Here is a 57671-nt window from a genome sequence, read left to right as displayed (position 1 = left end):
CTGTTTTTCACATGATGATCCGCGACTGCAGGAATTGACCCTGCCTATCGGCCGTCCCATGAGCAACCTGCGGATACAGATCCTTGATGATCATTTCCGTGAGGTACCGGTTGGTGTGCCCGGTGAGATCGTGATCAGCGGTCGTGGTCTGGCGCGTGGTTATCTGGGTGACAGTGCCTTAAGCTCCCGCAGATTTATAGAAATAGGCGGTGAGCGTTGTTACCGCAGCGGTGACCTGGGGCAGTGGCTGGGCGACGGGACCATTGCATTTCTTGGCAGGCGTGACAACCAGGTCAAGATCCGAGGCTTCCGGATTGAAGCAGGTGAAATCGAGACGACCCTGGAACGGTATCCGGCATTACGCGGGGCGGTGGTAATCGTCGAAGGCGAGGGCGGTGACCGGGAACTGGTTGCCTACCTTGAGGGCAGCGCACCACTACGACTTGAAGACCTCCTTGTCCATTGTCGCCGCTGGCTGCCTCAGTATATGGTTCCTTCGCGTTTTATACAGCTCGAGCAATTGTCCCTGTCTGCCAGTGGCAAGATCGATCGTCGCCGCCTGCCACTGGAGGTCTCGGCGAGGCGGCTCAGCCCGGACCATGCTGGCCGCATGGCTCGCACCTCTCTGGAGGGGCAGCTGGTTGAAATCTGGAGCCAGGTGCTTGGCCATAACCCAGGCATAGACGACAATTTTTTTGCCATTGGCGGGCAGAGTCTCAAGGCGGCGCGGGTCATCGGTGCCATCAGTGCCCGTCTCAAGCTGCAGGTTGGCCTGCGGGATCTGTTCAACAGCCCGACCATTGCCGAATTGGCCGAGCTCCTGCAGCGACGTCAACCCTGCCGTTTTCTGCCGTTGGAACCTCTGGTGGAGGCTTCTTCTTACCCGGTTTCCCACGGTCAGCACCGGCTGTGGATTCTTGACCAGTTTGAAGGAGCGGGCCTGGCCTACCTGATGCCAGCCCGGTTCAGGCTCCGTGGCAATTTTAACGCTGTGGCCTTTCGTCAGGGACTCGACGCCCTGATTCACCGTCACGAGATACTCCGGACACGGTTTATCCAGCAGGAAGACGAGGTTCATCAGGTGGTCGATTCTGCCGGAACCTCTTTCATCCAGAAGGATCTTCGCAAGTATCCCGAGGACAGCTGTGACCAGGTGGTCGGGGAGTTTTTCAGTCAGCCTTTTGATTTGGAGACCGGCCCGCTGTTCCGGACACTTCTGGTGCGTGAGGCTGATGAGAGCTGGCAGCTCGCATTCGGCGTTCACCACATCATCTGCGATGGCTTGTCGGCGGGATTGCTGACCCGTGAATTGAGCCAATTCTACAGTGCTTTTACTTCAGGCGAGTCTCCTGCACTGGAGCCCCTTGCCTTGCAGTACAAGGAGTATGCCGCCTGGCAGCGCCGATTGCTCAGTGAAGAGCACCTGGCGGAACAACGACGTTACTGGCTGGAGCAACTGGCGGCTCCGCTGCCGGTACTGCAGCTGCCGACTGATCGGCAGCGGCCGGTATTGAAGAGTTACCGGGGTGAGAGTCTTAAGCTGGAATTGGCAGAAATGCAGCGGCCTATGCTGAGTCAGCTGGCTTCTGAGCACGGGGTCACGGTCTATATGGTGGTGGTTGCCCTGGTGAATGTGCTGCTGCATCGTTATACCGGCGCGGATGAGATCATTGTGGGTGCTCCGGCCGCTGGTCGCAACCGGTTGGAACTTGAAGACCAGATAGGTTTTTACGTCAATACCCTTGCTCTTCGCAGTCGGTTGAACGGGCAGGAAAGTTTCACCGCTCTCCTTCATCAGGTGCAGCAGACGGTTTCCGAGGCCTTTGACAATCAGGACTATCCCTTTGACCGATTGGTTGAAGAGCTGGAACTGCAGCGTGATACGGGCCGCAGTCCGCTGTTTGATGTAATGGTGGCTTATGAAACCGCAGAGACCGTTACCTCTTTAGAGCTGGACGGGATCCATGTCGAGCCGGTGGAGAGTGGTATAGAGCGGGTCAAGTTTGATCTCAGCTTCACCTTTACTGAGGCAACCGGGCTCTCCCTGGAACTGGAGTACAACAGTGACCTGTTCGACCGTGAGCGTATTGAACGGATGGCAGGGCATCTGCAGCAACTGCTGGAGAGTACGGCTCGTGACCCCTTGCAGCCGCTGAAAAAACTGCAAATAATTGATGACCGTGAGCGAGAAGAGCTGACTGTCGGCTGCAATCCCGCACCAAGCCAGTGGCCGCAATCGGCCACTCTGGTGAGTTTATTCGACCGGCAGGCCTGTCGCACTCCTGAGGCAATCGCTCTGGTCAGAGGTGAGGAGCAGTGCAGTTACCGTGAGCTCGATGAGCTGGCGGCGAGGATCTGCAGCGGGCTGCAGCAGCAGGGACTGGCACCGGGTGAAGCGGTGGGGGTCTGTCTGCATCCTTCGATTCAGCTTATTGCTGCTATCCTGGGTGTTCTCAAGGCAGGGGGCTGCTATGTCCCCGTTGATCCTCGCTATCCCGAGCAGCGTCAGCTGTTCATGTTACAGGACAGCGGCTGTCGTCTGCTACTGAGTGACCAGGCCCTGCCCGTAGTAGAGAGCATGATCCAGATCGATCCAGCTGAGCTGCCTGGTTGCGGGGCGGCACAAAAAGCCCGGAGCATTCTCCCCCACTCGCCCGCCTATATCATTTACACCTCCGGTTCCACCGGCAGGCCGAAGGGCTGCGTGGTCAGTCACAGCAACGTGGTCCGGCTGCTCTTCAATGATGCATTTCCCTTTGATTTCGACTCTGAAGACGTTTGGGTGATGGCACATTCGGCCTGTTTTGATTTCTCGGTCTGGGAACTATTCGGGGCCCTGCTCCGCGGTGGTCGCCTGGTCGTTCCGGACGTGGAAGAAGTCCGTGATACCGAGCGGTTCCTGGCGCTGCTGGACCGCCACCAGGTATCTATTCTCAACCAGACTCCCGGCAGTTTTTCCAACCTCAGCCGGGTGGCCGTGGAGAATCGGGCTGAGCTCCGGGCCCTGCGTCTGGTGATATTCGGGGGTGATCGGCTCGAGCCTGCTACCCTGAAGGGCTGGGTTCGCCGTTTCCCTCTGGAGCAGGTCCAACTGATTAACATGTACGGCATCAGTGAGACCACGGTCCATGTGACCTGGTACCCGCTGCAAAAGGCTGATATCTTCGAGGCCGACGGCAGCAGTCCCATCGGCTCCCCCTTGCCTACGGTCACGGTGTATATCTGTGACGATGCGGGCCACCCTGTACCGGCCGGAGTTACAGGTGAGCTCTATGTCGGCGGCGACGGCGTCTGCCTGGGGTATCACGAGAAGGCAGAACTCACTGCTGAACACTTTCTGGTCAGCCCCTTTGTCAATGGGGAGCGGCTCTATCGGACCGGCGACCTGGGAAGGTACCGGCTGGATGGTACTTTGGAATATCTTGGCCGCAACGATCAGCAGGTGCAGGTGCGTGGTTATCGCATCGAGCCAGGAGAGATAGAGGCGGCCCTGCTGGATCATCCGACGGTGAGTGAGGCAGCAGTGGTTGCCCGTAACAATGATGAGGGTGAACAACATCTCATTGCCTATCTGGTAATGGAGCAAATGGTGGAACTCGAGCCTCTGCGCCGCCATCTTCGGGGCCGGCTGGCCGAGTACATGCTGCCGGCCTATTTTGTCCGGCTGGCAGAGCTTCCGCTGACCGCCAATAATAAGCTTGATCGCAGGGCTCTGCCTGATCCGCAGGCAGGAGAGGGCACGCTGATAACCGATAACGGCATCTATCAGGCTGCGCGCACCCCCCTGGAGGGCCAGTTGGTCATCCTCTGGCAGGATCTCCTTGGTCGGGAGGTGGTCGGTATCCACGACAATTATTTTGCTCTTGGCGGAGATTCCATCAAGGTTTTACGCCTGGCCGACAATATGGCGCGTACATTGGGCCGGCGTTTGCCGCTTGCCGCTCTTTTCCGCTACCCAACTGTGGCCCAGCTCGCAGGTTTTCTTGAAGCGGACCAGCTACTGACAGACGGGCCAGATCTGGCACCGGTCTATCAGCAGCTGGAAAAAATGCGGAAGCATTTACAACTCAAGGAAGATCAGACGATTCCTTTAGATGGTGTAGAGGATCTCTATCCGATGAGCGACATCCAGCTCGGCATGATCTATCATGCTCTTGCCGCCGGGCAGGGGGTGTATCATGACCAGTTCTATATCCAGTTCGTCAGTCACGATTTTGATCCGATACGTTTCGCCAGGGCCCTCGAACTGCTGGTTGAACGTCATTCAATTTTGCGCACCGGATTTGCCCTGGCTGGTTTTGACGAGCCGCTTCAACTCGTTCATCGCCGCCTGGATAAACCTATCGCTGACTATCTGACTTATGAGGATTTGCAGTTCTCTGAAAGGGAGGAGCAACGGCAGCACCTCCGCATGAAGCAGAAGGATGATCTGGCAGCCCCTTTTGACCCGGCGAGACCTGGATTATGGCGGTTCAGTCTGTATTCTCTCGGTGATCAGGAGTATGGTTTGCTCTGGTCATTCCATCATGCGATTCTCGATGGTTGGTCCAATGCTGCCATGCTTAATGAGTTGCTGCGTACTACTTCGGCTTTAGGTCGGAATCCTGATTTTCGTCCAAGCCCGCTTGCAGGCAGTTACCGGGATTTTGTCACAGAGCAGATGGCCCACAAAGACTGGCCTGGTCATGTGAGTTTCTGGCAGCAGACCCTGCGTGACTGGGAGCTTACGCCGCTCCCGCTGCAACGATCAGCAAACAGGAGAAGCAACCGGGGAGTTACAGAATATCAGGTCGATCTTGATCGGCAACTTACCAGGCAGGTAGCAAAAGCAGGTATGGTCCTGCAGACTGGAGAGCAGCCTCTTTTTCTTGCTGCATTTACCGCCTTACTGCGTTTTACCACCAATCGCTCCGATCTGTTATTTGGTTTGGTGAGCCATAATCGGCCGGAAATCGAGAAGAGTGACGAAATACTCGGTTGTTTCCTGAACAGTGTACCACTCCGGATCCACCTCCGTAACGACTTGAGCGGTCAGCACCTTGTCCATAAACTGCGTGATCAGCTTGTTGAGATCCGTCTTCATGATCGTTTCCCATTAAGTGAGATCAGCAGTCTTGTTGGGGCCGGTGGCTCTGAACAGCGGCTCTTTGATATCCTTTTCAACTATGTTGATTTTCATGTTGCCGCCGGTCTGGATGATTTGATCGAGTTGCGGAATCCGCTGGTGGAAGAGGGGTTTGAGAACACCGACACCGGCATGGTCTTCACCATCAGCCGAACCGGCTCTGTGACCCGAATACGAATTGCCGCAGCTGCCGGGATTTACAGTACATACCAGTTGGAATCACTTGTTAACTGGTTCCGCAGCATATTGAAGCATCTCACAGAGAATCCGGAACGCTGTCTGGATCCACATCTTATTCTTGATGACCGTGAGCGAGAAGAGCTGACTGTCGGCTGCAATCCCGCACCAAGCCAGTGGCCGCAATCGGCCACTCTGGTGAGTTTATTCGACCGGCAGGCCTGTCGCACTCCTGAGGCAATCGCTCTGGTCAGAGGTGAGGAGCAGTGCAGTTACCGTGAGCTCGATGAGCTGGCGGCGAGGATCTGCAGCGGGCTGCAGCAGCAGGGACTGGCACCGGGTGAAGCGGTGGGGGTCTGTCTGCATCCTTCGATTCAGCTTATTGCTGCTATCTTGGGTGTTCTCAAGGCAGGGGGCTGTTATGTCCCCGTTGATCCTCGCTATCCCGAGCAGCGTCAGCTGTTCATGTTACAGGACAGCGGCTGTCGTCTGCTACTGAGTGACCAGGCCCTGCCCGTAGTAGAGAGCATGATCCAGATCGATCCAGCTGAGCTGCCTGGTTGCGGGGCGGCACAAAAAGCCCGGAGCATTCTCCCCCACTCGCCCGCCTATATCATTTACACCTCCGGTTCCACCGGCAGGCCGAAGGGCTGCGTGGTCAGTCACAGCAACGTGGTCCGGCTGCTCTTCAATGATGCATTTCCCTTTGATTTCGATTCTGAAGACGTTTGGGTGATGGCACATTCGGCCTGTTTTGATTTCTCGGTCTGGGAACTATTCGGGGCCCTGCTCCGCGGTGGTCGCCTGGTCGTTCCGGACGTGGAAGAAGTCCGTGATACCGAGCGGTTCCTGGCGCTGCTGGACCGCCACCAGGTATCTATTCTCAACCAGACTCCCGGCAGTTTTTCCAACCTCAGCCGGGTGGCCGAGGATAATCGGGCTGAGCTCCGGGCCCTGCGTCTGGTGATATTCGGGGGTGATCGGCTCGAGCCTGCTACTCTGAAGGGCTGGGTTCGCCGTTTCCCTCTGGAGCAGGTCCAACTGATTAACATGTACGGCATCAGTGAGACCACGGTCCATGTGACCTGGTACCCGCTGCAAAAGGCTGATATCTTCGAGGCCGACGGCAGCAGTCCCATCGGCTCCCCCTTGCCTACGGTCACGGTGTATATCTGTGACGATGCGGGCCACCCTGTACCGGCCGGAGTTACAGGTGAGCTCTATGTCGGCGGTGACGGCGTCTGCCTGGGGTATCACGAGAAGGCAGAACTCACTGCTGAACACTTTCTGGTCAGCCCCTTTGTCAATGGGGAGCGGCTCTATCGGACCGGCGACCTGGGAAGGTACCGGCTGGATGGTACTTTGGAATATCTTGGCCGCAACGATCAGCAGGTGCAGGTGCGTGGTTATCGCATCGAGCCAGGAGAGATAGAGGCGGCCCTGCTGGATCATCCGGCGGTGAGTGAGGCAGCAGTGGTTGCCCGTAACAATGATGAGGGTGAACAACATCTCATTGCCTATCTGGTAATGGAGCAAATGGTGGAACTCGAGCCTCTGCGCCGCCATCTTCGCGGCCGGCTGGCCGAGTACATGCTGCCGGCCTATTTTGTCCGGCTGGCAGAGCTTCCGCTGACCGTCAATAATAAGCTTGATCGCAGGGCTCTGCCTGATCCGCAGGCAGGAGAGGGTACGCTGATAGCCGATAACGGCATCTATCAGGCTGCGCGCACCCCCCTGGAGGGCCAGTTGGTCATCCTCTGGCAGGACCTCCTTGGCCGGGAGGTGGTCGGTATCCACGACAATTATTTTGCTCTTGGCGGAGATTCCATCAAGGTTTTACGCCTGGTTGGTGCTATTCGCAAGCAGCTTGATCTGGCCGCAGAGATCAGGGATGTTTTTCATTGGCCGACCATCGCTCAGCTTGCCTGTCGACTGGTCGGGAAAGAAGAGCTGGTCTCCCGGCAGGCCTCCCACGCCTTTGCTCTTTTAGATGAAAAGGAGCGGGCGCAGTTGACCGACGAGGTGGAGGATGCCTATCCTCTGAGCTCCCTGCAGGGTGGAATGCTGTTCCATAGCGAATTCAGCCCTGATTCACCTGTCTATCACGATATCTTCAGCCTGCATCTTCGTTTCCCACTTGATGTATCACGAATACGGAGGGTTATATCAACTTTGGTCCAGTCCCATCCGGTGTTGCGGACCGGATTCGAGCTGAGCCGTTTTCGCAGACCGCTTCAGCTGGTTCATCGACATGTTGAATCAATTTTAGATATTATCGATCTGCGCAACATCACCCAAACGGAGCAAGATGAAGCAGTACGTCAATGGATTGCCACAGAAAAAGGCAATGGTTTTGATTGGTCCCGCCCCCCGCTTCTGCGCTTTTGTCTTCACCTTCGGGGAGAAAACCGCTGCAGCCTGAGCCTCAGTTTCCATCATGCTATCCTTGACGGGTGGAGTGTCGCCGCTTTGCTTACCGAACTGTTCTGCCACTATCTGGCTGACATGGGAAGAACGATTGTCCTGCAACCCGCGCCTCGACTCCTGTTCCGGGACTTTATTGCCGCAGAACAGCAGGCCACGGTCGATACTGCTTCTGCCCGGTTCTGGCGGAAGACTCTCGCCGACATGAGTTTTGTCGGCCTGCCCCGCTGGCCTGGCTTTCCTTTGCAGGACGAGGGCGAAGTACGAGTGGAGCGTCTTGGCATAGAACCGGTCGATATCTCCGCTGTGGTCTCTGAACAACTGCGCTCCCTGGCCAGGCAGGAAGGACTGCCACTCAAGAGCCTGCTGCTGGCTGCCCATATACGTGTTATGGGCTTTCTCTGCAACCAGGAGGACGTGGTTACCGGACTGGTCCAAAACGGTCGTCTGGCCGAAGAGGAGGGGGACCGGGTTCTCGGGCTGTTCCTCAACACCCTGCCGTTTCGTGTTCATCTGACCTCAGAGAGCTGGCGAACCCTGGCACATAGGGTGCACGTTATCGAACAGGAGAGTATGCCCTATCGCCGGTATCCGCTGACAGAAATCCAGCGAAGTTTCAATGGGCGAACGCTTTTTGAAAGTGCCTTTAACTTCACTCATTTTCATGTTTACGAAAAACTGCTGGCTCTTGACGATAGTATCCAGGTCCTGGATGAACAATTCTTCGAGCAAACCAATTTCGTTCTCGGTGTTGACTTCGGTCTTGACCCTGTCTCCGGCCAGATCAGCCTTGACCTAGATTATAATGGTCTCGAGTTGGCTGTTGATCAGGTTCGGGCTATTGCCGGTTACTACAGCAGGGCGTTAGAGGCAATGGCTCTGACCCCGGACGATGATCACAGTTTCTTCAGCCCCCTTTCAGACAGGGAGCGTGAGCAGCTGCTGATAGACTGGAACGCCACAGCGAGCGATTACCCAAGAAATGCATCCCTGCAGCAACTATTCGAAGAACACGCCGCTGTGGCACCTCACCGGCTGGCCCTTTCATTTGCCGGGCAGGAACTGAGCTATGGTGAACTCAATTCCCGTGTCAACAGACTCAGCCATCTGCTGAGGCGTCATGGTGTGCAGCGGGGTACAGTGGTGGCTCTTCTTGATGAACGCTCCCCGGAAATTGTGACGGCAATGTTGGCGACGGTCAAAGCCGGAGGCTGTTATCTTCCTCTTGACCCGCAATGGCCACAGGAACGGGTTCGACGCCTCCTGCAGGACAGTGGGGCAGGTTTGGTTATCAGTTGCAGCCCCATTCTTAAAATGCAGCCTTTTACGACCCTGCAACAACTGCAGCTGCTCGATGACGAACTGATCCAGACCGGCAGGAGGGAACCGATCAAGGATCTGGACAGTCTACCCTATCCTGATCGTTCTCTGGTCGATTACCACAAATACGACCAATATATCGGTGAGGCCTGTGTTCGTCGCAACATTAGTATCTATGCCACTCGTGGCTGCCCCTTCAAGTGCCGTTATTGCCATAAAATCTGGCCCAAAGTGCATCATATCCGTTCAGCCGAGAACATTTTTGCCGAAGTGCGGCAGCATTATGACAAGGGGTATGATACCTTCAGCTTTATCGACGACATTTTCAACCTCGATCGTCGAAACAGCAGCCGTTTTTTCGAGCTGGTGCTCCAGCATAACCTGAAGTTGCGGATTCTTTTCCCCAACGGCCTGAAAGGTGATCTGCTAAACGCCGAGCAGATTGATTTGATGGCTGAGGCCGGGGTAATACAGATGGCCCTGGCCTTGGAAACGGCTTCTCCACGGTTGCAGAAGCTGATCGGAAAGAACCTCAACATTGACCGGTTACAGGCTACTATAAGCCATATCACCTCTCATCACCCCCAGATCATTCTCGACCTTTTTACCATGTTCGGCTTCCCGACCGAGACCGAGGCTGAGGTGGAGCAGACGCTGGATTTTATTAGAAACGTTCACTGGTTACATTTCCCGACACTTAATGCCCTGAAGATTTTCCCCAATACCGATATGGCAGAACTGGCAATTGCCCACGGGGTCAGCCGTGAGGCCATTGAGCGCTCCGCCTATCTCTCCTATCACGACCCAGGAGAGACGATGCCTTTTTCAGCAGCTTTTGCCCGTGAGTTCCAGAACCGTTATCTCAACGACTATTTCTTGTCCGAAGAACGGTTGCAGGCGGTGATTCCAGCTCAGAAAAAGGTGCTTTCACATGAGGAGATCATGGCTAAATACGCCACCTATCTCCCTGGCAAGCTCGAGGATTATCCAGAGGTGCTGCAGCTCATCAAGGCAGAGCCGCCGTCAAGGCCGGAACCGATGACCGCGATACGCCAGGAAGTGGAGGTGAATCCCAGGAAGTCAGCTCCCAAAACGAGGCAAGCGAAGGAACCCCTGCGTCTCTTGCTCCTGGATCTATCTCAGCTCTTCAGCGATAGTAATTATCAGCTTAATGAACTGGTTGAGGCTCCTTTGGGGTTGATATCCCTGCTCACCTATCTCAATCGTGAATTCGGCGAAAGACTGGATGGCCGCATTCGCAAGGCCATGGTCGATTTCGACTCCTTTGCGGCGCTGGAAAAGGAGGTCGTCGATTTTCGTCCGCAGATCATTGGTATCCGCACCCTTTCCCTTTATCGCCATTTCTTCCATGAGACCGTATCTCTTCTGCGAGCATGGTGTCCCGAGGCCCAGATCGTGACGGGCGGACCTTATGCAACAAGTGAGTTTGCCACCCTGCTCTCCGATGTGAATCTTGACCTGGTGGTATTGGGTGAAGGGGAACTGATTATGCGAGATATTATTGCCACATCGCTGTCCAATAACGGTACCCCCTGGGAAGATGAACAGCTGAAGGAGATAACCGGATTGGCCTTCCTGCCGCGTAAAGAAAGGCTTAGGCGGCGTTGTACCCTGGGTGAAGGTGTTCGCCAGGTAATGCTGCTCGATCAGCTCAGTTCGGTACTTGAGGGAGAATCTGCTGCAAACCCACCATTGGTAAACAGGGCCGCTGACCCGGCCTATATAATGTATACCTCTGGTTCCACCGGCAGCCCCAAAGGAGTGGTGGTGGACCAGCGGGCGGTGATTCGGCTGGTGCGCAACAGTAATTATGTCGATCTCGGTCCTCAGGAGCGAATGTTGCAATTTGCACCGCTCTCTTTTGATGCTTCCACCTTCGAGATCTGGGGAGCACTGCTTAATGGCTGCAGCTTGGAGGTCATGGCTGCAGGTGTTCCGTCGCTGCCGGAGTTAGGCCGGGTTATCCGTGAAAAGCGGATCACGACCCTCTGGCTCACCGCCGGTTTGTTTCATTTGATGGTCGACGAGCAGGTGGCTGATTTTGCCGGTGTGCGGCAGCTCCTGGCTGGTGGAGATATCCTCTCGCCCGGCCACGTCACTCGATTACTGCAGTCCTGCCCTGAACTGGTGTTGATCAACGGCTATGGCCCAACCGAGGGCACTACTTTTAGCTGCTGCTATCCAATGAGGGCCGTAGAACCGGGTCTGCGGACCATACCGATCGGTCGACCGGTTGCCAACAGCAGGGCTTATATACTTAATCCCGATCGACAGCTTGTTGCGGTCGGTACGGCTGGTGAACTCTATATCGGTGGCGATGGTCTGGCTCAAGGTTATCTCGGAAATCCGGGTTTGACCGCGGACTGTTTTGTTGCCGATCCCTTTGCAACTGAAGGGGGTGGCGGACGGCTCTATCGTACCGGCGATTTATGCCGTTACCTGCCGGATGGTCGAATTGAGTTCCTGGGCAGGATCGACCATCAGGTAAAAATCAGCGGTTATCGTATTGAGCCCGGCGAGGTCGAAAGCCATCTCCGCAATCTTCCGGAAATCAAGGACGCCCTGGTGGTTTCGACCGGCTCAAACCTGGACAAGCACCTGGTTGCCTATCTCTTGCTGGAGGAGCAGGCTGAGGCAATAAAAGATGAGCTCCAGGGGATACTCAGACAGGTTCTGCCGGAGTATATGCTTCCTGCAGCCTTTGTTATCCTGGAACAATTTCCTCTCACCGCAAACGGCAAGGTCGATCGCAGTCGTTTGCCAGCACCGGGCGGTACCTCTCGAGCGCCAGCGAACAGGGTCGCACCGCGCACTCTGCTGGAGCAGCGTATAGGCAGTCTATGGCAAGAACTCCTGGCTGTGGAGCAGGTTTCCATCCATGATAATTTTTTTGAACTGGGCGGCAACTCGATCCTGATGGTGCAACTCAACAAAAAACTGCAAACTCTTTTAAACCGTCCTGTTTCGATGGTCGACATGTTCCGGGCTCCGACCATTGCGCGCCTGGCTCTACAATTGGAAGGAGCAGGGGAAAACAACGAAGCCGAAGATGAGGGGGAAAAGCGGGCCGAGCGTCGCACTGAACGAAGCAGGACTTTGGCACGGCAGCGCCTGATGCGGAGAAACATGAACAAGAACAGGAATTAAGTAACATCACGAACTCAGGTCAACGGAAGGCACATCGGGATTTGCTGTTATACCAAAAGAGTCTTTTTAAGCCTCAGGGGACCTGACGAGAGTATGAATGTAAATAATCTGTAATAAGGAATTTATAGGACAAATATGGCAGAGACGGATATCGCAATTATCGGAATGCAGTGTCGCTTCCCCGGTGCCGCTTCGGTGGATGACTACTGGCGCAACCTGCGCAACGGCGTGGAGTCTATCCGGCGTTTCACTCCTGATGAGCTACTCGAAGCCGGGGTTGATCCCAAACTCTCGTCAAAGCCAGGCTATGTCGCGGCCGGTTCGGTTTTGGATGGTATTGACCTGTTCGATGCCGGTTTTTTCGGATATACCGCCACCGAGGCGGAGCTGATGGATCCCCAGCAGCGGTTCTTTCTTGAGACTGCTTATACGGCTCTGGAATATGCGGGATACGGACCTCGTCAGGTCGAGGGAGTTGTCGGGGTGTACGGAGGCTGTTCGTCAAGTACCTACATGCTCCACTGCATCATCCCAGATCGTGAGCGTCTCGGTCCTCTGGCCTATTACCAGGCGGTCAGTCTCAATGACAAAGATTTTCTCGCCAGCAAGGTTGCCTATAAACTTGATCTCACCGGACCGGCAATCAATGTGCAGACCGGTTGTTCCACCTCTCTTGTGGCGGTCCATCTGGCTTGCCAGGCACTGCTCGGCGGTGAGTGCGATGTGGCCCTGGCCGGCGGGGTGTCAATAAGTGTACCGCAGACCATGGGGTATCTCCATCAGGATGGAATGATCTTTTCCCCGGATGGTCACTGCAGGCCTTTTGATGCACGTGCCCAGGGAACTATCGGTGGCAGCGGTGCAGGACTGGTTGTATTGAAACGGCTCGACGATGCCCTTGCAGATCGTGACAGTGTTTATGCGGTGATCAAGGGCTCGGCTGTCAACAATGACGGTGCAGTCAAAGTTGGCTACATGGCACCAGGGGTGGACGGTCAGACCGCGGTTATCCGTGAGGCTCTGACCATGGCAGATATCGATGCGACCACTATTTCCTATGTGGAAACCCATGGTACTGCAACGCCTCTGGGTGATACGATTGAGATCGCGGCCCTGATGCGGGCCTTTCGAAGCAGCGGCGGACATGAAAAACATTGTGCCCTCGGTTCTGTCAAAAGTAATTTTGGTCACCTCGATACCGCAGCAGGTATTGCCGGCTTGATCAAGACTGTTCTGGCACTCCACCACGGTGAAATTCCGCCCAGTCTCCATTTTGAGACGCCAAATCCTGATATCGATATGCAGGCAGGACCATTTTTTGTCAATACCCATCTCAGGGATTGGCAGGGCATTAATGGGATTCGCCGGGCCGGAGTCAGTTCATTTGGTATCGGTGGCACCAATGCCCATCTCGTGCTGGAAGAAGCTCCGCCGTTATCAACCACCAGAAGAGACAGCGCACCTCAATTGCTTGTTGTTTCGGCAGCGGGAGAGGAGGAACTCAGAAGGGCTGTTGATAACCTAGGACGGCACCTCAAAAACGAGGAGAACATCAACCTGGCGGACGTTGCCTATACCCTCCAGGTTGGCAGAGAGCATTATTCATATCGCCGGGCCCTGGTTTGCACAGACAGGGTAGGCGCAATAGCCCAGCTCGAAGAGGCCGGAGATAGAGAGTCTGCGGTGCTGCCTGTGAGCAGTGACGGCAGACAGCCGGAGGTGGTTTTTCTTATATCGGGCACGACTGTTTTATCTCCCGAGATGGGACAGCTGCTCGCTGCGGAATTCCCACAGTTTCAAAAGGAGATAGAAAACTGTCTTGATCAGCTGCCGAAAGAGTTACGCGAACAATTACGTAGTGTTCTTTTTACCCGCACAACGTTGGCGCATTTGCAACAACAGGCTCTCTTCCTTCTGGAATTTTCCCTGGCCAGTCTTCTGGTCAACTGGGGGATAGAACCGGTTGATTGTGTTGGTGTCGGAGTCGGACAGGCCGTTGCGGCTTGCCTTAAAAAAGAGATGAGCCTTGAAGAGGGGATGGCTTTGGCGGTTGAGGCGGTTTTACACCCCCTCAGAGTTGATAATGAGTTGCCGGTTACAGATACTGTAATACCAGGGGAGATTGTGGTACTGTTCGGCTCTTTTTCAGAAAAGGAGGTCAGCGAGCTTTGGCACCTGCAGGGTGAAAAGGAGGTTGTCAGCGTTGTACCTGCTATAAAGAAGGATCAGGTTGTGTCCGGGATACTGGCTTCCCTCGGAAAACTCTGGTGTTCTGGTGTCTATGTTGACTGGCAACGTTTTGGTGATGGTCAACAGCATCAACGTATTCCCCTGCCTGCCTACCCTTTTTCCAGGCAACGCTACTGGTTTGAACCATTGTCACAGGTCGTGCCTGAGATGTTGCCGACCACCCGTTTATCACTGCAGGACTGGTTTACGCTGCCGACCTGGAAACGATGTGTATTGCCTGCCGGGGCAGGTGATGATAAGCCCTGGCTTCTGTTTGGGGAACAGACCCCCCTGGTCAAGGCTCTGGTAGATGAGCTGCGCCAGAATGGTAATCAGGTCTTCCGGGTCAGTGCTGCGGAAAAGTTTCAGGTGGATGGGCCGAATACCTATGGTATCCGGCCGGATGAACCACATGATTATGTTCGCCTTTTTTCGCATTTGGGGGCAGCGTGGCCTCAATTGCAAAGGATGGTCCACCTCTGGTCCATTGCCCCGCCTCCCGATCTCACCGGGCAGGAGCTGTCACGGCAGCATCGATCTTTGACTTTTTCCAGTCTGCTGTACCTGGCGACGGCCTGTCAGCCACTGCTCAATCCAACTGTCTCTCTGGTTGCGGTAGGGAGCGGGCTTCACGATGTTAGCGGAAATGAACACCTCGATCCTGCTTCAGTCCCCTTATTGGCCGCAATTCGGGTGATTCCCCAGGAAATTCCGGCAATCCGTTGCCGTAGCATCGATCTGGAGACTACGGCTGCTGTTGCGGAGTCGGCAGAACTGCTGGCGCGGGAATTGAGGCGCCAGGATGTCACCTGTAGTATAGCCCTGCGCGGAGGACACCCCTGGATGGAGTCATATCAGTCGCTTTCCCTGCCTGCCGCCGCTGGGGGAACGACCAGCAAAAAGGGTGGCAGTTATCTCCTGATTGGTGGGTTGGGCCGTCTTGGCCTGCATCTGGCTGAACATCTTGCAGTGACCCGGGAAGCGAAACTGGTCCTGCTCAGTCGTTCAGTAGAAAACATTTCCTCGTCCCAGCAGTCACGACTGCAACGGATTCGCGAAAAGGCGGCGGTGCTTGAGATTGTTGAGGTTGATGTCACCGACGGGCCGGCCCTCGAAAATGCCCTGGCACATGCCGAGGAGCAGTTTGAAGGCCTTGATGCCATCTTTTACCTGGCTGGTGTGACCGGCAGCGGGTCTCTGGCACCCCTGGCTGAATGCACCGAAAAGCTGCTGGAAGGTCACTTTCAAGCCAAAGTCGATGGGGTGGCTGCGCTGGCTGAGGCGGTGCAGGGGCGTCGGGTTGGTTGCTGCATTCTTTTTTCCTCGCTTTCCGCGTTGCTGGGTGGTGTCGGCTTTGCAAGCTATAGTGCGGCCAATCTTGCTCTTGACGCTTTGGTTCATGAACAGAACCTGAGGTCGGATATACCCTGGCTTACTATAAATTGGGATGGCTGGGCCGACGATACAAATGAGTCGGTAGATTTTCTGATTCGACCTCAGGAAGGTATGGACGCACTTGAACGACTGCTGACCGCATTACCGAAAGGGCAGGTTCTTGTCTCTACACGGGATCTTGGTATGCGGCTGAAAGAGGCCAGGCTCTCTTCAGTTCTTAACGCCCCTGGTACTGCCAGCTCACCGGCCCGTCACCAGCGTCCCGCTCTTGACGTTGCTTACAGTATGCCTTCGGGGGAGGTGGAAGAGGTGGTAACGCAGGTCTGGCAGGATATTCTCGGACTTGCTGAGATTGGCCGTCATGACGATTTTTTCGATCTAGGCGGCCACTCGCTGCTGGCCATCCAGGTCGTAGCGCAGCTCAATGATCGTTTCCACACCACCCTTCCTGTCCATATCCTGTTCGAGGAACCGACTGTTGAAACTCTGTCTCAGAAACTCTGCCAGGCAATGGTTGAAGCGGAAGGGGAACTGGATAAGCTTTCACGGATGCTCGATAAGGTAGAAGAGATGTCCGAGGAGGACCTGCAGGCGATCCTGGACGGCAAAGAGGACTTTTGATGAATATCCTACAGCAACGACTCTCGAAACTCTCCCCAAGACAACGTCAGGTTCTGGAAGCAGCGTTGCGCAAGGCCGGGCAGCAGGTGCCGACAGAGTTGGCTGATGTTTCATCCGCCGCTGAACCGGCGCAAGACGTGATCAGTAAAGCGCAGCTGCTGCAGGATAAGGTACCTGCAGCAATAGAGGTCAAAGAGAAGACACAGCAGTTTTACACCACTATCAGTCGGCAGCTTAACAGCAGCCTTTATAGACAACATGCCCGGTTCCTCAATATCGGTTTTCTGGATGACGGCTCACCGACTGAGCGGGTGGTTGAATTGCCTGAACGGGTCATCAACAGGGCTTGCGTCAATCTGGTGCTGGAGATGGTCGGAGGATCCCCGCTGGAGGGCGTGGAGCTGCTTGATGTGGGCTGTGGTCGAGGCGGTACCATTGATACCCTGGCAAACCTTTTTCAACCTGAACGCTTGACGGGCATCGACCTTTGTCGCGAGGCGATTACCTTTTGCCGTGACAATGCACCTGCGGATCAAGCCCATTTTCTGGTTGGAGATGCCGAACACCTGCCGTTTCCGAATCGCAGTTTTGACTGTTTGACCAATCTGGAGTCGTCTCATAATTATCCGGAGATCGATAGCTTTTACCGTGAGGTCGCACGCGTTCTACGGCCTGGCGGCCGTTTCCTCTACAGCGATATTCTGCCCCGGGAGAAGAAATCACGCAGCACCGCATTTCTGAGGGATCTGGGCTTGCAGCTCATGCTTGACAGGGATATTACTGCTAATGTCCTGCTCTCCTGTCGGGCGACAGGAGACGTTCACCTGGGCGCATTTCCGCAGGCCAATGACCAGGAGATGATGAGCGATTTTCTCGGTCTGGAAGGTTCCCGTGCCTTTTGCGACATGGAAAAGGGAATTGATATCTACTTCATTCAGCACTGGGAGAAGGTTCATGGCCGCTGATCATCAGGACCATACCTCTTTGATGGACCGTCTGAGCCGTCTCCCTCCGGAGAAGCGCCGGGCCCTGGAGAAGTTGATCATGGCAGAAAAGATGGACTCGAACCGGCTGGAGATAGCGGTGCAGTCGCGAGACGGTCGTTCATTTCCCCTGGCACTCTCGCAGCAGCGCTTGTGGTTGCTGGCAAAACTCGATTCACAAAGCTCGGTTTATAACGTTCCATGCCATCTTCGACTGCATGGGTCATTAGACCATGAGGCCCTGCGGGGGGCGCTCGATGCCATTATCAGTCGCCATGAAACTCTTCGCACTCGATTTCCCGTAGAGGATGGTGAACCTGTACAGATAATCGAACCTCCTTCCGGCCTGGATTTACCGCTTGTTGACCTGGGTGGTCTGTCGATCGAGGAAAAGGAAGAGGAGGTTCTTCGTCGGGTAAAAATCGAGGGTCAGCAAACCTTCAATGTCGGGACGGGGCCGCTTCTGCGTGCCTTCCTGCTGCGGTGCAGTGATACGGATCATGTCTTACTGCTCACCATGCATCATCTCATCAGTGACGGATGGTCAATGTCGATCCTGTTGCGTGAACTGAGTCTCTTTTACAATGCCATGCTGGAAGGCAGGAATGCTGTTATTGAGCCGCTTACCATCCAGTATGCCGATTATGCTGTGTGGCAGCAGAAATGGCTGACGAAAAAGAGGTTGCGGCAGCAGACTGATTACTGGCGTAACCAGCTGGCGGGTGCACCGCCTCTCTTGACACTTCCCTGGGATCGGCCGCGACTGCAGCGACAAAGCTATCATGGCGCCACCTGTCATTTTGAGCTGGACCAAACCGTAACGGCTGCCCTTCAGCGAGTCAGCAGGCAGACCTCTACGACCATGTTCATGGTCAGCCTGGCCCTTTTTGCCGTTATCCTCAACCGCTTCAGTTCTCAGGACGATCTGGTCATCGGCACCCCGGCCGGCGGGCGCGGCCGTAAAGAGATAGAGTCACTGATCGGTTTTTTCGTTAACAGTCTGGCTCTGCGTATCCGTTTTTTCCCGGGGATTTCGTTTTATCAGCTGTTGGGGCGGTTGAGTACTACTGCCCGCGAGGCATACGCTCACCAGGAAGTTCCCTTTGAGATACTGGTGGAGGAGCTACACCCTGAGCGTAACCCATCTTTTTCGCCGATTTTCCAGACCTGGTTCGTCTTTCGTAACCAGACCCCTGAGGAGGCTCCTCTCACAGGGCTGAGACTGAGTCCCCTGCAGAGCGACAGTCATACCGCAAAATTCGATCTTACCCTGTTCCTGGCCGAGGAGGAGGGACAGCTCAGGGGTGGTTTCGAGTATAACCGTGACCTGTTTGACAGTGACACCATCGGACGGATGTGTCTTCAGCTCCAGCGCCTGGCTGCTCAGGTTGGGGAAAGCTCGGATATACCCTTGGAGCGACTCGCCCTTGAACCGCTGCCACACTATCCTGCCATTGATAAGAGGCCACGCTCCGCCATGCTTCCCCTGTCTTACCACCAGCAAAGGCTTTGGTTTATCGACCGATTCGAGCGGGGAAACGTTTATCCGCACAGTCCTGTTTACCACAACTTCCCCCTGTTGATAGAGGTTGAAGGCCGGTTGGAAAAACAGCGTCTGCAAACATCCCTGAACAAGCTGAGTGGCCGCCACAGGTTGCTGCGAACACGTTTTGAAACCATCGAAGGAGAGGTGCACCAGCTGATCGAGCCTCAGGCGGAGATTGCTTTGCATCTTGAAGAACCCGCAGATACGCTGTCGATGGGAGAGCTTGTTGAACTCGCCTTGGAAGCGAACCAGCATCCTTTTGATCTTGAGCATGCTCCTCTGGCCCGGGCGGTGCTCTTTTGCAACGCAAATCAGAGCCTGCTGCTGGTAAGTGTCCATCAGATAATCTGTGATTTGAACAGTCTTGAGCTGCTGGCCCGGGAACTGGCTTCATTTTATGACGGCCGGGAACCGGTCTCCATGGATAATGTACCGGATTACGGTGATTATCTCCTCTGGCAGCTTCATTTGCCCGCCACGGTCATTGAACCTCTTTTCTTGCACTGGCGTTATCAGCTGCGGGGCAAGGTGGAGCCATTGTTGCTGCCTACCGACAGGCCCAGGCCGCCGGTGCACACCTTTCGTGCCGGTCGTATTCCATTCTGCATGAAGAGTACGGAAAACGATGCGATTGCCAAACTTGCCAAGGAGAGTGACCTGCCGGCGGAGACCCTGCTCCTTGCGGCCCTGCTGATTCTATTGCAGCGATATACCGGCCAGGAGGAGATTGTAATAGGACGACAGGCGGGTTTGAGGAGTCGGCCGGGATATAATATGTTTGGTCCTCTTGCCAACCTCCAGGTGCTGCGTTGTCGACCATCTGAGAAACTCTCGTTTTTAGAATTCTGTGCTCAATTGGATAGCAAACTTCTAGCCGATCAGGCATATGAAGAGATGCCTTTCGACCTGTTGGTACAGAAACTGCAGCCGGCCAAAGACATGAGCCGAACTGCCCTGTTCGATGTCCTCTTCACCTGTTGCACTGCCCGGGAGATGCCAGCAATGGCGGGACAGGCGAGCCGGCTTCTTCAGACCGGTATCGGCCACGGGAAGTATGATCTGCACCTGGCCCTCTCAAGGCAGGGACATGAGTTGCAGGGAAACCTGGTGTTTAATCGTGACCTCTTTGACGAGGCGACCGCCAGGCGGTTGAGCGCTCATTTCCAGAGGCTGTTACTCCAGCTCGTTGGCCGGCCTCAACGGGCCATTAGTGCGGTCGAATTACTCGATTCAACGGAACGTGGCGAGCAGCTCAGCCAGTGGAGCGTCACCAGTGCGAATTGGCCGCAGCAGTCGACCCTTAACCAGTTGTTTGCCGCACAGGTCGCAGCCAATAGTGAACATATTGCCCTGTCTTGCGGTTCGGAGCACTTCACCTATGCAGAACTGGAAGAGCGGGCCAATCGATTGGCCCATCTTCTCAGGGACAAGGGTGTCGGTGACCAGGAGCTGGTGGCTTTGCTGTTGCCAAGACAACCCGAGCTTATCATTGCCATCTTGGCGGTGCTCAAGGCTGGTGGGGCGTATTTACCCCTTGATCCTGAGTTGCCGGTTGAACGGTTGAGGTTCCTGCTTCAAGACAGCGGTGTCGGTTATCTGATCAGTAATCAGGATCTCGACGAGCGACTACCAACAGCGGGAGTTGAGCGTATCAGGGCTGATGACCCGCTGCAGGAAAAAATGACATCCACACCGCCTGTTTGTAAAGTGTTGCCGGACAACCTCGCCTACTGCATCTACACCTCCGGGTCTACGGGTCAACCCAAAGGGGTGTTGGTTGAACATCGCAATGTGGTGCGCCTCCTTTTTAACGATAACTCACTTTATGATTTCGATTCCAGTGATGTTTGGACCCTGTTTCATTCCTGCTGTTTCGACTTCTCGGTCTGGGAGATCTTTGGAGCCCTGCTCACCGGTGGCCGTCTTGTCATGGTTTCACGTCAGCAGAGCCAGGATCCTGCGCTGTTTGCCCAGTTGTTACTGCAGGAGGGGGTTACTGTACTCAATCAGACTCCGGGTGCTTTTTATCAGTTGAGCGAAGAGCTGCTCAACCATAAGACTGCCGATAATGTGCAGACGGCCCTGCGATTGGTAATATTCGGTGGCGAGGTGCTGACACCCCAGCGAATTCTTGCCTTTGCCCAGGACTTCCCAGCTGTGAGGTTGGTCAACATGTATGGTATTACCGAAACAACGGTACATGCTACTTTCCACGAACTGGGCAGGCAGGATTTCTCTGCAACGATCAGTCCCATTGGCAGGCCAATCCCAACAACCTGGATCTACCTGCTCGACCAGCAGGGCCGGTTACTGCCAAAAGGCGTCTGCGGTGAAATCTGGGTTGGCGGTTCCGGTGTGGCTCGAGGGTATCTCAACCGGCCTGAGCTCAATGGTGAGCGTTTCCGGCCGGATCCATTCCGTCCCGGAGAGAGGGTTTACCGCAGCGGTGATCTTGCCCGCTATCTGGTCGATGGGAGCCTGGAATATCTGGGGAGGATGGATCAGCAGGTCAAAATCCGCGGCTATCGCATCGAACCGGTAGAAATCGAGGCCAGGCTGTTAGAACATCCGGCAGTTACTGGCGGGGTGGTTGTTGCGCTGGATGGTGGCGGTGGTGATTATCAGTTGGTGGCTTATACCTGCTGTCGACAGAGCGTGGCCGCTGCCGAATTGCGTGATTGGCTGGCAGAGATCCTTCCTGCCTATATGATTCCCGGCCGTTTTGTTTTCCTGGAGAGAATCCCCCTGACTGTAAACGGTAAGATCGACCGAAAGGCCTTGCCGCAACCTGCTGCTGGTGATGACGGCGATGTTGTTCCGCCTTTTGGGGAGGTTGAGGAAGGCCTGGCAGAGATCTTCAAAGAGCTGCTGGGGGTGGTTGAGGTCAGCCGTCTCAGTAATTTTTTTGAGTTAGGTGGCCACAGTCTTCTGGCCACCAGGCTGGTGTCGAGAATCCGTATTCACTTCGAGATTGAGCTGCCGGTTCAGGCTGTTTTTGAACACCCTTCTTTGGCCGGTTTGGCAGGTCGTATCAAAAGGTCACACGGTTTCGAGTCTCAGATGTTGCCACCGCTTGAGCAGGTCGATCGGGACCAGGTCATCAAAAGATATGGAGGATTGCCGCTCTCTTTTGCCCAGCAGAGGCTATGGTTCCTCGACCGGCTGGTGCCCGGTAACCCTTTCTATAACTGCCCTGCAGCACTGCGGCTGCAAGGCAGGATCAAACGGCAGCAGCTCAAAAAGGTCTTTCATGAACTGATCAGGCGTCACGAGACTCTTCGCACACGTTTTCTTGAGCAGGATGGTCATCCGCTGCAACAGATTGATTCGCCGCAGCCGCTACCGCTTGTATTCCATGATCTGAGCAGTCTTGAGCCTGAAGAACGGTTGGAACAGGCCCGAATTCTGGCCCGAGAGGAGGCAGCCAGGCCTTTTGATTTGAGTAATGGCTTCCTCATTCGGGCAGTATTGATCCGGCTGGCGGACGAGGATCACCTGCTGCTCCTCACCCTGCACCATATCATTTCCGATGGCTGGTCTCTGGGAGTCCTCCACCGCGAAATGACTCTGCTCTACCAGGCCTTTGCCGGGAACCGGCCTTCGCCTCTGCAGGATTTGCCGGTCCAGTATATTGATTTTGCCGTCTGGCAACGGAGTTGGTTGAGCGGTGCACGCTACAGTGAACAACTCGAATACTGGAGGCAGCAGCTTCATCACCTGACCGAGCTGGAGTTACCCACAGACCGGCCACGGCCGAAGCGGCTGAGCTACCGGGGAGAAACCATGAAGGTGTGTCTCCCGGCCCGGTTGCTTTGTTCTCTCGAGGAAGTGTCCAGCCGGCATGGTTCTACGCTCTATATGACGCTGCTGGCAGCTTTTATGACGCTGCTCAGTCGTTTCACCGGGCAGCAAGATATTGTAGTCGGTTCACCCATAGCCAATAGAAACAACAGTGCGATCGAGGACTTGATCGGCTTTTTTGTCAACACTCTGGTACTGCGTGGTGACTTATCGGGTGACCCGCTTTTCAGCGAACTGCTTGCTCAGGTGCGCCAGACCGCTCTTGCTGCCTTTGCCCATCAGGATATCCCTTTCGAACAGCTGGTTGAAGAGTTGCAGCCGCCTCGCCGCCTCAATCAGAACCCGCTGGTGCAGGTAATCTTCGCTCTTCAGAATGGGCCCGCGTTTCAGGGGGGAATTCCTGGACTGGAAGTGAGCGCCTGGGAAGAAGAAGCTGATTCGGTACGTTTTGATCTGGAGGTCCATTTGTGGCCGGAGGATGGTGACTTGGTTGGGCGTTTCATCTATAACCGGGATTTGTTTGATGCGGTAACCATCGGACGGCTGGTAAACCATTTCCACACCATGCTTGACGGAATAGGAGAAAAGCCGGACACCAGGCTATCTGCTTTACCGATGCTGGGACGAGAGGAAATCAAGCAACTCAAGCTGTGGAGTGGGCGTGATACCTCCTATCCGGCGGAAGCCACACTGGCCGATCTCTTTCGGCACCAGGTGGCAGAACAGGAAGGGACGATTGCCCTGCGCTGGCAGGGCGGTTATGTATCGTACGGAGAGCTGGCCAGGCAGGCGGAAGCACTGGCCGCAGACTTACGGAAATGTGGCGTAGGGCCTGATGTGCTGGTTGCAATAGCCATGGAGCGATCACCCCAGATGATCACGGCCCTGCTTGCAATTGTACTGGCCGGTGGTGCCTATCTTCCCCTGGATCCGGCTGCCCCCGCCGAACGGCATGCCGCAATTCTTGAGCAGGCCGACATCGGCGCGGTGATCGTTGACCAGTCTCTGGCGGCAATGCTGCCGAAACTCGCCGTCTCTGTCTTTGCAGCAACCCCGACAGGGGGCATTGTCTGTACTGATATGGCATACAATCAGGAAGCAATCCCTGTCCCCGCCACCTCCCTGGATCTTGCCTATGTCTCTTTTACCTCAGGGTCCAGTGGTGTCCCGAAAGGTGTTATGATCACCCAACGGGGAGTCGTGCGCCTGGTCAAGGGGACATCATATGCCGATTTTTCTTCGGACCATGTGTTTCTCCAGGCCTCACCTCTCGCCTTTGATGCTTCTACCTTTGAGATCTGGGGGGCTCTGCTTAACGGTGGATGTCTTGCCCTGCTTCCTGCAGGCAGGCCTTCCCTGGCCGAGTTGGGACGCTGCATATGCGAGATGGGTGTAACAAGCCTATGGCTTACAGCAGGTCTCTTCCATCTGCTGGTGGAAGAGGGTATGGAGTCTCTTGCGGGAGTGAAGCAGTTGCTGGCGGGCGGTGATATCCTCTCTTCCCGCCATCTAAAGATGGCCCTGCAACAGTTGCCAGACTGTCGGCTGATCAATGGTTATGGGCCGACGGAGTCTACTACATTTACCTGCTGCCATACCATCAGCGAGAATGATTGCAGACGTTCTTCCATCCCAATTGGCAGGCCAATTGATAACACACGGGTTTATATTCTTGATGAGTCACTGCAGCAGGTGCCAGTCGGCGTGGCAGGGCAACTTTGTATTGGCGGCGACGGCCTGGCCCGAGGTTATTTGGGTAACGCAGAACTGACTGCCGCTTGCTTTATTGTCAACCCTTTTGCCAATCAAGACCATTCACCCAGGCTGTATCTCAGTGGCGATCGGGCGCGGTTTCTAAATGATGGCAGCATTGAGTTTCTAGGCCGTCTTGATCAGCAGGTCAAAATCCGAGGTTTCCGCGTTGAGCCGGCAGAGATTGAAACGCAGCTACGGACCCATCCGCTGGTTGCCGATGCCCTGGTACTTCCTCATTCCGCAGGAGCAGGAGATAACGCAGGAGCAGGAGACAAGCAGCTGAGCGCCTGTATCGTCGCTCACCAGGGTATGAGTGGTGTCGATGCCCTTGGCAATACCTGGCAACAGGACCATTTGCAGCACTGGCAGCAACTCTATGAAGAGACCTATGGTGAGACGCCACAGACCGCAGGGACCGATCCTGACCTTGTTGGCTGGAACAGCAGCTACACCGGTGAGGCAATTCCTGTTGAAGAGATGCATCAATGGCTCGATATAACGGGTGAAAAGATATTAGATCTTCAACCGCAGCAGGTGCTGGAGATAGGCAGCGGCACCGGTATGATCATGGCCTATGTGGCCCCCCATTGCCGGACGTATCTGGCGACGGATTTTTCTACCCAGGCCGTACAAAAGCTGGAGCAGATGCGCGGCAGTCGTCCCCAGTTGGCCAGTGTGGACATCAGGGAACTGCGGGCAGATCAGCTGGAGATGCTTGCACCCGCTGTTTTTGATACTATAATCCTGAACTCGGTTGTCCAGTATTTTCCGAGCATCAATTATTTTCAAGATGTTCTGCAGCATCTCAGCCAACTGCTGGCTCCTGGTGGATATCTCTTCCTCGGCGACCTGCGTAACTTCAGGCTGCTGCGAACCTTCCATCTCTCACTGGAGCGGTATCATGCGGAGTCTTCCGGAGGGACAGTTACTGTTGCTGATCTTCGACGGCGGGCCACTCGTGCTGTGGCGGCCGAGCGAGAGCTGTTGGTAGATCCTGAGTTCTTTCTCGACAACACCTGTTGTGGTGGCCTGGAACTTCAGGGAATGATGCCCAAAGGCGGTGGCTATGACAACGAGTTAAGCCGCTTTCGTTATGATCTGCTGTTGCGTAAGCCTGGCAAGCCTTTTGAGGCTGTGAGGCCTGTCGTGCTCGATTGGCATCACCAGGGCAGGACCTTTGAAAACCTGGCAAGCAGGCTTACGGGAACAACTGAATCATGTCTGGCGGTGACCAGGATTCCAAACCCAATCCTCGGTCGGGAGCGGAACGTGGAAGAGCTTATCGGCCGCGCCGACCCCAATAGCTCGCTCATCGAGATTAGCGAAGGATTATCGAAGGTTTCGTCTGAGCTGCCGACCCCTGCAGACCTACATAAACTTGCCGCTGACAAGGGGTGGAGGTTGCGTCTTTTCTGGCCAGAAGGGAGCTATGAAAATCTCGAACTTGACGCCATTTTCTATCGACCCGAGACGTCGCCGCCATTGGCCTGGCCACCTGTACGGAGCAAGATTTTCTCCCACAGTTTGCAGAACTATTGCAATAATCCCCTGTTGGGAGAACTCTCGAGAGTGCTGGTGCCGCAGCTGCGTGTTCATCTGGGCAAACACGTACCCGATTATATGCTTCCTTCTCATTATACGGTTCTTGAGCGTTTTCCCTTGACCACCAACGGAAAGATAGATCGAACTGCCCTTCTTGATCCTGTGTGGTCGTCGCCTGAACGGCGCACGCCTCCGGCCGAGCCGCGGACATCGACGGAAGAGCAATTGGTCGCTATATGGCAGGAGGTCCTCAATCTAAACGAGATCAGTATCCATGACAATTTCTTCGATCTTGGCGGTCACAGCCTGCTTGCCACGCAGGTAGTTTCCAGAATTCGCAGGATCTTCGGGCGGGAACTGGCAGTGCGGCAGGTATTCGAGGCTCCGACTATTGCCTCCCTGGCAGCTGAGCTTTCTCTGGCAGCGGAACAGCAGTCTGTAAAGATAACGCGCCGACAGGGAACTATCGACCCGCCACTCTCCTATGCTCAGCAGCGGCTCTGGTTTCTTGACCACCTCGAACAGGGGGAGGGGTATCTCATGCCTCTCGCCCTCGGATTGAGTGGTTTGCTTGATATTGATGCCCTCCGGAAGAGTCTGGCCGGTATCGTGGCTCGCCATGAAGTGTTGCGGACGCTTTTTGATCAGCGCGACGGTGAACCCTTCCAGCGGATTCTTCCAGCCCTGGAGATACCTGTCCCACTCGATGATATCGCAATGCTTCCTGAGCATAACAAACAGGAGCAAGCCAAGAAATTGATGGCGGCCTTTTTTGCCGAACCCTTTGACCTGAGTTGCGGACCACTCTTACGTGCCCGGGTAATCCGTTTCAGCGATGAGGAGCATCGGCTCTTACTGGCCCTGCATCATATCGTCGCAGATGGCTGGTCTCTGGGGGTGCTGACCCATGAACTGGCAGAACACTATCGCAGTAAGACTCTGGGACAAGTTGTTTCGCTGCCCCCGCTTTCCATCCAGTATGCTGACTACGCCTGTTGGCAGAGAGCATTTCTCCAGGGAGAAGAGCGGCAGCGGCAGTTGGCCTATTGGCGACATCAGCTCGAGGATTTCAGCGAATTGCAGATGGCAAGCGACTTTCCACGGCCTGAGCGGCAGACGTTTCGTGGCGCCCGACTGCAAGTGCACATTTCCAAGGCTTTGCTGCGGGAATTGGAACATTTAAGCACCAGGGAGGGCTGTTCCCTTTTCATGACCCTGTTGACAGGGTTCATGATTCTGCTCAGTCGTTTCACCGGCCAGGAGGATATCGTGGTCGGATCACCAATTGCCAATCGCCATCGACAGGAACTGGAAGGACTCATCGGTTTTTTCGTAAACACCCTGGTGCTGCGTGGTGATATCAGTGGTACGCCGAGTTTTAGTGAGTTGCTGGCACGTGTTCGGCGAATGACTCTTGACGCTTATGCCCATCAGGATATCCCTTTCGAACAACTGGTTGAGGCTCTGCAACCGCAGAGGCGTCTCGACCGAAATCCTCTTTTTCAGGTACTTTTCGCCCTGCAGAATGTCCCTCTTGGTGACCTGGAACTTGAGCAATTACGGCTTGCGCCAGTGGAGCCGGATAACCTGGCCAGCCGTTTTGACCTGGAACTTCATTGCTTCCAGGAAGATGCAGGATTGCGGGCCGAATTCATATACAATCCTGACCTGTTCCGGGCAGCGACCATCCGTTGCCTGGCAGACCATCTGCTTCATCTGCTGAAAACTCTGGTGGCAGCACCGCACGTGCCTCTGGTCGCGCAGAACCTCATCAGTCCTGAAGAGGAGGCTCAGCTGGCCGACTGGAATGCGCTGTCCCATCCGGCTGAGTCTGCCGATACTGCCCTTAGGATCGAGGAGCTGTTTGCAGCCGCGGTAAGGCACAGCCCTGAAGCTCCGGCCCTGGAGTGCGACGGACAGGTCCTCAGTTATGCACAGCTGGACAGGGCTGCAGAGCAGATAGCCCGCCAGCTGCAGGGGGCCGGTGCTGGGGCTGAGGCGAGGGTGGGGGTCTATTGTGATCGTAGCCCCGAACTCATCATTGCCCTGCTTGCCATTCTAAAAAGCGGCAGCTGTTATGTGCCCCTAGATCCCTCCTATCCGAGGGAACGGCTGGCCTTTATGCTCCAGGATGCCGAAGTCAGTATCGTGGTAAGCCGCAGGCAGTTCAGGGATTCCCTGTCGGGGCTGCTGGACGGTGAGGAACGGACGATCCTCTGGCTCGACGACCAGCAGGAACATGAGCCAATGGCACCGCTTTCCCAGGCGGGGAGCAGCAGCGATCTCGCATATATCCTCTATACTTCCGGCTCCACCGGTCTGCCCAAGGGGGTGGCCATCGAACACCGCAGCGTCGTCGCCCTGCTCGACTGGGCCGGTCGAGTCTATAGCGAAGATGAGCTCTGCCGGGTGATGGCCTCTACCTCGGTCTGCTTCGATCTCTCAGTCTTCGAGATCTTCCTTCCCCTGAGCCGTGGCGGCTGTGTGGTGCTTGTGGAAAACGGTCTGTCGCTGAAAGATAACAAGGTATCGGTGAGTCTGATCAATACCGTGCCCTCGGTGATGACCGAACTGGTCCGCCATCGGGCAATCCCGGAGACAGTGCGTACCGTCAATCTGGCGGGTGAGCCGCTCAAGGGGGCTCTGGTCCGGGAAATATTCGCCGTCAGCGAGGTAGAGGCGGTTTATAATCTCTACGGCCCGAGCGAGGACACCACCTACTCGACCTGGGTGAGGCTGGAGCGTGGCTTTAGCGGCGAGCCCACCATTGGAGTGCCGATCAGCCAAACGACCGCCTCTGTCCTGGATTCCCGATTACGGCCGGTGCCCATCGGTGCTGCCGGTGAACTCTGTCTCGGTGGTGCAGGGCTTGCGCGAGGGTATATCAACCGGCCGGAGCAGACGGCCGAGAGTTTTATCGCAAATCCCAACGGAGCTGGCCGGCTGTATCGAACCGGTGATCTGGTGCGCTTTGCAAGTGATGGCCAGCTGATCTTTCTGGGCCGGCTCGATCATCAGGTGAAACTGCGTGGATACCGTATCGAATTAGGGGAGATCGAAGCTGTCCTGGTCGGCCATCGGGCAGTGAGTCAGTGTCTGGTAACCACCCGGCAGCTTGGTGATGAAGTGCAACTCATCGCCTATGTCGAGAGCGGCCTGGAACCCCCATCCTCCAGTGATCTCCGCACTTATCTGGGCAGGACCCTGCCGGGGTATATGATCCCGGCACGCTTCGTGTTGCTTGAGCAGCTGCCTCTGACCCCCAACGGCAAGATCGACCGCAACCGTCTCCCTGAGCCCTCGGAGCGAGTGCCGGCTGCTGTTGAAACTGATGACCAGGCACCATATCCTGGCAGGGAAGAAGAGATAGCCGAGATCTTTGCCGAGCTGCTCCATCTCGTATATGTGGGGCGGCACGACAATTTTTTTGAATCAGGAGGACACAGTCTCATAGCTACCCGACTCATTTCCAGGCTACAGGAAAGATATGCCGTGCCTCTGCCGCTGGCCTTGATCTTCGAGGCTCCGACGCTTTCTGAGCTTGCCAGACGTATCGATTCGGCCATACGCTTGTTCAAACAACCCCTGGATGGCGTGGCGGATGATGAAGAGGAGATTACGCTTTGAAATCGATCACTGCATTCATGGAGGTTCTCGACAGCAAAGGCGTGAAGCTCTGGGTTGCGCAGGGGCAGTTGCGTTGCAGGGCTCCAAAAGGAGTCCTGACCGAGGAGTTGCGTGTTCAGCTGTCCAAGCACAAGGCCGCCATTCTGTCTCTTTTGGAAAGGCCTGTTATTCCGGTGAGCTCAAGGGACTCTGATGTACCGCTCTCCTTTTCCCAATTGCGGCTCTGGTTTCTTGATCAGCTGGAAGGTTACAACTCCGTCTATAATATGTTTTTTGCCGTGGAACTTCAGGGCCCGCTTGATTATCCTGCCTTGGAGCGGGCTCTTAACGGCGTGGTTCACAGGCATGAGATTCTAAGGACCTCTTTTCCCGATCGCTCTGGGGAGCCCAGGCAACAGGTGTTGCCTTTGCTTACTCTGGCACTGCCGCTTACTGATCTCACCTCTTTATCGCATGAAGAACAAGCCAAGACCGTTCAACGTCTGAGCGACAATGAGGCCCAGCTTCCCTTTGATCTCAGCTGTTGCCCTCTATTGCGTGCTCGTCTTCTGCGTTGCGACAATTATCGCCACGTATTGCTCGTCTCTATGCACCATATTATATCGGACGGCTGGTCTGTGGGTGTAATGGTGCGAGAACTGGGCACGTTATATACAGCTTTTGCCGCCAATAAGACCGCGCAGCTGCCGGATCTGCCGCTCCAGTATGCGGATTTTGCGCTCTGGCAACGGCACCGATATGCCAGGGGGGCGATGGCCGGTCAGATAGAATATTGGCAGCAGGCCCTTAATTCCATTCCTCAGTTGTTGCAGCTGCCACTCGACGCACCACGACCACCGATTCAGACTTTCAACGGGGCAGTGGTCCGCTTTCAACTTGAAGGGCAGCTCAGTATGGATCTGCATGAGCTCAGCCTCAAAAAAGGGGTAACCCTGTTCATGTCCATGCTTGCCGGATTTGGCCTGCTGCTGCATCGTTTGAGTGGCCAGGATGATCTGGTGATCGGCTCACCTATTGCCAACCGTAATCGTGGCGAGTTGGAGGGGTTGATCGGATTTTTTGTCAACACCCTGGCCCTGCGCCTCGACTGCTCCGGTGATCCTTCTTTCAACGAGTTGCTTGAGCGGGTGGCGCGAACTGCGCGTAACGCCTATGATCATCAGGATCTCCCTTTTGAACACCTGGTCGAGATCCTGCAACCGGAACGCAGCCTCAGCCATTCCTCAGTATTCCAGGTGATGATGATCTTCCAGAATACTCCGGAGGAAGAACTCGAACTGGGGCCGCTCTCCATCCGGCAGCTGGAGCAGTCGCGGGTTACGGCCAAATTCGATTTGACTCTCACCCTGGCTGAAGGAAAGGAAGGCCTGGCAGGCGAGCTGGAATACAACCGTGACCTCTTCGAAGCGGAATCGATAGAACGGTTGGCCGCTCAGCTGCAGTGGCTGCTGCTGCAGGTTGTGGCTGAGCCGGAGAAACGTCTCTCTCGATTTTCGCTGGTGGGAAAGGATGACAGGGAATATCTCACTCAATGGAACGCAACCACCGCAGATTTCCCGGCTGATGCCTGCCTGCACGAACTGATTGGGGTACAGACGAGGAGTGGTCCGGAGCGGATAGCCGTGGAGTGTGATGGTCGTTACCTGACCTATGCCGAACTCATTAACAAGGCCGATAAGCTGGCTGCCCGACTTCGACATTATGGTATAGGGCCTGGAAAACTGGTAGGGATCTGCCTGGAGCGGAATCTGGATCTGCCGGTGGCACTGCTCGGCACCCTCATCGCCGGTGGAGCTTATCTTCCATTGGATCCTGGATTTCCGGCCGAGCGTTTGGCCTATATGCTGGCTGACAGCCAGGCCCCTGTATTGCTCAGTGACTCTTCCCTGGCCAAAACTCTACCCACCGGAGATTGGAGACTGCTCTTGCTGGATCACGAACCTGAAGACGCAACAGGGCTCACATTTCCGGATGAACAGGGGAGCCGGAACAAGGTCACAGCAACAGATATTGCCTATGTTATTTACACCTCCGGCTCCACCGGTCGACCCAAGGGGGTTATGATCGAGCATCGTTCCCTGGTGAATTTTTTATCCTCTATGGGTAAGGTGCCTGGATGTGGAGAGGACGATCGTTTCCTCTCCGTGACAACTATCTCCTTTGATATTGCCGCCTTGGAACTGTTCCTGCCTTTGCTTAAAGGGGGGCGGGTAATTCTTGCCAATCGTGAAGACACTACTGACGGTTATGCCCTTCAGCGGTTGCTTAAGACGAGGAAGGTTACGATCATGCAGGCCACGCCCGCGACCTGGCGGCTGTTGCAGCTCAGTGGCTGGCACCCTGATTCACAGTTGCGTATTCTCTGCGGTGGCGAGGCCATGGCAAGCGAACTGGCTGACTACCTGCAAAGTGGCGGTGGTGAGGTCTGGAATCTCTATGGTCCCACCGAAACCACGATCTGGTCGGCTGTTTATCGTTTTGGCAGTCGCACCCGGTTGTCTCACAACGGTATAGAGCCCATCGGGCGGCCCATCGACAATACAACCATTTATGTCCTGGATAGTATGCTGCAGCCGGTCCCTTTAGGTGTTGTCGGTGATCTCTATATCGGGGGGACAGGTCTGGCAAGAGGCTATCATAACCGCCCGGAACTCAACGTCGAACGATTTATCCCGGACCCTTTTTCAACGGTTACCGGAGCAAGATTGTATAAAACAGGTGACCTGGCCCGTCTTGCCGGCGACGGGCAGCTCGAATTCCTCGGCCGTAATGACCAGCAGGTGAAGCTTCGTGGATTTCGCATTGAGCCCGGTGAAATCGAAAACACCCTGCTTCTGCATGAGGAAGTGGAGGGTGCGGTAGTCCACCTTTGCTGCGATCAGGAAGGGGAAGAACGCTTGGTTGCGTACCTCATACCGAACTGGACCGAGACCAGGGATGATACGGAAACAGGGAGCCAGCAGCTGGAGCAGTGGCAGGAGATCTGGAACACAGCTTATGATGAGGCAGACGATGCGGTTGCGTCAGATCCGACCTTTGATCTCAGTGGATGGACCAGCAGTTATACCGGGCTGCCTATCCCAGATGAGGAAATGAAGGAATGGCTGCAGCGCTGCGTGGCCCGTATCAGTGCGCTTAAGCCCCAGCGGGTATTGGAAATCGGGGTGGGGAGCGGCATGCTTCTGGCCCGGCTCGCCCCGGGGTGCAAACGCTATCTTGCCTGCGATTTCTCCTCGGAGGCCCTTGATCGGATCGATCGACTGCGGAGCAGAGACAAAACACTTGCCCATGTCGAGCTGCGTCAAGGTGCAGCTCATGAGTTGGCTGATCTTCCTGCTGCTTCATTTGATACCCTGGTGCTCAACTCAGTGATCCAGTATTTCCCCAATGCAGAATACCTGCTGGGAGTGCTGGCACAGGCCTTGAAACTGGTATGTCCGAGCGGTGCAATCTTTTTGGGTGATCTGCTTGATTACACCAAAATAGAAGATTTCCATACCTCGGTGCAGTCTTTCCGAGGTGGCGCGGACTGTACTGCAGAAGAGCTTAAACGCCGCGTTGCCGAGGCTGTGGACCGCGAGGAAGAGTTGTTCGTCGACCCTGCATTTTTTCCTGAACTGGCGGCACGCCAACCAGTGCTGGCCGGTGTCGATATTTTGCCCAAGGAAGGCCTCTATTTTAATGAGATGAATGGTTTTCGCTACGATACGGTGCTCCATCTAAACGATGTGCCCATCACCACCACCCCGAACGATATCAAGGCCCATTCAGAGCTGTATCTCAATTATTTTAACAGGCCCGGCCAGAAAGCCAGGCAGGAGAAGCAAAGTACTTTACTGGTCGATCGTGTGCAGCGGTATCTGATCGATTGTTTGCCGCAATATATGCTGCCCTCCGGTTTTGTGTTGCTGAGTCAGTTTCCTCTGACCCCCAACAGAAAGATTGACAGGGCAGCCCTGCCGCCCCTTGAGGAGGCCGTCCAGATCTCCGCTGGCGAGTACCAGGCACCTGCAACCCGGCTGGAGAGCACTCTTGCCCGAATCTGGTCTGAACTGCTGGGGTGCGAGCAGGTCAGTGTGCTGGATAACTTCTTCGCCTTGGGTGGGCATTCGCTCCTTGCTGCCCGGGTAATGGCCCGTCTGCGCGAGGAGCTGCAGCGTGAGCTGAATGTTCGGCTGCTTTTCGAATATCCGACAGTTGCCCTCCTGGCCGGACATCTTGAGGAGCAGGCTATCGCTCCTGCGGTATTTCAGCCCATTAAGGCAGGTAGAAGGACTGTACCCCTGCCGCTTTCTTTCTCTCAGCGACGGCTCTGGTTTTTGGATCAGCTTCTCGGGGCGAACCCTTCCTACAACATGCCAGCCGTGTTTGAGCTGCGTGGCGATCTGCGCGAAGATCATCTTCAGACGGCGCTACAGATGCTGGTGGACAGGCACGAGTCGTTACGGACTGTTTTTTCTGCTGTCGACGGTCATCCGCAGCAAAACATTTTCGAGTACTGCGAGGGAGCCCTTATTCATGTCGATCTCAGCAGTCTCGATGATGCTGAAAGAGAGAAGGCCGTGCGGCAATTGGCAGAAGAGGAGGCGGCGCAGGCCTTTGATCTTGCCCAGGGACCGCTCCTGCGAACGAGCCTGATTCACCTTGGCCCATGTCACCATCTGCTCCTGCTGACCATGCATCACATCATCTCCGACCTCTGGTCCATGGGAGTGCTGATCAATGAACTGGCTCTTTTCTATAACGGTCTTATTGTCGATCAGCCTCCGGATATGGCTCCTCTTCCGATACAGTATGCCGATTTCGCCATCTGGCAGCATGAACAACTCCAGGGGATGCGGCTGGAGCAGCTCGTGGGCTACTGGAAAGGACAGCTCGAATCAATTCCTCCCTGTCTGGAACTGCCCACTGACCTGCCGCGGCCACCGGAACCTGAATATGAAGGAGGGGTTGAACGATTTCACATCCCTCTCACCTTACACCGGCAACTGCAGACAGTAATCAAATCGGCCGGGGCAACACCATTCATGCTGTATCTTGCAGCCTTCGCTGTGCTCCTTGGTCGGATCAGTGGTCAGCAGGATGTGGTTATTGGTACACCTGTGGCTGGGCGTGACCAACAGGCCCTGGAAGGCCTGATCGGTTTTTTCATAAATACATTGCCTCTGCGAATCAATCTCGGCAGCAACCAGGACTTTATAACCTTGCTGCAGCAGGTGAAGGAGACTGCCCTTGAGGCCTATGCCCACCAGGATCTTCCTTTTGAGCTCCTGGTGGAACAGTTACGGCCGGAACGGAATCCGTCCCACAGCCCAATTTTTCAGGTGATGCTCTCCTATCAGAATGTAGAGCTGCGTCAGCCGGAGTTTACAGGTTTACAGATTGCAAGTCTCGAACAGGAATATCAGGCCGTCAAGTTCGATATAGTTCTCTTTCTCAGTGAAGGTGATCATGGAGTGGAGGGTGAACTGAAGTATCGTACCGATCTCTTTTTTAAGTCTACCATGGCTCGCTGGTGTGAGCGTTTCCTTGTGTTCCTTCAAGGGGTGGCTGATGATGCACAAAGGATGATCAGCAAACTTCCCCTTGAGACCGCTTCCGCACGTCAGCTGTTGCGCACCTTCAACAAAACAGTGGAGCCATCGCAACGGCCTGAAAATCTTCTCCACTTGCTCGGTCGTGCCGGGCAATGCTACTCCCAACGGCCTGCCCTGACCTGGGACACGGGAGCCATGACCTATGACGAAATGGGGCGGCGAGTGCGGGTTGCAGCCAGCTATCTGCGGGCCAAAGGGGTCAGACGTGGACATGTTGTCGGCTTGTACCTGGAGCGCAGTCCGGCACAGGTTATCGGCGTGCTGGCCATTCTCAAGAGTGGTGCAGCCTATCTCCCCCTCGATCCGCAACTGCCACAGCAACGGTTGCAGGTCATGATCAGTGAAGCGAAGGTGGATGCGGTGCTGAGCCAGGCCGAGTTGGAGCAGACTGCTGTGGAATTCGTAGACAGTGAAAAAATACCGCTGTTGATTATGGAAAAGGCGCAACAGGAACCTGATCCGGCAGAGGTGTGTGAGGCCCCCTGTCGATCGGAGGACCCGGTCTGTGTGCTCTACACCTCAGGTTCTACCGGTCGGCCCAAAGGAGTAGTGATTACTCACGGGATGATCTGCAATTATCTTCGTTGGGCGGAACAGCAGCTCCTTCTCGAACCAGATGATGTGATTCTTTTCAAGACTCCGCTGGGGTTTGATCCTTCTCTCTGGGAGCTGTTTGCCACCCTGACCAGCGGGGCTCGCCTGGTGATTGCTGAGCCGGACGGTCAACGACGACCGGATTATTTGTTAGCTATGATCAGGCGTCACCAGGTCACTCAGTTGCGCCTGGTGCCGACTCTTTTGAAAATGTTGCTGGAGGATGGGCGTCTTGGCGAATGCAGCAGTCTGCGCCGAATTCTCTGCGGTGGCGAAGTTCTGACAGCTGAGCTGGCCGCACACCTGCATCAGACTATTGAAGTGGAACTCTATAACCTTTATGGCCCTACCGAGGCCTGCATAAATGCCACCTGCTGCAAAGTTGAGCCTGGGGCTGCACGGGTTGACATTGGAAGACCCGTCAGTAATGTCACGGTTCGTCTCCTTGACGGTCACGGTGATGAGGTCCCTCTCGGCAGTATCGGGGAAATCCATGTCGGCGGCGCCTGTTTGTCCCCTGGTTACCTCAATCAACCTGAATTGACAAACCAAAAATTTGTGTCTACCCCCTTTGCCGAGGGGCGACTCTACCGAACGGGTGATCTTGGCCGGTTCCTTGATGACGGCAGTATCCTCTTCTCTGGCCGCAGTGATCAGCAGGTCAAGCTGCGCGGTTACAGGATCGAGCTGGAAGAGATTGAGGCTGTTTTGGAAAAGCTGCCGGAGATCAGTAGCGCAGGTGTAACTGTACAGCCCGATTCTTCAGGAGAGCCGGCCCTGACCGCCTATCTGGAGGTCACCCCAACGCCACGGCTTGAACATGTACAGCTGATCTTGGCAAAATATCTTCCTGACTACATGAGGGTTGGTCGTTTCATGCTTGTTGAAAAGCTGCCGCGTGGCATAAACGGCAAGCTCCTGCGTCGACAACTGTCCGAGCTGGAGGCAATATCCTTGATACCACAAGAGCAATCAGCAGGCGAGTCTTTCACCGAGGATACTACCGAGATGCTTATTGCCCGGTTGATGGCGGAGCTGCTTGACGTAGAACAAGTAAGAAGAGATGATAATTTTTTCACTCTGGGTGGACATTCTCTCTCGGCCACCCGGCTGTTTGCCCGCCTCCGCCGTCATTTAGAAAAAGAGATCCCCTTGCGGTGGCTTTTTACTGCTCCGACGCCAGCCGGTCTGGCAGCTTTAGTTAACCAGAATTCGCAGTCTCTAACCAGTCTCAACACGCCGCAACTAAAGAAAAGAGAGCGTGTCGGTCAACGACCAACAACAAAACAATCCATATTGGAACGAAAACCCTATGTCGAATAAACGAACCTGCGTCATTCGTCTGCTTAATATGCCTTTCGCCGCCCCGGATGTCCCCTCCCTGGCTCTGACCCAGCTGAAGACCGTCCTCCGGGATGTCCACGGTACGCAGGTACAGGTGGAAATTGTCTATCTCAATTACGACTTCATCCACTTTCTCGGTGGTCATGAGGCATACCAGTTCATCCTTGGTATGGAAGGGCTGGTTTCAGGATTGGGGGACTGGTTCTTTCGCCAGGCGGCATTCCCTTGGCTGGAGGACAATAGCGATGATTATTTCCGGCGTTATCATAACGGTGGTGATGCTCAATCGGCGCAGATTCGTCGGACTATTCGGGAGAAGAGGCTCCAGCTCTCGTCCTTTCTGGACGAACTGATCGACCGTTATCATTTAGCTGAGGCTGATCTTGTAGGTTTTACCTCTTTGTTCAGTCAGAATGTGTCATCTTTTGCCATGGCTCGAATGCTCAAGGAGCGCAAGGCAAACATTATAACGGTCATGGGCGGTCCGAACTGTGAGTATCCAATGGGTGATGCCATCGCCCGCAATGTTGAGGCGATCGATTTCGTTTTCGGTGGGCCGGCCCTGGAAAATTTTCCCAGGTTGGTCGGCCACCTGATTGAAGGGCAGCCAGAATCCTGTCAGCAGCTTGAAGGAGTTTTCAGTTCTGTGAATCCGCGGTCTGCACAGAACAAGACAGGTGAACCGGTTGAACGTGGTCCGGAGCGTGATTTTGAGCATCTTGTTGATCTCGATTATGATGATTTCCTTGAGGCCTTTGACCGACATTACGGTACGACCACCCTCGAGCCCACTCTGCTGTTCCAGACTTCCACCGGCTGCAGTTGGGGGGAGCGCTGTCAGTGCAGTTTTTGCGGGGTGAATGGGGCCTCCCTCAGGTACCGTCACATGAGCCCGGAGCGGGCCCGGGAACAGTTTGCTGTCCTGTTCGACCGTTATGGTGATCGCTGCAGGCGTTTCGATGGTGTTGACAATATCGTTCCCCGGGTCTATCTGAAGGAACTTTTTCCCCATCTCGAAGCCCCCGGTGGTGCACTGCTTTTTTACGAAACCAAATCTGATCTATCGCTGGAGGAACTGAGAGTGCTCTCGCGGGCGGGGACCAAGTTCGTCCAACCGGGCATTGAGGCTCTGTCAACGCCACTGCTCAAATTGATGCGGAAAGGGACCAGTGCATTCGGCAATCTGCGTTTTCTTAAAAACTGCCTGCTCAGCGATGTCTATCCATTCTGGAACCTGCTGGTTGGACTGCCCGATACTGACGAGGAGGTATATCTGAAATATCTGGAGGATATCCCCACGCTGCATCACCTGCCGCCACCGACCGGGGCCTACCCGATCCGGTTCGACAGATTTAGCCTCTACTTCAAGCAGGCCGTTGAGTATCAACTAGATCTGCATCCTTACGATTTTTATGGATTAACGTATCCTTTTGATGAGGAGAGCCTGTCTCAATTGGCCTATTTCTTTGCTGACCACAACAGCCGGGCCGAATACGCCCTGCAGTTGAGTCGTTGGCTGCAGCAGTTGAGAGAGAAGGTTACGGCCTGGCTCAACAGCTGGTACGCGCCGGAGAACAAGGAGCGGCCAAAGCTCCATTTTCTCGACGAGCAGCAGGTCTTTGATTCGCGCTTTGATGCTGGACGCACAATTGTGTTACGTGCGGAAGAGGCTGTTCTGCTCAGGCGGCTTGAGCAACAGGCCGGATGTGAAAAGCTCATCGTCGAATTTGGTTCCGGGATAACGGCGGCCCTCGAGGCTTTGCAGAAGCACCGGCTGCTGTTCAAGGAAGGGGAACTGTTTATGAGTCTTGTGGCAGCGAGTAATCCACCGACAATGACCTGCGATCTGACCCTGGCCCTGAAACAGGTCGAGAAAAAAGCTGCAGTGTCATCTGCTGTTACTCCTGGCACACCAGACGTAATAAAGCGACTGCCACGACGCGGCCGCAAGGTTGAACGACCTAATTGAGAGCAACCGGGGCGGCCCGGCTAAGACGTAACCTTTGCATCAACAGGATATTCCATGGCTGAAGAAGTTTTTGTTTTTCCTATGTCCTCGGCGCAACAGCGTCTCTGGTTCCTGCAGCGTCTCGATCCTCTGGCGACTGTCTACCATATCACCCATGCCATTCGCCTACATGGCAAACTGCATTGTGCAGCACTGAAGCAGGCACTTCTGGCTATTCAGGAACGGCACGAGATTTTCCGCACCACCTTCGATCTCATTGACGAAGTACCGTGCCAGCTCATAAGCGAACAGGCCGTGGATCTCCTCCATTATCACGATCTTCGCTCACTGGATGATCTTTCCAGGCAGGCCGCCCTGGAAAAGCTTGCTCATCAACAGCGAAATGAACCCTTTGATTTACGCCGGGGACCGCTGCTGCGCCTGGACCTGTTACAATTCAAGGAGCAGGAGCATGTACTCCTTTTCACTGTCCACCATCTTATTTTTGATGGCTGGTCCATGGGCGTCTTTATCAACGAGTTGACTTATAATTACCACGCCTGCAGCCTTAAAGAGACAGTGGCGCTGCCGGAGTTGGAGGTTCAATACGCTGACTTCGCAGCCTGGCAGGAAGAAACGCTGCAGGGTGAACGGCTGCAGCAGCTACTTGATTACTGGCAGAGGCGGCTTGAGGGGGCACCCCAGTTTCTTGAGCTGCCCGCTGACCGGTTACGGCCTGAGCAGCAGAGTGGTCGTGGTGGTCAGGTGTCCTGCAACCTGTCGGAGGAACTGAGCAGTGCTCTTCGCCAGCTGAGCCGGGAGCAGGGTGTCACCCTGTTTATGACGCTGCTGAGCGCCTTTGCCGTGTTGATGGAGCGTGTCACAGGTGCCAGGGATCTGGTCATCGGCACCCCGGTGGCAGGCCGGGTCCGAGAGGAACTTGAACCGTTGATCGGTTTTTTCGTCAACACGCTGCCGCTCAGGCTCACCATCCAAGCCGGGACGACCTTCATACAATTGCTTTCCCAGGTTAAAAAGAACTGTATCGAAGATTTTACTCACCAGGAACTTCCTTTTGAAAAACTGGTGGAAACCCTGGTGCCCGAGCGTGACTTGAGAAACTCTCCTTTGTTTCAGGTAACATTTGCTCTGCAGAATACACCGACCAGTGAGTTACAGCTCGACAGTCTGCACATTGAGCCGATGCTGCTTGAGCAGAATACCTCAAAATTTGATCTGAGCCTGCTCATGCAGGAAAACGGTTCAAGGATCACCGGGGTTTTCGAGTATAACAGTGATATTTTTGAACCGGACACGGTTGAACGGTTCGGCTGCCATTTCCAGCGGCTGCTGCAGCAAATTGTCGAGCTGCCCGAAACTGAACTCAAGAATCTGCAGCTGATCAGCAAGCAGGAGAGAGAGCGGCTGCTTTACAGTTGGAACCAGACATCGTCGGATTTCGACGCCGACATTCCGATGACCCGGTTGTTCGAGGAGCAGACATCGCTGCGACCGCAGGAAATAGCCATCGTCTGTAGAGATTCCGTGATGACCTATGATGAGCTTAATGTGAGGGCTAATCGGTTGGCTCATTGGTTGTTGGATCAGGGACTGCAGGTGAGAGAGCCGGTGGCCCTTTGTCTTCGGCCTTCGGTGGAGCTGATTGTGGCCATGATTGCTGTGCTCAAGGCAGGTGGCATCTATCTGCCATTGGACTGTGATTCTCCACCCTCCCGTCTGCACGTAATACTCGAGGATGCCGGTCCGGCTCTTCTACTTTATGTCCCGGAGACATATCCATTGCTTCCTATCCCCATTGATATCCCAATGTTTGACCTCCATGCACTGGAAGCCGAACCAGAAAAAGCCGGTGCAGATAACCCTTCTGTGGCGAGTGGTGGCGACCAGCCAGCCTATATTCTGTATACCTCAGGCTCCACCGGTACTCCCAAAGGAGTGGTGATACCGCAGCGAGCTGTGAATCGACTGGTGCGCAGCAGTGATTATCTCCAGATAGCACCGGGTGACAGAGTGGCGCAGGCAGCATCACCTGCCTTTGATGCTGCTACCTTTGAAATATGGGGACCGCTGCTTAATGGTGGTTGTCTGGTTATTATTGAAAAAACAGTACTGCTCGACCCTGAACAGCTGGCCCGAGAACTTTCGCATCGAAAAATCGATATCCTTTTTCTTTCAACAGCTCTGTTCAACCAGCTGGCCGATAGTTGTCCGGAAGCTTGCTCAGGTCTTCGCTGTCTGCTGTTTGGTGGGGAGGCAGTTGACCCGCAACGAGTGCGTCGGGTTCTTGAACAAGGTGCACCAGAACGACTGCTCCATGTCTACGGTCCTACAGAAACCACTACTTTTGCCTCCTGGCAGGAGGTGCGGACCGTCGCTCCTCAGGCTGGAACCATCCCCATTGGCCGTCCACTTGCCAATACAAGCCTCTTCATTCTTGATGAAGAAAGGGAACCGGTTCCCATCGGTATTGCAGGGGAACTTTATATCGGCGGCCCCGGGCTGGCCCTTGGATACCTCAACAGGGAAGAGCTTACCCAGGAGCGATTCATTACCAATCCTTTTGGTCCCGGCCGTCTGTACAAGAGTGGCGACCTGGCACGATATCTCCGTGACGGCAGCGTAGAGTTTCTCGGTCGGGCCGACCAGCAGATCAAACTCCGCGGCTTCCGGATTGAGCCAGCCGAGATCGAAATGGCTCTTCTTTCTCTAGAGACCGTATCCGACTGTGCAGTGGTACTGCATAATGGAGACAATAAGGAGGGAAAACTGGTGGCCTTTGTCGTGCTTGATCCTGCTGTCGGTATTGATCAGCCCTGGCAGGAACGTCTGAGGCTCGGACTGAAGGAGAAGATGCCATTTTTTATGCTGCCTGCTGCCTTCCATTGGCTGGAACGTCTCCCTTTAAACCGTAATAACAAGATTGATCGGCATCTGCTGGCGGCCATGGATGTTGAAAGTGCAGCTGATGACTCCGTCTTGCCTCAAAGTGAGACAGAGCAGGCTCTTGCCGCAGTCTGGTGTGAAGTGCTCGGCCTGGAAAATGTCGGCAGTTGCCGGAACTTTTTTGACCTCGGCGGTCATAGCTTGCTTGCCACCAGGGTGATAAGCCGCATCCGTGACAGGCTCCATGTGGAACTGCCTCTCAAGCTACTGTTTGAAAAACCGGACCTGATCGACCTGGCTCGCCATATCGATATGTTGCGGTTGACAACTACTGCGGAGCAATCGGGTGATGAGGAAGAGTTTATTTTATGATAGTGATTGAAGAGTTATTAAGAGAACTTAAGGGCTGTGGTGTTCGTTTGCGGCTTGACGGTGATCAGCTGGTGGTTCGTGCCCCAAAAGGCAGCCTGAGCTCTTCATTGCGCCGGCAACTGGGCCTGGCCAAACCGAAACTGATCGAATTTCTCCGCAGCGGCGGTTACTCCTTTGGTTCTGAGGCATCCTTTATCCGACCACAGCGGCGTTCCCAGCAATCGCTGCCGATGTCCTTTGCTCAGCAGCGGCTCTGGTTTTTCGAGCAGCTGGAGGGGCCGGGAGCGGTGTATAATATCCCCCTGGCTATGCTGGTGTGCGGAGATCTGAATGAGGATATTGTCAGTCGTGTCGTTCATGAGATTGTACATCGACATGAAACACTGCGCACCTCATTTGTCGTTGAGGAAGGGCAGCCTCGCCAGCGCATTCATACCATGGCTGTCCTCTCCAACCTCGTGAGCATAGAGGAGTTGACTGTCCTGGAAAGAGAAACGCCTGAGCAGGCAATGCAGCGGGTGGCAAACGAAGAGGCAACCAGACCCTTTGATCTGGGACAACCGCCACTACTGAGGGTGCGTATACTCCGCATCTGCGGCGGACAGCGTCTGCTATTGTTGACCGTGCATCATATTGCAGCCGATGGCTGGTCGATGGGGATTTTGCTGCACGAATTTGTCACTCTCTATCAGGCTTTCAGTCAGGGGCATGCCTCCCCATTGGCACCGCTACCTGTGCAGTATAGTGATTTTGCCCTGTGGCAGCGGGCGGAGGCGCAACAACGGGTCTTTGCCGAGCAGCTTCGATACTGGCGCGAACAATTAAGCGGTGCTCCCGAACTGTTGAATCTTCCCACTGACCGACCCCGGGGCGCAGCCCGTGGTTTCGATGGGGGACTGCACAGCTTTACGGTGGAAGAAGGGCTGACCCGGCAACTGCGGTCATTAAGCCGGAGCAGTGGTTCCACCCTGTTTATCACATTGATAGCAGCTTTTGCCCTTTTGCTTCAGCGTTATTCCGGTCAGGATGATCTGGTGATCGGTACTCCCATCGCTAATCGTAATCGCAGTGAGATAGAGGGGTTGATAGGCTTTTTCGTCAACATGCTTTGCCTGCGCCTACAACCTGAGCAGGATTGCGACTTCCACCGTTTCATGGAACAAGTGCGGAAGGTCGCTTTTGAAGGCTATGGACATCAGGACCTGCCCTTCGAACAATTGGTTGATGCCCTTAACCCGAAACGGGATCTCAGCTATACGCCCCTGTTTCAAAGTGTTTTTGTGTTGCAGCACGGGGCGGACAGTGGAGAATCCCTGGAAGGGCTGGAATTTAAGACCCTTACCCCGGAGAGTGTTGCAGCCAAGTTCGACCTGATTCTGGTGATGGAAGAGGCAGGGTCTCTTCTTCACGGACGGTTCCAGTATAATGCCCTGCTGTTTACTCCGAATACAATAAACAGAATCTGTGATCATTTCCTCCAGCTCCTTGGTCAAGTAACCAGATACCCGAACAATCCTCTTGCTGACCTCACTTTCCTGACCGAAGCAGAGGCCAGGCAGACAAAAGCGCAGTTACACACAGGGCGGAGCGATTACACCCTGAAGCTGGTGGAGCGGATTGCAGCCCATGCCCGAATAAGGCCGCAGCGACCTGCTGTGCGTTACCGCGGCCAGAGTCTGAGTTACGGTGAGCTGGAGCAGCGAGCCTTTCGGCTGGCAATACGGCTGCAGCAAGAGGGCGTCGGTCCAGGCGGGATAGTAGCGTTGATCCTCCCGCGCAGCCCTGCCCTGGTGATCGGCCAGTTAGCGATCCTCAAGACCGGCGCAGCCTTTCTGCCACTGGATCCATCACATCCCGACCAAAGGCTGACTGCAATTCTTGATAATGCCGGAGTTCAGCATGTCATATCCAACCGGTCCCATAATCTTCCTGCTTCGATTCAGCGGATGGCCCTGAATCAGGAAGAGGATGAGGGGACCGAGCTGGTCTTTCAGCAGCCACCTCCAGCCGCTGTAGATGACCCGGTGTATGTGATTTACACCTCTGGTTCAACCGGCACACCGAAGGGGGTGGTCGTTCCCCATCGTGGCCTCAACAATCTCATCAACTGGCATATTGAAACCTTTGGCATCGAACCGGAAAGCGAGCTCTCCCAGCTTGCTGCGCCCGCCTTTGATGCTTCGATCTGGGAAATCTGGCCATGCCTGGCGGCCGGAGCCGGACTCAGTATTTTCGAGGATACCGAGATTGAGGATCTTGCCGGTCTGGTGCAGCGATTGACAGGGCGGGGGATTACTCATGCTTTTATGCCGACTCCGCTTGCCGAGCAGGCAGTACAGCTGCCCTGGCCTGAAAACTGTTGCCTGCAGTTCCTTTTTACGGGTGGTGACCGGCTCCACCATTATCCACCGGCAGGTTTGCCATTCCAGCTGGTTAACAACTATGGGCCAAGTGAATATTCAGTGGTTGCCACCTCCATTGTTCTCCAGCCGGGAACAGGAGAACGTGGAGTACCACCAATCGGGCGCCCTATAGCCAATACCGGTGTCTGCATCCTCGATCGCAGAATGCGGCTGCTTCCCATGGGTATGGCAGGCGAACTCTGCCTTACAGGTGAAGGATTGGCTCTGGGATATCATCGTCGCCCGGATCTCACGGCAGAACGATTTATTGCCAACCCTTTCGGGCCTGGCATGTTGTATCGGACCGGAGATCGTGCGCGGCTGCGAGAAGATGGGAACCTGGAGTTCCTCGGCCGGATCGACCAGCAGATACAATTGCGTGGCTTTCGTATTGAGCCTGCCGAGATTGAAATTGTTCTTGGACAGCACCCCCAGGTGTGTCAAGCCCTGGTTAAGACCTATCGTACTCCGGCGGGAACAAGGCAGCTGTGCGGTTACTACATTCCGGCAGATGATGAGATATCTCCAGATATATTGTATCAATATCTTCGTGTTCACTTGCCGGAATATATGATCCCTGCAGGCCTTATGCCGCTGACAGATATTCCCTTGACCCGACACAACAAAATCGATTATCGCAATCTGCCGTTGCCCGAGTCTCCCAGGCAAGATGACGCGATCAAGGCGGGGCAACCTGTCACGGCCACAGAACAGATCCTGGCTCGTTGCTGGGCTGAGGTTCTGGGGCTGGATAAGGTCGGTATCCATGATAATTATTTCCAGCTTGGGGGAGATTCGATACGAAGTATCCAGATTGTTGCCAGGGCCGCCCAGGAGGGGCTGACGGTGACTACCCGGCAGTTCTTTCAGCACCAGACCATACATGAGCTGGCCCGTTGCGTGACCGAGAGCGATCGGCAGCAGCCGTTGGTAGAGAGAACGCAGGTTCTCGATAAGACGGTGTTAACCCCGATCCAGCACTGGTTTTTCAATCGTCAGAGTCCGGCTGAACATCATTTCAACCATTCCTTTCTCTTCAAGGTGGTAGAATCCCTGCAGCCTGAGCTGGTGGAGCAGGCCTTGACCTGTCTCATGGAGCACCATGATGTCCTGCGCCATCATTTTGTCAAAACTGAAATGGGATGGCAAGCCAGTGAATCAGATTCTGCAGCGGTGCTGCCGTTCAGCATCTACGACCTGAGCCTTTATTCAGCAGAGGAGAAACCGGCGAAGCTGGACGAGATCTGCAATGGATTGCAGGCAGGCTTTGATCTCGAACGAGGACCGCTTATCCAGGTGGCCTACTTCGATTACGGAGCCTCTCATCAGGGCCGGTTACTCTTTGTCATCCATCATCTGCTGGTGGATGCGGTTTCCTGGAAGATTCTCTTTGTTGATTTTCAGCATCTCTATGAAGAGCTGGCAGCCGGGCGGCAACCACAGTTGCCAGCGAAGAGCAGTTCTTACCTTGAATGGGCCGGACGGCTGCAGCACAGTGCTGGCAGGATAGAACAGGCGGAGCGTCAATTCTGGCTGGATATTCTTGCTGGCGGCAGTGAACCGCTGCCGCGGGACTTTATCGTTGGTCCAGACAAAAACACCATTTCTTCCGAGGAGCACCTGCAACACATTATTGATCCGAATCTTAGTCACCAGCTGCTGGGAGATATGGGCTGGTGTTTTACCATGCGGCCCCATGAAATCCTCCTCGTTGCACTTGGTTTGGCTTTGCAGAAATGGTCAACCTGCAGGCGGCTGCTCATCGATATCGAGAGTCATGGCAGGGTAGATCTGTTTGAGGATATCGATTTGTCGCGCACTGTCGGCTGGTTTACCAGTCTTGCTCCGTTTCCTGTTGAGCTCACAGGCCAGGGGCTGCTACAGGACCTGAAGAAGATAAAAAATCTGCTCCGCAGTATTCCCCGTCAGGGGATTGGTTTCGGCCTCCTCCGCTTTCTTTCTCCAGATAAAAAACTGCAAAACCAGCTGGAGGAGTTGGATACGGCGGAAGTGAGTTTCAATTATTTTGGCCAGCAGGATAAGGGGAAGGGGACATTTCCTCTGATGGAGGTGGCGGATGAATCACCGGGGCACCCACTGGCTCTGGAACGTCGGCGTGGTCATGTGCTGATTATCAGTGGTATGCTGGTTGACCGGCAGCTGGTCATGGATTTCAGTTACAGTCGAAATCTGCATGCACGGGAAAACATCATTGAGTTGGCAGGGATCTTTGAAGAGGTGTTGCAGGATCTGGCAACACTCAGCCAATTGCCGGAGACTGACATCGCCGTACCCGCAGACTTCCCCTTGGCTGGTTTGGACCAGGAACAGCTTGACCACCTGCTTGGGCAAACGGTAAAGGGTGGCCAGAGCTGTGAGGCCCTGTATCCACTGTCGCCGATGCAGGAGGGGATGCTGTTCCATTCCCTGCAGGAACTGGAGGGCCGACCTTATTTTGAACAGTTCGAACTCCAGCTTGAAGGGAGCTTAGACACGCAACAGTTGGAATGGGCCTGGGACCAGCTGGTGGCCGAGAACGGAGTACTCCGCAGCCGTTTCTTCTGGCGGGAATTGGCAAAACCCTTGCAGTTGGTTCTCCAGGGGGGCAAACCATCCTGGCAGACAATTGACTGGCGTCATCTTCACCAGAGCAAGCAGGGAGCACGGTTACAGCTGCTCAAGCAGGAGGACCGGGTCAGAGGTTTCGTTCTGGAAAAAGAAGTTCCACTGCGCTGCCAGTTGATCCTTCTTGGGGAAACGCAGGCAACCCTGCTCATCAGTTGCCATCACATCCTCTTTGATGGCTGGTCGCTGCCATTATTGCTGAAAAGGTTGCTGAACCATTACCAGGTCTTTGACTCTTCATTGAAGGCTCCCAGACCATACGCCGACTATATTGCCTGGCTTAAGCAGCGCGATGATGCCGCTTCGGTCGAATTCTGGCGAGAGGAGCTGGAGGGTTTTTCAGCCCCGACGCCACTGCCCCAGGGCGAGGCGATCATGGAAGGGACGGAGGTGAAACTCTCCTTGGGCCGGGAAGTAAGCAGGCGTTTGCAGGACCTGGCAAGGCAAGAGCGAGTTACTTTGAATACTATCTTCCAGGCAGCATGGGGGCTACTGCTCGGGACATACAGTGGAGAGGATCGAGTCCTCTTCGGCACCACTCTTTCCGGGCGTAGTCCGGAACTGGACGGGGTGGAAGATATGATTGGCCTTTTCATCAATACTGTGCCGGTTCGAGTAGAATGGCACCCGTCGCAGGAGTTGGGATCATGGCTTCGCCATTTGCACAAGCGTCAGCACCAGCGTGAGGAAAGCTGCTATATGGCATTGACCGATTTGCAGAGCTTATGCAATATCTCAAGGCCGGAGCCACTCTTTGCCAGTCTGCTTATCTTTGAAAATTATCCCACCTTGAGTGCGACAGGGGAGAAGACAGCCGGGTTGCAATTTACGGGCTTAAGGGGGGAGGAACGAACGCACTATCCTCTGACTTTGATCGTCGGTGGGGGAGACCAGCTGGTAATGCACCTCTCCACGATACCTGGCTATTATTGCAGTGGTGATCTTGATCGCTTCATTAACCATCTGCGTTTTCTTCTCCTGGAATTCAGCCGCTGCCAGGGTAAACCTCTGGTCGCGCAGAACCTCATCAGTCCTGAAGAGGAGGCTCAGCTGGCCGACTGGAATGCGCTGTCCCATCCGGCTGAGTCTGCCGATACTGCCCTTAGGATCGAGGAGCTGTTTGCAGCCGCGGTAAGGCACAGCCCTGAAGCTCCGGCCCTGGAGTGCGACGGACAGGTCCTCAGTTATGCACAGCTGGACAGGGCTGCAGAGCAGATAGCCCGCCAGCTGCAGGGGGCCGGTGCTGGGGCTGAGGCGAGGGTGGGGGTCTATTGTGATCGTAGCCCCGAACTCATCATTGCCCTGCTTGCCATTCTAAAAAGCGGCAGCTGTTATGTGCCCCTAGATCCCTCCTATCCGAGGGAACGGCTGGCCTTTATGCTCCAGGATGCCGAAGTCAGTATCGTGGTAAGCCGCAGGCAGTTCAGGGATTCCCTGTCGGGGCTGCTGGACGGTGAGGAACGGACGATCCTCTGGCTCGACGACCAGCAGGAACATGAGCCAATGGCACCGCTTTCCCAGGCGGGGAGCAGCAGCGATCTCGCATATATCCTCTATACTTCCGGCTCCACCGGTCTGCCCAAGGGGGTGGCCATCGAACACCGCAGCGTCGTCGCCCTGCTCGACTGGGCCGGTCGAGTCTATAGCGAAGATGAGCTCTGCCGGGTGATGGCCTCTACCTCGGTCTGCTTCGATCTCTCAGTCTTCGAGATCTTCCTTCCCCTGAGCCGTGGCGGCTGTGTGGTGCTTGTGGAAAACGGTCTGTCGCTGAAAGATAACAAGGTATCGGTGAGTCTGATCAATACCGTGCCCTCGGTGATGACCGAACTGGTCCGCCATCGGGCAATCCCGGAGACAGTGCGTACCGTCAATCTGGCGGGTGAGCCGCTCAAGGGGGCTCTGGTCCGGGAAATATTCGCCGTCAGCGAGGTAGAGGCGGTTTATAATCTCTACGGCCCGAGCGAGGACACCACCTACTCGACCTGGGTGAGGCTGGAGCGTGGCTTTAGCGGCGAGCCCACCATTGGAGTGCCGATCAGCCAAACGACCGCCTCTGTCCTGGATTCCCGATTACGGCCGGTGCCCATCGGTGCTGCCGGTGAACTCTGTCTCGGTGGTGCAGGGCTTGCGCGAGGGTATATCAACCGGCCGGAGCAGACGGCCGAGAGTTTTATCGCAAATCCCAACGGAGCTGGCCGGCTGTATCGAACCGGTGATCTGGTGCGCTTTGCAAGTGATGGCCAGCTGATCTTTCTGGGCCGGCTCGATCATCAGGTGAAACTGCGTGGATACCGTATCGAATTAGGGGAGATCGAAGCTGCCCTGGTCGGCCATCGGGCAGTGAGTCAGTGTCTGGTAACCACCCGGCAGCTTGGTGATGAAGTGCAACTCATCGCCTATGTCGAGAGCGGCCTGGAACCCCCATCCTCCAGTGATCTCCGCACTTATCTGGGCAGGACCCTGCCGGGGTATATGATCCCGGCACGCTTCGTGTTGCTTGAGCAGCTGCCTCTGACCCCCAACGGCAAGATCGACCGCAACCGTCTCCCTGAGCCGGGGAGTGAACCGCAACTGGATCAGGACCAGGTTGTTGAGCCGCGTGACCGCGTCGAGCTGGCACTGAGTCATATCTGGCGGGAACTGCTGGAGCAGGATCGGGTCAGCGTCATCAGTGATTTTTTCGCAGCAGGCGGTCATAGCCTGCTTGCGCTGCGTTGTCTGAGTCGTATGGAGCAGACTTTTGGTCGGAATATCTCCCTGTCAGAATTCATGAGATATTCCACCATCGAGGCAATGGCCCTCTTTCTGAAACGGGGTGAACATCAGCTTTCTTCGGCGTTTCTGGTGCCACTCCAGTCCTGCGGGAAGCGGTTACCGATTTATATGGTCCATCCAGGTGGAGGAACGGTGCTCTGTTATCAGGGACTGGCCCGGCAACTTGGCAGCAACCAACCCTGCTATGGTCTGCAAGCGCGTGGTCTGGAAGAAGGTGAGCTGCCTGCACCTACGGTAGATGCCATGGCTGAAGAATATCTGGCGGCTATTCGCCGTCACCAGCCGCGTGGCCCCTATCGACTTCTTGGCTGGTCATTTGGTGGTCATGTCGCCCATGCAGTGGCCTGTCGCCTACATAAGGAAAAAGAGCATGTTTGTCTGGTGCTGATTGATTGCCTGATAGCGGAAGCAGATGGAATTGAGCCCGAACCGAATAACCTCGATCTGCTCAAAGAGATAGTCGGGGCAGGTCTGGATATTGACTGGCAAAGGTTGGCGGACCTCCCTGCAGAAAAGCAAATCGAGAACCTGCTCGAGGAGGCACGGGAGGCCCGGTTGGTGCCCCCTGACCTGGATACGGGCCGGGTGCATCGACTATTGAAGCTGATCCGCAACAATGGGCGGATTGTCAGTCATCATAAACACCAACGCTTTGGCGGCCCGGTCCTGCTGTTTGTCTCTCGTGAGGCAGCAGCTCTTCGTCCGTCTGATGCTACCCTTGGCTGGCAACAGTTTGCGGCCCAACAGGTCACGGTTCATGATCTGGGAGGAGATCATTATTCAATCCTGCAGCAGCCACGAGTTGCCGAACTGGCTCCGGTGTTGGCCGAATTTCTAGAGGGTCATCCTGATAAGCCGGTTTGATAGAATTAGCTGTAACAAAGGGTTGTCTGAAGCAGAGATACTGACCGCCGGAGATGGTGTGAGTCCCTTGAAAAAATGATAAGATCACTTATCTGTTGAGCGCTTTTGAAAAGGTGAAAAATGAAAACATATACTTGTATTCGTAGTTGCAGAGGCAATCGCAGCACCCTGTGGTTCTTTATACTGTTTTGCTGGATTCTGCTTGGCACAGCCGGCCCGGTGATGGTTCACGCAGGTGAGCTTGAACAACGCACCTTGTTGCTGCGTCCTCCAGTCAGTGCTCCGGCAATTGATGATCAGACCCTGGTACAGATGAGTGTGACGTCACCCCAAAAACGACACTATCTGAGCAGAAAGGATTTCGGCCGTATTTATGGGATTGATGCTGCGGATCTTCAACTGATTAAAACCTTTGCCAATGACAACCAACTGACCATGCAGCGGGTTGACCTGGCCAGCCGACTTATCACCCTGAGTGGTACGAAAGAGTCTTTAGACACCTTGGATAGCCTGCCGAAAGAGGTAGCAAAACGGGTTGCACATATCTTTTCCGAGGAAAAAGAACCAACCAACCACGCCCAGGCTACACCACAACCCCCTCAAATCCCGAGTTTTCGAGTACAAAGCTATACACCTCCACAACTGGCTCAACTCTATGATTTCCCAGAAGAGCTTGACGGCAAAGGACAGACCATTGCCATTATTGCATTTGACATGGGTTTTCAGCGGAACGTGCTCAAGGCTTACTTCTCTGCCCTCGGCAAGCCGCTCCCCGAGATCGTTACTGTGCCGGTTGGAGGCTTTACGCCACCGCAGCGGTCCGATTTTGAAGTGACCATGGATATTGAGGTGGCCGGCAGTATGGCGCCGGGAGCCAAGATTGTCGTTTACCTCGCTGACAATTCACCCCGTGGATGGTACGAGGCCATGGCGACTGCCATCCACGATCCTATCCACAGACCGGATATCCTCTCGGTGAGCTTCGCATTCTATGAAGATGAAGAGAGAAAAGAAGTCATGCATCTTCACAACCGTTTGTTTAGCGAGGCGGCTCTTTTAGGAGTAACAGTGACCGCTGCAGCAGGTGACCTGGGATCCGGTGCAGGTGCCCCGGATTGCCTGGCTCATGCCTACTTTCCGGCCTCAAGTCCCTATGTTCTTGCCGTCGGCGGCACCACGCTGATCAGCACGACCAAACCGCTAGGCCGTTATGCTGAAGTTGCCTGGGATGCCCGTGCCTTTGGTGGGCTTGTCACGGGAGGAGGCGTAAGCCAGTATTTTCAGCTGCCTCAGTGGCAGCAGGTCGCCCATGTTCCGTATTCGGCTAATCCTGCCTGGCCAGGCAGTGTCTATGTAAAAAAAGATGCCACCTGGACGCGGGCCGGTCGTGGCTTTCCGGATGTTGCCGCCCATGCGGACAACTTTTTCTCTGGTATCCTGATTGCCGTAGAAGAGAAAAAGGGCAAAGCTTTGATGGTCGAGGAAGGTGGTGGAACAAGTGCAGCCGCTCCGCTCTGGGCCGCCCTGATCGCCAGGCTCAATCAAGGGGTAGGCAATCGCCTTGGTTATCTTAATCCGCTTCTCTACCGGCTTCAGTTAATTGAGCGGCAGGATCTGTTTAATGACATCACCATCGGTAATAATGGCGCCTATAATGCCGGTCCGGGATGGGATCCCCTCAGCGGTCTGGGAACACCGAAAGGAAAGGCCCTGCTGAAGGCTTTACGCAAACTGCAATAAATCATACTATATTGCGAAAACGACACCATTTATAGAGAAGGTCTAGAAAGATGCCGAGATTTGCTGCCACTTCCTTGACTGTTCGATCAGGATATTCTGTCAGGCGAACACAATTTCTTTTGAAATCAGAGTCGTATTTTCATCGTTGAACACTCATGTCTTTCCTCCTGTCAATTTTCATAATATTGGCTTAACAGAGTGTCCACTCTTTTATAGCAGGATCATTCTGAACATCCACTTTTCACGATGTTAAGTTTGCAGGCGTAACGACCTATTGATTGCCATTGTATCAACAGATATCAGCTCTCACGCCCCCACCATTATTATTGAACCCTAATTACTCCCTGGGTGAAGATGGTGCTTCCATCAGCCACCTGCTATCCCAATGTAATAGTGTATTTCTGTAAGTAAAAAACATGGTGTCAAAAGACTAGTCGGGGTAAGCTGCAAACTGTGATATGACTGGTTGAGTATGAGGCTAGAGAGTTGCACCTCTGGATATTTCTAACACTGCATCAATGAGATTCATGGAAACTACTATACCTAAAGGTACCATCCCAACACCTGAACAGATGAAAAAGGTGATTGAGGAATCCCACAGGCGCTCTGAAGCATATGGTATTAATAGTGAATTTCGAGATCTGGAAGATATTAAACTGTCTTCTTCTGAGCTTGAAGAGAGAAGGCTTGAAAATAAGGATGTTCTGGATGTTGTATTTGCAACGATCAAAGAATTTTATGACTTGATGTCTCCAGACGATTTCCTTGTGGGATTTGCCGATAACGAAGGGTATATACTTCACCTGGCCGGCAGCGATGAACCCAAGTTGCGATCAGCAGCCCGCCAGTTTGCCCCTGGCTATCGTTGGACAGAAAAAGATGTCGGCACTACGGCAACTAGCCTGTGCCTTCGCCTGCAGGTTTCGATTCAACTGCACAGTACAGACCATTTCTGCAAGCGAGCTCAGGCCCTCATCAGTTCGGCCGCACCGATTTTTGGTCATCAGGGGGTTCTGCAGGGGGTTCTGGTTGTGTTCGGAGATCAGAGCCTGGTTCATCCCCATACTCTTATAATGATAACATCTGCGGCTCGTTCTATTGAAAGACACTTGAGACTGCTGCGGCGCAATAAAGAGATGTCTCTCTATATTGGTTTTCTCAATAGCGTTATCGAATCTTCAGGAACAGGTCTTCTAACGCTTGATAAGGATCTGATTATCAGGAAAATCAATCGTCAGGGTAAAGAAATCCTTCAATCCGATGAGCTCGAAGGAAAAGCAATATCTACGCTCGGCGATCTTGATGTCGACCTGAAAAGCATTCAAAAGCACCCGCATCGCTGGAAAAACAGAGAATGCCATATTCAGGACGAGAACAGAGATGTTCACTTTTTTTATTCGGCTCAACCTGTCATATCAGCCGACGAAAAGCTTCTCGGAGCTGTTCTCGATTTTGCTGAGTTTAACAATATCCGAAAACTCTACAATAGAATTTCCGGTTCAAAACCTTTCTTTACTTTTGACTCTCTGATTGGTACATCCCCGCTCTTTTTTGAGGCAGTTGAACTCGCCAAACGTGCATCCCAATCAAACTCGACGGTACTGCTTCTCGGAGAGACCGGAACAGGAAAGGAGTTGTTTGCCCAGGCGATCCACAATGGAGGACAGCGAACAGAAAAACCGTTTGTGCCGATCAATTGTGGTGCAATTCCAGGGGAACTGCTAGAGAGTGAATTATTCGGATATGTGGAAGGAGCATTTACCGGAGCACTAAAAGGTGGCCGGCCCGGCAAGTTTGCACTCGCAACGGGTGGAACCATTCTACTTGATGAGATAGGGGATATGCCCCATGATATGCAGGTTAAGCTACTCCGGGTTTTACAGACAGGAGAAGTTCAACCTATCGGTGCTCGCAAGGTGGTGCAGACGGATGCCAGAATCATAGCCTCAACCCATGTCGATTTATCTCAAGCTGTGGGACAGAATAAGTTCAGGCAGGATCTCTATTATCGCCTTAATATCCTGCAAATCCGAATTCCATCTTTGAGGGAAAGAGGAGCTGAAGATATCATGACTCTTGCGAATTATTTTCTGAAAAAGAATGACCCACAGTGCCGCTTCACACAGGATGGCTGTGATTCACTTATTTCATATAACTGGCCAGGCAATGTTCGTGAGCTCGAAAACACTATCCAGCGAGCACTCCATGTCAGTGATAGCAAAAAAATTACAGGCAAAGATCTTGGAATTTCAGAATCGTCCTCCGGTGAAAAAATTGCATACCCCGGAACATTGCAGGAGATGGAACAGAAAATGATTTCAGCCATATTGAGTGAAACACAATCAAACATGGCTGAAACCGCAAGGAGGTTGGGAATTTCACGGGCAACGCTTTACCGAAAGGTAAAGCAGTATGGGCTGGAGAGAAAGTAGACTACAGTTGTTTTAATATTGAAAAGTTACTGGAGTTTTTTAACGCCGGATATGATCTGACTAAACGATTCGCCAATCTCTTTTTCAAGCAGTGGCCAAACGTTTTTCTCAACTTTCGTTCTCATGGCTCTAAGCTCTTTTTCACTGAGCTCTATTACTTCTGTTCCCTGCCTTTTAAGCTGTTCGATGCTCTCTTTTTCCTGAGCCGGTGCAACACGATAACGACGTTGCTCAATTTCACTAGCTGTCTTAATGAAAAGTTCTTGTTCCTGTGGTGAAAGGTTGTTCCAATTATCCAAATTCATGTATATAAACCAGTGTTCAAAATGGTCTTTTACAGGAAGATAGTATTTTACCAGGTCTTTCAGGCCGCTGTATCCTTCAGCTCCCCCACCAATCATACCGGCAACCATCCCTGTCTTCAGTCCCATTTTGGCATAGGTCCAGGTAATCGGATATGGCGTGTAGCCGAGTTGCCTGGCGGATAACTCAAAGCTTTTGATAGGCGGAACGCGGAGTATCATGTGCTTAGATACATCAGGGTTTCCCGGTTGAGCCGGCTTTTTTGTAAGGGCAATGCCTCCAAAATAGACGGGCCAACCGCCAAGTAATTTGATGTTTTGTTCTTTGAGAAATATGGCAAGGGTGTTAAAGAGGTCACTGCCCTGGGTATAAACCTGCTGTGCCTCTGCCCAATTGTTAACAAGATACGGTATGGTTGCCAGTAACAATCGTTTGTCAATGGATGTGGAGAGCGGTCCGACATAGAGTTGCACTTCACCAAAAGATACACGCTCCTGAACAACAGAATAATCTCCCAGCCTGTTTCCCGTATACACGTCAAATGAGAACGTGTTGTCGGTTTTCTTTTTAACCTGCTCAATAAACTGATGCAGATCCTTGTCTATGGCTGAACCGGATTGGCGCAGATGTCCAACTTTCCAACTTCTTGATGTGTCGGCGTGTGATGTGCCACTGTGAAAAAAAGCAAGAAAAAAACCTAGAAGCAGGGCGATAGTACTCTTTTTCATTTGGAGCTCCCGTTGGTTGAATATACGTCTTCGCTGCCAGCCTGTTGTCTGGCAGCGAAGATGAGCTTCTTTACTTATTCAACGATGCCGTTAAGAACGGTCTGGCCCCATTCTTTACCAACATCATCAAGAATCTGCGGCCAGACAACGGACTGAATCTTTTGAGCGGTCGCAGCAATTTCTTCGTCGCTGATTGTTAAGATTTCAGCACCGTAATCAGCAAGGCGTTTTTCATTCGCAGCCTGATCAGCTTCCGCAACATCCCATCGACGATCTTCGAATTGGGTCGCAACATTTTGCAGCTGTTTTTGTTCTTCAGCGGAAAGTTTGTCGAATTGTTTTTTACTGATTATGAGGTACCATGCCTCGAAATGCGTGTTGGACGGCAGGTAATATTTAGTTACATCCCTGAAGGAGGAATAATATCCTTCTGCGCCGGAACCGATAACACCGTCAACAACGCCGGTCTGAACTGCCGTAAATGCATCAGAAAATGGAATTGGAGTTCCAAGGTAACCAGTTGTATCAGCAAGAAGCTGGAAGGTCTTCATTGGTGGAACCCGCAGCTTAACACCCTTTGAGGCGTTTGGGTTACCGTATTCTTTCACTTCAGTATTAAAGGCAATGCCGCCAAAGTATACTGGCCATACAGCCAGGAGATGAATGTCCTGTTTTGCGTAAAGATCTTCAACTACTTTACGCAGAGGTGCACCTGCAGAATAGTTCTTCTTTGCCTGAACCCAGTCTTTTACCATATAAGGAAAATAGACGAGCTGGAATTTCTTATCTGCGGCAGATGATGGTGGCTGACACGCCATGTCTACAGCGCCTAGACCAACCCGCTCCTGAACGATAGTGTAATCACCCAGCGCACTGGCAGGATAGATCTTGGTTTTCATTTTCCCGCCTGATGCTTCTTTCAAGGTGTCTGAAAACCAGCGGAGATCTTTGTCGATAGCTGTACCCTGAGGCCTTACATGAGAAATTTTCATTGTTTTGGCCTGAACGCTTCCTGCCATTACGGCGACGCTGGCAACCAGAACGATCATACTGACCATAAAACGCTTTGTCATTTCATACTCCTGATAAGTTGTTGGTGATTAATAACCGAAGAGTCTCGGGAAAAACAGAGACAAATCAGGCCAAAGAGACGTTAAAAAGACAACCGGCATATACCCACAAACTATGAGAATCATTGCAGGCTTAATTACTTCTGAAAATTCTACTTTACCAATTCGAATACCGAGGTAGAGAATAGATGCGTATGGAGGGGTAACACCACCCATCGCAGTGTTCACTCCCATAATGGCTGCGAACTGGATTGGCGAAA

14 protein-coding genes (2 of these 14 running past the window's edge) are annotated in these 57671 nt (G+C 54.2%); 10 read left to right on the top strand and 4 right to left on the bottom strand.

Annotated elements, in window-relative coordinates; translation table 11 throughout:
• From GA520_RS21275 to GA520_RS21235, 9 genes are all read left to right on the top strand, one after another.
• A protein-coding gene (locus GA520_RS21275) for a non-ribosomal peptide synthase/polyketide synthase (protein WP_304511257.1) crosses the window boundary here: on the top strand, positions 1 to 12214 show its 3' portion. The gene continues 8636 nt to the left of window position 1, outside the view; 12214 of the gene's 20850 nt are visible here — the last part of the coding sequence; its start codon lies beyond the left edge, outside the window; the stop codon is at positions 12212 to 12214.
• A 135-nt stretch (positions 12215 to 12349) separates the two neighbouring features.
• The gene (locus tag GA520_RS21270; RefSeq protein ID WP_163340947.1) at positions 12350 to 16459 is read left to right on the top strand and encodes a type I polyketide synthase; all 4110 of its coding nucleotides are present in this window, start codon (positions 12350 to 12352) and stop codon (positions 16457 to 16459) included.
• Positions 16459 to 17424: a class I SAM-dependent methyltransferase gene (locus tag GA520_RS21265; protein WP_163340949.1), complete on the top strand. Its 966-nt coding sequence runs from the start codon at positions 16459 to 16461 to the stop codon at positions 17422 to 17424. Before GA520_RS21270 ends, GA520_RS21265 begins: the two co-directional genes overlap by 1 nt.
• Positions 17414 to 29713, top strand: coding sequence for a non-ribosomal peptide synthetase (locus GA520_RS21260; protein WP_304511256.1), 12300 nt, complete (start codon positions 17414 to 17416; stop codon positions 29711 to 29713). The genes GA520_RS21265 and GA520_RS21260 overlap by 11 nt, the downstream gene beginning before the upstream one ends.
• Positions 29710 to 37227, top strand: a complete 7518-nt coding sequence (locus GA520_RS21255) for a non-ribosomal peptide synthetase (RefSeq protein WP_163340977.1) — start codon at positions 29710 to 29712, stop codon at positions 37225 to 37227. The genes GA520_RS21260 and GA520_RS21255 overlap by 4 nt, the downstream gene beginning before the upstream one ends.
• On the top strand, positions 37217 to 39217 hold the full coding sequence (locus GA520_RS21250) for a RiPP maturation radical SAM C-methyltransferase (RefSeq protein ID WP_163340979.1): 2001 nt from the start codon (positions 37217 to 37219) through the stop codon (positions 39215 to 39217). Before GA520_RS21255 ends, GA520_RS21250 begins: the two co-directional genes overlap by 11 nt.
• 54 nt (positions 39218 to 39271) lie before the next feature.
• Positions 39272 to 42472 (top strand): non-ribosomal peptide synthetase, encoded by a 3201-nt coding sequence (locus GA520_RS21245; RefSeq protein WP_163340981.1) that lies wholly within the window; start codon positions 39272 to 39274, stop codon positions 42470 to 42472.
• Complete coding sequence (locus tag GA520_RS21240) at positions 42469 to 51138, top strand: non-ribosomal peptide synthetase (RefSeq protein ID WP_304511255.1); 8670 nt, start codon at positions 42469 to 42471, stop codon at positions 51136 to 51138. The genes GA520_RS21245 and GA520_RS21240 overlap by 4 nt, the downstream gene beginning before the upstream one ends.
• A 120-nt stretch (positions 51139 to 51258) precedes the next feature.
• Positions 51259 to 52878 (top strand): S8 family serine peptidase, encoded by a 1620-nt coding sequence (locus GA520_RS21235; RefSeq protein ID WP_163337583.1) that lies wholly within the window; start codon positions 51259 to 51261, stop codon positions 52876 to 52878.
• A gap of 1 nt (position 52879) precedes the next feature.
• Here GA520_RS21235 and GA520_RS27290 read toward each other — a convergent pair whose 3' ends face one another.
• A complete protein-coding gene (locus GA520_RS27290; protein ID WP_370362811.1) occupies positions 52880 to 52981 on the bottom strand; it encodes a hypothetical protein in 102 nt (33 codons plus the stop codon).
• Between the two features lie 424 nt (positions 52982 to 53405).
• Between GA520_RS27290 and GA520_RS21225 the strand changes: the two genes are divergently transcribed.
• Positions 53406 to 55310, top strand: coding sequence for a sigma-54-dependent Fis family transcriptional regulator (locus GA520_RS21225; RefSeq protein ID WP_163337582.1), 1905 nt, complete (start codon positions 53406 to 53408; stop codon positions 55308 to 55310).
• Positions 55311 to 55336: 26 nt separating this feature from the next.
• Here the strand turns inward: GA520_RS21225 and dctP (GA520_RS21220) are convergent, their stop codons facing one another.
• The 3 genes from dctP (GA520_RS21220) to GA520_RS21210 form a co-directional block, all read right to left on the bottom strand.
• Positions 55337 to 56341, bottom strand: a complete 1005-nt coding sequence (gene dctP, locus GA520_RS21220) for a TRAP transporter substrate-binding protein DctP (RefSeq protein WP_163337581.1) — start codon at positions 56339 to 56341, stop codon at positions 55337 to 55339.
• Positions 56342 to 56415: 74 nt separating this feature from the next.
• Entirely contained in the window at positions 56416 to 57414 is a 999-nt protein-coding gene (gene dctP / locus GA520_RS21215; protein WP_163337580.1) for a TRAP transporter substrate-binding protein DctP, read from the bottom strand.
• A 27-nt stretch (positions 57415 to 57441) separates the two neighbouring features.
• A protein-coding gene (locus GA520_RS21210) for a TRAP transporter large permease (protein WP_205749240.1) crosses the window boundary here: on the bottom strand, positions 57442 to 57671 show its 3' end. The gene runs 1075 nt beyond the window's last position; only the last 230 of its 1305 coding nucleotides appear in the window; its start codon lies off the right edge, out of view — the gene reads right to left on this strand; the stop codon is at positions 57442 to 57444.

This window comes from Desulfopila sp. IMCC35008 (genome assembly GCF_010646885.2).
Lineage (GTDB): Bacteria > Desulfobacterota > Desulfobulbia > Desulfobulbales > Desulfocapsaceae > Desulfopila.
This window is presented reverse-complemented; position numbering and strand designations above follow the sequence as displayed.

Bases quoted from the DNA above. Each gene is read 5' to 3' on its own strand.
- GA520_RS21270 (WP_163340947.1), top strand. From the start codon at position 12,350: ATGGCAGAGACGGATATCGCAATTATCGGAATGCAGTGTCGCTTCCCC.
- GA520_RS21265 (WP_163340949.1), top strand. From the start codon at position 16,459: ATGAATATCCTACAGCAACGACTCTCGAAACTCTCCCCAAGACAACGT.
- GA520_RS21260 (WP_304511256.1), top strand. From the start codon at position 17,414: ATGGCCGCTGATCATCAGGACCATACCTCTTTGATGGACCGTCTGAGC.
- GA520_RS21250 (WP_163340979.1), top strand. From the start codon at position 37,217: ATGTCGAATAAACGAACCTGCGTCATTCGTCTGCTTAATATGCCTTTC.
- GA520_RS21245 (WP_163340981.1), top strand. From the start codon at position 39,272: ATGGCTGAAGAAGTTTTTGTTTTTCCTATGTCCTCGGCGCAACAGCGT.
- GA520_RS21240 (WP_304511255.1), top strand. From the start codon at position 42,469: ATGATAGTGATTGAAGAGTTATTAAGAGAACTTAAGGGCTGTGGTGTT.
- GA520_RS21235 (WP_163337583.1), top strand. From the start codon at position 51,259: ATGAAAACATATACTTGTATTCGTAGTTGCAGAGGCAATCGCAGCACC.
- GA520_RS21225 (WP_163337582.1), top strand. From the start codon at position 53,406: ATGGAAACTACTATACCTAAAGGTACCATCCCAACACCTGAACAGATG.
- dctP (WP_163337581.1), bottom strand. From the start codon at position 56,341: ATGAAAAAGAGTACTATCGCCCTGCTTCTAGGTTTTTTTCTTGCTTTT.
- dctP (WP_163337580.1), bottom strand. From the start codon at position 57,414: ATGACAAAGCGTTTTATGGTCAGTATGATCGTTCTGGTTGCCAGCGTC.